The sequence below is a fragment of the Sphingobium sp. C100 genome (assembly GCF_000508185.1).
GTDB lineage: Bacteria > Pseudomonadota > Alphaproteobacteria > Sphingomonadales > Sphingomonadaceae > Sphingobium.
Genome location: NZ_AYOY01000090.1, coordinates 1 through 57,357 on the forward strand (window position 1 = coordinate 1; position 57,357 = coordinate 57,357).

Here is a 57,357-nt window from a genome sequence, read left to right on the forward strand (position 1 = left end):
AGCGCGAATGACAGGCGGACGATCCAGCACGATCGGCGCTGGCGTCGTCGTCGTCCCAGCCAGCGCGAAGAGCCGCTCGCGGGCAGCCTCGCCAAGCTGCTTGTCATGATAGGCAGCCGCCAGCCGGCGCATCGGCAGGTAGAATTCGGGGGCCAGCGCCAGCGCGAACAGGGCTTCGCTCAGGGTGAGGCGTTCGGGAACGGGAAAGGGCAACAGGCCGAGCAGATGGAAGCCGCAATAGACAGCGACCAGTGCCACAGACAAGGCGGCAAAGAATTCGAGTACGGCACCCGACAGAAAGGCGACCCGCAACACGGACAGGGTGCGTTCGGCGACGTCCCGCGTCGCCTGTTCGAGCTGGCGCGCCACCCGGTCCTGCGCGCCGAACGCGCGGATCATCGGAAGATTGCGCAGCCTGTCCGCGAACAGGCCGGATTGCCGGCCCAGCGCCGCCATCTGCCGCTGCGCCGCCTTGCCGCCCATGCTTCCGGCGAGCGCCATCCCGGCCGCGAACGGCACCAGCGTTGCCAGGAGGATCGCCGCGCTTACCGGGCTGGCCAGGCCAACCGCCGCGGCAATCGCCAGGGGCGCCAGAACGGATGCCACGCGCAGCGGCTGAAAGCGGGCATGGTAGCCGTCGAGATCCTCGATGCGATCGGTCGCGTCAGCCACTTCCTCGCCCAGCATGCGCGGCGCGCTCCCACCACGCCGCAGTAGCGCTGGCAGCACGCGCCCGCGCCACCGCGCTTTTTCATCAGCCGCGGCCCAGGATCCGAAGGTCTGCGCTATGCAGATTGCGATCGCGCGAAGTACGGCGCCGGCGATGAGCATGGCTGCGGCGGGGGCGAGTGCGGGCAGCGGCCGGACGCCTTCGACAGACAGAGCTGTGACGCTGTGCGCGAGACCCGCAGCCACAAAAATCGCACCAGCGCAATCGAACAGCCAGGCGATGGGCGCCATCCTCTTTGCACTGCCCCGCCGCTTCATCGATCACCTGTTTGGCCTTGAACAGATACACAGTTACACGTAATGAATAATAATATCGAGGACAGAGTCGGCGGGGCAGTTCGCACACCTGCCGCAGGAGCGCGCACATGATCGATATGGCCGTGGTGGAATTGTCGCGCCTCCAGTTCGCGCTGACCGCGCTCTATCATTTCCTGTTCGTGCCCCTGACCCTGGGACTGTCGTTCCTGCTCGTCATCATGGAGAGCATCTATGTGATGACCGGTCGCCCGATCTGGCGCACGATCACGCGGTTCTGGGGCAAGATTTTCGGCATCAACTTCGTCCTGGGGGTCGCAACCGGCATCACCATGGAGTTCCAGTTCGGTACGAACTGGTCTTATTACTCGCACTACGTCGGCGACGTTTTCGGCGCGCCGCTGGCGATCGAGGGCCTGATGGCCTTCTTCCTCGAAGCCACTTTTGTCGGCCTGATGTTCTTCGGCTGGGACAAGCTCAGCAAGCCTGCGCATCTCTTCACTACCTTCATGGTCGCGCTCGGCTCCAACCTCTCTGCACTGTGGATCCTGATTGCCAACGGCTGGATGCAGCACCCCACCGGTGCCCGCTTCAATCCCGAAACGATGCGCATGGAAGTCCACGATTTCATGGCCGTCCTGTTCAATCCCGTTGCACAGGCCAAGTTCGTACATACCGTCAGCGCCGGCTATGTCTGCGCCTCGGTCTTCGTCCTCGGCATTTCGGCATGGTATCTTCTCAAGGGCAAGTGGACCGCTCTCGCCCGGCGCTCCTTCACCGTCGCGGCGGCTTTCGGCCTTGCCTCCTCGCTCTCGGTTGTCGTGCTCGGCGACGAGAGCGGCTATGCACTTACCGACAACCAGAAGATGAAACTCGCCGCGCTCGAGGCGATGTGGCACACTGAACCCGCGCCCGCCGGGATCGCCGTGTTCGGCATTCCAAGCCTCGAAGGCCGCGAGACCCGTTACGAGGTCAAGATTCCTTATCTCCTGGGCCTCATCTCGACTCGCAGTTTCACTGGCGAAGTATCGGGCATCTTCGAACTCGTCGCGAAAGCCGAGGATCGCATCGAGAACGGCGTCCATGCCTACGACGCCGTCGAACGGCTGAAGACGGATCGCCATGATCTAGCGGCACGTGAGCAGTTCGAGCGGCACAAGCTCGATCTTGGTTACGCCATGCTGCTCAAGCGCTTCGTCGCGGATCCCCGTCAGGCTACGCCCGACCAGATCAGGCAGGCGGCATGGACGACGGTGCCCAATGTCCCGGTCATGTTTTGGGTCTTCCGCGTAATGGCCGGGCTCGGCTTCTTCTTCATCCTGTTCTTCGCATGCGCCTTCTACTTCTCGACCATCCGCCGCTTCGATGCGCGTTGGTTCCTGCGCACCGCAGTCTGGATCATCCCGCTGCCCTGGGTCGCCATCGAGTTCGGCTGGATCCTCGCGGAGATCGGTCGCCAGCCCTGGGCGGTCGAGGGTGTGCTGCCGACATTTCTTGCCGCATCGAGCCTGACGGTCGCGCAACTCTGGACAACAATCGTCGGCTTCACCCTGCTTTACGGGGCGCTAGCGGTGATCGAGGTCAGGCTGATGCTGGCGACAATCCGCCACGGTCCCGTCGAGCCACCGCCGCCTGAGCCGGACGTGTCGTCAAGCACCGGCGGCTACACACCCTTGCCCGCAGAGTAGGAGCACACGACCATGGCCCCTCTCCTCGACTATGAAACCCTGCGGCTGATCTGGTGGGCGCTGATGGGCGTGCTGCTGATCGGCTTCGCGCTCACCGATGGTTTCGACCTCGGCACCACCACCCTGCTGCCGTTCGTTGCCCGAACCGACCAGGAACGCCGAATGGTGATCAATTCCATCGGCGCGACCTGGGAAGGCAACCAGGTCTGGTTCATTCTCGGCGGCGGCGCGATCTTCGCGGCCTGGCCGTTCGTCTATGCGGTCAGCTTTTCCGGGTTCTACCTGGCGATGTTCGTCGTGCTCTCGGCGTTGATCCTGCGACCGGTGGGCTTCAAATATCGCTCCAAGCGCAGCGACCTCGCCTGGCGAACCCGCTGGGATTGGGCGCTGTTCGTCGGCGGCTTCGTCCCCGCGCTGGTGTTCGGCGTTGCGGTCGGCAACGTCCTTGCAGGTATCCCCTTCCGGCTCGACAGCGATCTGCGCGCTTTCTACGAGGGTGGACTTCTCGGGCTGTTCCATCCGTTCTCGCTGGTCGCCGGACTGCTCTCGGTCGCGATGCTGGTGCTGCACGGCGCGGCCTGGCTCGCGATCAAGATCGAGCGCGGTGTAGTGCATGATCGCGCGAGCCGCTTCGGCCAGATGGCGGCTATCCTGTCCATCGTCCTGTTCGCGCTCGGCGGCGTAATGACCGCAACGATGGATATGGGTTTTCGGGTCGCCGATACTGTCGATCCCGCCGGACCGTCCAATCCCTTGCTCGCCGGGGCAGTGGCGGCGCCCGGTGCCTGGCTCGACAACTATGCGCGCTATCCTTGGATGCTTGTCTCACCGGCCCTCGGATTCGTGGGGCCGCTCCTCGCGCTGTTCGGCATCCGCTCGGGCAGGGAGGCGCTGGCCTTCAGTGGCTCCTCGCTGGGCGCGCTCGGGATCATCTCGACCGTGGGCCTGTCGATGTTTCCGTTCATCCTGCCGAGTTCGATCGATCCCGCATCGAGTCTGACCGTGTGGAACGCGTCGTCGAGCCATCTGACCTTGTTCATCATGCTGGTCGTGACGATTTTCTTCCTGCCGATCGTCCTCCTTTACACGGCATGGGTCTACAAGATCCTGTTCGGCCGCGTCACGCTGCGCGATGTCGATACCAATCCCGACTTCTACTGAGAGGCGAGACGCCATGTGGTACTTTAGCTGGATCCTCGGCCTCGGCCTCGCCGTCGCCTTCGGCATCCTTAACGGCATGTGGCATGAATTCCGATCGGAGGATGGTGACGAACTGTAGGCCTGCCCGCGGCAAAATGAAAAGGGAGAAGGTTCGGCCGCTTGCCGTCAAATCGACAGTTCCAATCTGACCGCTGTTGGCCGAACCGAGTCCGGTTGTGCCACGATGAGCCATCGACAGACTTGTAAAAATTTGAGGGTTTTTCGACGCAGGCTGACGCATGACGCTACCCTCAGACAGACCTGCACCGTTTTCAGGAGTTCTTGGGGCCAGCGGCGTTATCCTAGCAAGGATAGCGTACGTGCGTCCCGCTCGCCACTGAACCACCGGTCGAGCGCGGCAGCGAACAGAGAGTGCGGATCGGCCATCTCAAACAACGTCAGCGAGGCCTTGAGCCGCGACGCATCTGCCTTGCCGAAAACGCCGACAGCGTCGCGCGTGGACAGGTCCTGGAGTGCGGTAACGCACTCGCGGTAGCGGGTGCCGAGTACGGGGTGCGCCAGGAAGGCACGGGCTTCATCGATCGAACGGATCGCAAAATGCCGTGCCGTCGTGCTGCGCTCAAGTCCGGCCAATTGCGGAAAGATGTACCACATCCAAGGTGAATGCTTGCTGCCACGACGGATTTCCGCGAGCGCGCGCGTGTAGGCCAAGGTCTGGGCCTCAACGAAGCGATCGAGCGAGTCTTCGTCAGGCATCACCCATGCCTCGGGCGTTGCGTCACGCGAACCGCATCGCCGGTTCGGGCCCGCGCGCTCATTCGCGTTGGTGTGCGATCATAGTGCATCAGGGGATAATGAGTAGCGTGGTCAGCGGGGCTGCCAGGATATGCCATCCGCAGTCCTTTCAATCTATGCGGTGAAGGGTAGCCGGCCCTATTGGATCGGCGGCCGATATCCTGGATCGCGCAGCGTGAGCATGTAGGCAGAGAGGTCTTCGATATGCTCCGGCGCGATCTCGAAATTCATCATCTCTGGAAAATTGTGGGAGTTGCCGAGCCATGCACGCAAGGTTTCCGCAGTGAGCCCTGGCGTGTTGACGATCGTTTCGAACGTGGGAGCATTCTTGTCAGGCGACATCGCACCGTTGACGGCATGGCAGGCGGCGCAACGGGTTGTGGCAAGGGCCAGTCCACGCTGTTCGGCTGTCGTTGAAGCGCGGACAGAGGGGTTCTCCCGGGGGGCGCCAATTCCGTCCGTCGCATTGCAGCCCGCAGCCACCATACCAAGAAGAATGAGCATCGCTCTTTGCGTGATCGTCGTACTCGCAACCATTCCAGCACCTGATTATAAACGAATCGACCCGTCCTTAGCGCATTTGGAGAATAAAATGTATGATTGTAAAATGACGTTCTAAACATCATTTATGATGCTTCAGATCCCAGGCGTCTTGAATGAGCACGTCTTCCCTGCCACTTGTATCGAGCCACAACCTTTCCGCAGGCAGAGTGAACAATTATGGAAGCCGCAGCAGGCATATACACGCGGATTATCTTTCCCGATGCCCTTGCCCAAAGCGAGCCTCAGTTGTCCGACATGCAGAAGGCGATGCTTGATGCGACCCCGGACTGTATCAAGGTTATCTCGTTCGACGGGCGGTTGCTCACGATGAACAGGGCGGGCTGCCTGGCGCTCGGCGTTCCCGAAGATTCCACGTTCGGCATGCTCTGGCTTCCTCTGCTTTCCGAGGATGTTCGTTCGGCCGGTGAGGAAGCTTTGCGCCGGGCTGCGGCTGGAACCAATGCTCGCTTCACCGGCACGAGCTCTTCGAGCGATGGCGTTCGTTACTGGGATAACCTGCTCACACCCGTAGCCGGTCCGGCGGGTGACGTGCTGTGTGTCCTATGCGTATCGCGCGATGTCACCGAGAAGACCCGACTCGAACAACAGTTCGAAAGCGCTGTGTCCCGCGAGCATCTGCTCTTTCGGGAAATGCAGCACAGAGTGAAGAACCTGTTCTCGGTGGTTGGCGGGCTGATCGCCCTCGCCGAGCGCGAGGCGGCTGCCGAAGGCGCGACAGGAGAGGCGATGGCCATCCTTCGCGAGAAGGTACAGGCGTTGTCCCGAGCTTCGGACGCGGCGTTTCCGTCCGCGGGCCGCGAGGCGGACGATTGCACGCCCCTCAAAGACCTCGTCGAGTCCGTGCTGCAACCCTACGGTACCCATTGCCGGATCAACGGAATGACTGTCGAAATCGGTCAGGACGCGGTTACCAATCTCGCGCTGCTGCTCCACGAACTGGCGACCAACTCAGTGAAATATGGTGCCTTGAGTATCGAGGGTGGATCCGTCGCGATCGATTGGACCGCCTCAGACAATATGCTGAAGCTCCTTTGGGTGGAAGAGGGCGGTCCGGACGTGTCCGCGCCGCAGCAGCAGGGCTTCGGCACGGAGATGGTGGATCGTATCGTTCGTTCGGTGCGCGGAAGCATCCACCGGGAATGGCGGCCCTCCGGGCTTTCAGTAACTCTCGAACTGCCTGTCTGATGCATCGAGGCTGCAACGCCGGGCCACGATCGATTTGCGCCGACGTGGCGCTCCATGCGTCCCCACGCCTGTGATCGGTATCGTGCGAGGATTAAATCGGGCGAGGATGAGATGGCCAGAACGTAAGGCGTCGGCATCACAAGCTAGCCCACGCTTTCTATGACAAGAGCGATACCCTGGCCGCCGCCGATGCACATCGTGATCAGGCCGTACTTGCCGCCGATCCGCTTGAGTTCATAAATCGCTTTCACAGTCAGGATCACTCCGGTGGCCCCCACCGGATGGCCGAGGCTCACGCCCGAGCCGTTCGGATTGACCTTCTCGGGATCGAAGCCGAGCACTTTGGCGACGGCCGCCGCTTGTGCGGCGAAGGCCTCGTTGCTCTCGATCACGTCGATCTCGTCGAGCGTCAGGCCGGCGCGCTCGAGCGCGATCGGCACCGCCCGGATTGGACCCTCGCCCATATATTCCGGCTCGACACCGGCATGACCCCAAGCGACGATCTTCGCCAGCGGCTCGAGCCCCTTGACCTCTACCGCGCTGCCCGTGGCGAGCACGACCGCCGCAGCGCCGTCGTTGATGCCGCTGGCGTTGCCCGCCGTGACCGACCCGTCCTTCTTGAATGCCGGCTTGATCGCGGCCAACGTATCCAGGTCGGTATCGCGCTTCACGTGCTCGTCGGTGTCGAACATGACGATACCCTTGCGGGTCTTCACCTCGATCGGGAGGATTTGCTCCTCGAAGCGACCTTCGGCCTGGGCGCGAGCGGCACGCTGGTGGCTGGTGACGGCGAGTGCGTCCATGTCCTCGCGGCGGATAGCATGACGTGTAGCCACGTTCTCGGCGGTGATACCCATGTGATAGTCGCCGATCGGGTCCGACAGGCCGACGGTCAGCGCGTCTTCGAGCACGACATTACCCATCTTCTGTCCGAAGCGAGTGCAGTGGTCGTGGAAAGGGGTGTTGGACATCGACTCCGCGCCGCCGGCGATCGTGATCGCGGCCTCGCCGAGCTTCATCATCTGCGCGGCCGAGACGATCGCCTGGACGCCCGATCCACACAGGCGGTTGAGCGTGAAGGCAGGGGTTTCGTTGGGCACACCAGCATTGAGCGCAATCACTCGGGCGAGGAAGGCGTCGCGCGCGCTGGTGTTGCCAACCTGGCCGAACACGACGTGCTCTACATCGCCGGGAACCACTCCGGCGCGTCTCAGCGCTTCGGCAGCTACCTTGGCGCCGAGTTCCGAAGGCTTGAAGTCCTTCAGCGAACCACCAAAGTCGCCGATCGCTGTGCGAACGGCGCCGACGATGTAGACTTCTTCCATAAATAGTCTTCCGATTGAGAGTACGATGGCGGCCGACCTGTCTGAGGCAAAGTCAGGCCCACGGGGGAGCATCGCGCAGGTCGGCAGGAGCACGCCGCTTCCGCACGAAGCCGTGCATGTCAAACCACCATTGGATGGTGATGATCGCTCCCTTGGCCGGCTGCAGCAGGGCGATCATCATCACGATCGCAAGCGGCACGATAATGGCGACCAGCGCGCCGACCGATAGTCCCGCGTCCTTCACGAGCGCGATGATCAGCGGTGCGAGCATATGACCGGTCAGAAAAATCGAGACGTAAGCTGGAAAATCATCGGCCTGTTGGGGCCGCCAGTCCTCATCGCACGCAGGGCATTGGAAAACCGGTTTGAGGAAACGACGAAACAGCTTCGCCTCGCCGCAGGCCGGACATCGACCCAACGCGCCGCGGCCGACGGCTTCCCAGAACGATCGGGGAAGCCGGCTCTGCGCAGGCTCGCCATGCACCCCCGCAAGCTCCTCACCCTCCGATAGCCCTTTCTGACAAGGGACCGAGGCCCCTGATTCAGGCATCGATCTGCGCCATGGGCGCCGCCTTGCGGACGCCTTCGTCGACGTGGGCTTCGAACTCGGCGAAGTTGTCGATGAACTTGCGGACCAGATCTTGCGCGGTCTTGTCGTAGTCGACCGGATCGGCCCAGGCGCCGCGCGGGTCGAGCAGCTTGGTATCAACGCCGGGAACGGCCACGGGAACCTCGAAGCCGAAGTTCGGGTCCTCGCGGAACTCGGCCTCGTTCAGGCTGCCGTCGAGCGCGGCGTTGAGCAGAGCGCGCGTGGCCTTGATCGGCATGCGCTTGATGCCCGGCATCGTCGCCTTGCCGCCCGACCAGCCGGTGTTGACCAGCCAGCACTTCACGCCGCCCTTGGCGATCCGCTCCTTGAGCAGGTTGCCGTAGATCGACGGGTGGCGCGGCATGAACGGCGCGCCGAAACAGGTGGAGAAGGTCGCCTCGGGCTCGGTCACGCCGATCTCGGTGCCGGCGACGCGGGCGGTATAGCCCGAGAGGAAGTGGTACATCGCCTGATCGGGCGTCAGCCGCGCAATCGGCGGGAGGACGCCGTAAGCATCGGCGGTCAGGAAGATGATGTTCTGCGGCACCGGGCCGAGGTTCTGCTCCGACGTGTTCGGGATGAAGTCGATCGGGTAGGACCCGCGGCTGTTCTCGGCCAGCGCATCGTCGTCGAGGTCGATCTCGCGCGTGATTGGATCAATCACCACGTTCTCCAGCACCGTGCCGAAGCGCTTGGTGGTGGCGAAGATTTCGGGCTCCGCCTCTTGCGACAGACGGATCATTTTGGCGTAGCAGCCGCCTTCGAAGTTGAACACGGCGGTGTCCGACCAGCCGTGTTCGTCGTCGCCGATCAGCGTGCGGCTGGCGTCGGCCGAGAGCGTGGTCTTGCCGGTGCCCGACAACCCGAAAAAAACCGCCGTCTTACTGTCGGGGCCGATGTTGGCCGAGCAGTGCATCGGCATAACGCCCTTAGCCGGCAGCAGGTAGTTGAGGATGCCGAAGACCGACTTCTTCATCTCGCCGGCGTAGGAGGTGCCGCCGATCAGGATCAGCTTCTCGGAGAAGTTGACCGCGATCACCGTCTCGGTGCGCGAGCCATGACGCGCGGGATCGGCGCGGAAGCTGGGCAGATCTCGGAGAAGTTGACCGCGATCACCGTCTCGGTGCGCGAGCCATGACGCGCGGGATCGGCGCGGAAGCTGGGCAGATCGATGATCGTGTATTCGGGGGCGAAGCCGACCAGCTCTTCGGCGCTCGGACGCACCAGCAGCGTGCGAGCAAAGAGGCTGTGCCAGGCGAGCTCCGTGATCACCCGAACCTTGATACGATGCTCAGTCTGCGAGCCGCCGAACAGGTCGGCAACGTAGAGCCGTTCCCGTGCTTCGAGCGCCTTGATAAAATCGACCCGCAGGTTGGCGAAGTGCTCGGGCGTCATCGGGACGTTGGTCTTGCCCCACCATACGGTGTTTTCCGTCTCGGCATCCTTGACGATGAACTTGTCCTTGGCGGAGCGGCCGGTGTGCTTGCCTGTCTGGACGACGAATGCGCCGTCCTTCGACAGCAGTCCCTCGCCGGCCCGTACAGCTTCCTCGATCAGTTCGGCCGTGCCGAGGTTGCGCAGCGTCCGAGAATCTTCGTTCACGCCGGCCAGCAGCGTGCGAGCAAAGAGGTTGGGCATCCGGACATCTCCTGTAGCGTTATCATCATCGCGTGATGGAAAGACAGTGACATCCAGTTAGCATATGGCATACATGAATTGTAAGATTGCAATTTGATGTCTGACACATCATGGAGTCACGATGATCACGTCGCAGCAAATGCGTGCCGCACGGGCGCTTCTCGGTATCGACCAGCGCCAGCTCGCCGCGCTGTCGGGCGTGTCGCTTCCGACCATCCAGCGGATGGAGGCATCGGACGGGCAAGTCCGCAGCGTCGTCGATACGCTGGTCAAGGTGATTGGCGCGCTCGAGGCTGCGGGGATCGAAATCATCGGCGAGAACGCGCCGAGCAACGGCGCCGGACGCGGCGTACGACTCAAGGAAACCGTCACCGGCAAGGGGTCTCGGCGTGTCCTTTCGGTCTTGTTCGATCAGGCCGAAGAGCCCGCGGACCACGGCCGTGGCCTATGATGCGCGGCTGACGGCTTTCACACCCAAACTGTTTACGGTGCTGGGCGAAGGTTACGGACCCGAGCGGCTGCGTCGTGACGCTCTCGCCGGCCTCACTGTCGCCATTGTCGCGCTTCCCCTGGCCATGGCGCTGGCGATCGCCAGCGGTGCTTCCCCCGACAAGGGGCTCATCACCGCCGTGGTGGCAGGCTTCCTGATCTCGGCGCTCGGCGGATCGCGGGTTCAGGTCGGCGGCCCCACCGGCGCTTTCGTCGTCGTCGTGTTCAACGTCATTGCCCAGCATGGCTATGACGGGCTGCTGCTCGCCACGCTGATGGCCGGGCTGATGCTGATCGCGGCGGGCTACGCGCGGCTCGGCAGCCTGGTGCGGTTCATCCCGCAACCCGTGGTGACCGGCTTTACCGCCGGCATCGCGGTCATCATCGCCTCCAGCCAGGTCAAGGATTTCTTCGGCCTGTCGATCGAGCAGGTGCCTGCTGATTTCCTCGCCAAGTGGCAGGCCTATTTTGCGGCGCTGGGCACGGCGCAGTGGGCGGCGCTGGTGATCGGTGCCGGCGCGCTTGGCTTGATTCTAGTGCTGCGCCGCTGGGCGCCCCGCCTACCGGGCTTTCTGATCGCCATCGTCGTCGCATCGCTGGTTGCCGCGTTCCTCCATCTGCCGGTGGAGACGATCGGCTCGCGCTTCCCCGATCTCCCTTCCGGCCTGCCCGTGCCCGCGATGCCGGACATCTCGGTGGCCAAGATCCAGGCGGTGATGCCGAGCGCCTTCACCATCGCCTTCCTGGCGGGCATCGAAGCACTGCTGTCGGCAGTCGTCGCCGACGGCATGATCGGATCACGCCATCGCTCGAACCAGGAGCTGGTCGGACAGGGGATCGCGAACATGGCGTCCGCGCTGTTCGGCGGACTGCCGGCGACGGGGGCGATCGCGCGCACGGCTACCAATATCAAGGCGGGAGCGACGACGCCTGTCGCCGGCATGCTGCACGCGGCCTTCGTGCTTCTGTTCATCCTCTTCGCTTCGGACCTGATGGCCTACGTGCCGCTGGCGGCGCTGGCGGCGATTCTGTTCGTGGTGGCTTGGGGGATGAGCGAGCACGACCGGTTCCTGCGCTTGTTGCGCATGCCGGGCGGCGATAGGGGCTTGCTGCTGCTGACCTTCGCGCTGACCGTGCTGGTCGATCTGACCGTCGCGATCGGCGTCGGCGTGACCCTGGCGTCGCTCCTGTTCATGACACGGATGAGCCGGACGGTGGCGATCGCCGCCGGCATCGACGAGACCGGCAAACCGGAAGAAGACGGCGAGGAACTGACGCAGCGCCAGGATCTGCCCGAAAGCGTGGAGGTGTTCCGCATCGAGGGCCCGATCTTCTTCGGCGTCGCCGACGAACTGCTCGACACGCTACGGCGGATCGGTCCCGCGCCCCGCGCAATCATCCTGCGTATGCGCCGCGTGCCGTTGCTCGATGCGAGCGGAGCGACCAGCCTCGAGCGGATCATCTCGCAGGCCGAGGCTGCCGGTACGCAGGTCATCTTCTCCGGCGTGAAGGGCCAACCCTTGGGGATGCTCGACCGCCTCGGCCTGGGGCAAGCGAGCACCCGTGTCCGTCACAGTCCCGATTTTGCCTCCGCACTGCGCGAAGTCTCGGCACTGTCTGCACCAACCCATATCGATACATCAGAAGGACAGAAGGCATGACCGAGACCGGTAGCGATGACTATGTGTACGACGAAGCGTCGGGCGAATGGCTGCCGGCTGCCGAAGCGGCGGCGAAGGCGGCGCAGAAAAGCACAGTCGAGGTGCGGGATTCCGTCGGCAATCTGCTGGCCGACGGAGACAGCGTGATTACCATCAAGGACCTCAAGGTGAAAGGCGCCGGCCAGACCTTGCGCAAAGGCACCATCATCAAGTCCATCCGGCTCACAGGCGATGCGCAGGAGATCGACTGCCGGCATGATGGCATCAAGGGCTTGGTCCTGCGCGCGGAGTTCGTGCGCAAGCACTGATCGTTCTCTCAATTTTCAAGCCAGGGAAGCGCTTTTGGAAACCATCACAATCGTCCTGCTTCTGCTGCTGGCGGTTATCGTCAGCGGGATCGTCTCGCGGGCGGTGCCCCTGCCTTTGCCGCGCCCCCTGTTCCAGATCGCGCTGGGCGCGGCGATCGGCCTCGTCGCCGACTGGCGCGTGACGCTCGATCCCGAAATATTCTTCCTGCTGTTCCTGCCGCCGCTGCTGTTCCTCGATGGCTGGCGAATACCACGCGAGGAACTGTTCAAGGACGGCAAGACCGTCATCGAACTCGCGCTTGGTCTCGTCGTCTTCACTGTTGTCGGCATGGGATTTTTCATCCACTGGATGATCCCGTCGATGCCGCTCGCGGTGGCTTTCGCCCTGGCCGCTGTCGTCTCGCCGACCGATCCTATCGCCGTCTCCGCCATCGCGCAGCGTGTGCCGATCCCCAAGCGGATGATGCACATCCTCGAAGGCGAGTCGCTATTGAACGACGCGTCGGGTCTCGTCTGCCTGCGCTTCGCCATCGCCGCCGCGCTGACCGGCGCTTTCTCGATCCAAAACGCGGCGCTCAACTTTCTCTGGGTGGCCTTCGGCGGGATCGCGGTCGGCGTCGGTCTCACCTGGGGGGTGTCGCGCGCGAAGACCTGGGTCACGCGCCGCTACGGCGAAGAGGGCGGCGCACAAATCCTGATCAGCCTGCTGATCCCGTTCGGCTCCTATCTGCTGGCCGAGCACCTGCACTGTTCGGGCATCCTCGCTGCCGTCGCCGCAGGTCTCACCATGGGCTTCGTCGAGACCACTGGCGAGGTCGCGGCCACCACCCGCATCCGCCGCAACACCGTATGGGACACGATCCAGTTCACCGCCAACGGCATCATTTTCGTGCTGCTCGGCGAACAGCTTCCCGGCATTCTGGCGGGCGCTGCCGACACCGTCCAGCTGACGGGGCATTACGAGCCCTGGTGGCTCGCGGTTTATGTGATCGCGATCAATCTGGGCCTTGCGGGGTTGCGCTTCCTTTGGGTCTGGCTGTCGTTTCGTCTGACCCTGTTCCGGTCGGGCGAATGGAAGACCACACCCAACTGGCGCATCGTCGCCGCCATGTCTTTTGCCGGCGTGCGCGGCGCGATCACGCTGGCCGGCGTGCTCACGCTACCGCTCGCACTGACGGACGGCACCGCGTTTCCGGCGCGTGACCTCGCGATCTTCCTCGCCATGGGCGTGATCATTGTCTCGCTGGTCGTTGCAAGCATCGCGCTGCCGTTGGTCCTACGCAACCTTGAGATGCCGGCTGAATCGTCACATGCGGCCGAGGAGGATGCGGCGCGAATAGCCGCGGGGGAAGCGGCCATCACTGCGGTAGAACGCGCTCAGCACGAGATGGCGGAAGGGCGTAGTAATGCTGACCTCTATGTTGCGGTCGCTGCCAGGATCATGGATATCTATCGCGAACGGATCGAAAGCCGCCAAGCGCGTCCAAGCGAAACGCTTTCCATGCAGGTGGCCGAACTGGTTGAGCGTGATCTGCGGATCGCGGCGCTCAAGGCCGAGCGCTCGGAGATATTCCCGAGGGTCCGCCGCCGGGAACTGGGTAGCGAAGCTGCCCGCAAGATCGTGCGCGAACTGGATCTGCTCGAAGCGCGCTATTCAGCGTGAAGCAAGCAAATTGTCTAGTTGAGACTGACAGACGCTCTGCTCTCGGGCAATATCACTTAGCAATTACGAGGGCGGGTACCATTTCAGATATGATGAGATGAATGACAGAATACATCTGGCGCAAACCATCGTTCAGCCAGGCGAAAGGCCATAAGACGGAGCTGCACGAGCCGCGCCGAATTATGGAGACGCGCTCGCGCGAACTCGTTGAAGGCTCCTTGGACGGTCGAACAATGTTGTTTGCCGGCCTCGCGGCCGGGTTGCACCATCCCCTATTCAGGCTCGCGCGCGATCTGATCGAGGGATTCGCCCGGCATCAGCAGAAAGCGCCAGATGCCAGCGCCAATCGCCGCGCCCACGAGCGGCGCGACCCAGAAGAGCCAGAGCTGCCTCACCGCAGCGGCTTCCGCAAAAAGAGCGACACCCGTAGAACGCGCGGGGTTGACCGAAGTGTTGGTCACCGGGATCGAAATCAGGTGGATCAGCGTCAAAGCGAAGCCGATCGCAAGCGGAGCGAACCCTGTCGGCGCGGCGCGCGACGTCGATCCCAGAATCACGACCAGGAAGCCTGCGGTCAGGATGATCTCGGTCAGAAGTGCCGCCTGGAGCGAATAGCCGCCGGGCGAAAGCGTGCCGAAACCGTTCGAGGCGAACCCGCCGGCGGCGAAGCCGGCCTTGCCTGATGCTATGGCGTACAGCGCCGCGCCGGCAACGATCGCACCGATTACCTGGACGATCCAATAGGGTACCAATTCCTTCCAGCTGAAGCGGTTGGCCAAGGCCAGGCCGAACGAGACCGCCGGATTGAAGTGACCGCCGGAAATCCCGCCGACGGCGTAGGCCATGGTGAGGACAGTCAGACCGAAGGCCAGCGCGACGCCGGCAAAGCCAATCCCCAGTTCGGGAAAGGCGGCGGCAAGGACCGCCGATCCACACCCGCCGAACACGAGCCAGAACGTACCGAAACACTCTGCTGCAAGCTTTCTCGTCATGATCCCCTCCGTCCCACTTCGAAAGGGCAGCATAGCTCGCAATTGCAATTAGGCCATAGCGCAAGCCCGGTTTATGCATCGAACCTTGATATGACCCAACAAACAATTGCGTTCTCTTGCGACTACGCGGGAAGAGCAAATTTGAACCAGTATCTGATGGTGGCAAGATGGACCATGCCGAGGAATCTGTTGGTCAATAAGTCGTAGCGGATGGCGAGGTTGATCTTGAAATGGCCCAACATGCGCTCGATGCCATTGCGCTGCGTGTAGAGCGTCCGATCCTACGCGATCCTCACCCGTCGGTTCGACCCACCGGGCATGCCAGCCCCTATCTTCCATCCGGCAAGGTCGGCTCGGATCGCGGCGACATCTCTTCGTTTGGCAATCACGTCGGCAAGCGTTTAGCGGTCAAGCACGGCCATAAATGCGCCAAGCGCATCCTTCAGCACGCCCGTCAGGCTGCAGGCCGGGGCGCCGCAATCGACGAGATCGAAGCCGTCCGCGGTGTGACCGCTCCGTTCCGGCGCTGGGCACCGATCAACCACGCGTCGCTCTGCGATGCCCTTCCGGCCTTCGTGCCGACCGCTCGCTCATGGCGCGGGCCGAAGTGCAAAGCGCTTCGTCCCCTCAGAAATTGCAAGATAGGCGGCGACCAATAGAGCGATCGCACCCAACACCATGCCGCTCGGCGGCGCGAAGTCTAAAAACGACGCCAACGGAAGGAATGGCAGAGTGAGCGCGGTCAGAAGTCCGCCCAGCGCGGTTACGACCAGGACAATATGCGCGCGGCTTGTCCAGGCCGGCCGGGCGGTGCGGATGATGAAGACCACCAGGATCTGGGTCGCCATCGACTCGATGAACCAGGCGGACCGGAAGGTCGCAACATCGACGTGAAAGACCTCGAGCAGGAGAACGAAGGTCGCAATGTCGAACAGCGACGATAGCGGTCCCATGATCGCCGTGAAGCGCACGAGGCCCGGCATGTCCCAGCCACGCGGCCCGGCAAGATCACTCGCATCCGCGCTGTCGAACGGAATGCCGATCTGGGAGAGATCGTAGATCAGGTTGTTGAGCAGGACCTGCACCGCGGTCAGCGGCAGGAAGGGCAGCACCAGCGAGGCGAGCGCCATGGTCAGCATGTTGCCGAAATTGGAGCTTGTCCCCATCCGGATATATTTCATGATGTTGGCATAGGTTCGGCGACCCTCGGCGACTCCGTCGGCCAGAACGCCGAGATCGGGCGCGAGCAAGATCATATCAGCCGCCTCCCGCGCGACATCGGTTGCGCCGTCCACCGAGAGGCCGACATCGGCTGCGTGGATGGCAGGAGCGTCGTTGATCCCGTCGCCCATGAAACCCACCGTATGGCCCCGCGCGCGAAGCGCCCGCACGACCCGCACTTTCTGGTCGGGCGTCACCCGCACGAACAGATCGACGGTGTCGACCCGCGCGGCGAGCGCCGCATCGTTCAGCTTGCCGATCTCCTCTCCCGTGAGCAGGCCCTCGACGGGAAGCGCCAGGCTCGCAACGAGGTGCTCGACGACGGCTCCGGCGTCCCCCGATATGACCTTGATACGGATACCGGCGGTCTCGAGCCTGGCGACCGCCTCAGCCGCGCTTGCCTTGGGCGGATCGATGAACACGCAATAGCCGGCGAAGACTAGCCCATCCTCGTCAGCATCGCCGATGCGTTCCTGGTCCGGTGCCGGCTTCCAGGCTATGCCGAGCAGGCGCAACCCCTGCGCGGCGCGTTCGTCGTGGAGTTGGATGAGGCGCGCGCGCAACCCTTCATCGATCGCGACCAGATCGCCGGATCGATCCCGCGCGTGCCGACAGAGCGCCAGCATCGTCTCCGGGGCGCCTTTGACGATCTCGATCCGCTCGCCTTCGCGCTCGGCCAGCACCGAGACGCGCCGCCGCTCGAAATCGAACGGGCGCTCGTCGAGCTTCGTCCAGCCATCGAGCGATCGGCCGGTCATGTGGGTGATCAGAGCCTCGTCGAGCGGGCTCTTGAGGCCCGTTTCGAACTGGGCGTTGATGGCCGCCAGTTCGGCGACGCGATCATCGTCGTCGCCATCGATGCCCGGATGTCCGACCAGCGTGATCCGCGCTTCAGTGAGCGTGCCCGTCTTGTCGGTGCACAGCACGTCCATCTCGCCCAGATCGTGGATCGCCGAAAGACGCTTCACCACGACCTTCGCGCTCGCCATGCGCCGCGCGCCGCGCGCCAGCGACACGGTCATGATCATCGGCAGCAGTTCGGGCGTCAGCCCGACCGCCAGCGCCATCGAGAACAGGAAGGATTGGAGGGGTGGCCGGCCAAGCGCCAGATGCGCCAGCAGCACGAACAGCACGAGGAAGATCGTGAGCCGCGCGATCAGCATGCCGAGCTTGTGAATGCCGCGCTCGAACGCCGTGGGGGTAGGCGCGGCCGCCAGGGATTGCGCGATCGCGCCGAACCGGGTCCGCGCACCTGTCTCCACGACCAGCATCGTCGCCGTGCCCGCGATCACCGACGTTCCATGGAACAGCGCGCCGCTGGCCTCCGCGGGAGTCGAGGCTTCCGGATCGGGTCCGACGCGCTTCTCGACCGGATAGGGTTCGCCGGTCAGCAGTGCTTCGTTGACCTGCGCGCCGTTGGAGGCGAGCACGATCCCGTCGGCGGGCACGAGATCGCCCGCACAGAGCTGCAGCACATCGCCCGCCACGATGGCGCTGACCGGGAGTTCGATCGGCTTGCTGTCGCGCAGCACGGTCGCATGGAGCGCGATCGAGCGCTTGAGCGCAGCGGCCGTGGCTTGCGCCCGATGTTCCTGCACCATGTCGAGCAGCGTCGAGAGGATCACCACGGCCAGAATGATGAGGAAGCTCGCAAGATCGCCGGTGATACCGGCGATGGCGGCGGCGACCAGCAGGATCGCGACCAGCGGATTAGTGAGGCGGTGGAGCAAGTCGACGAAGATCTGCAGCCGGGCGGTTTCCCCGATCTCGTTGGGGCCGTCACGGGCCAGCCGCGCGTCCGCCTCCTCCTGCGCCAGCCCTTCGCGCTTGGACGCGAGACGCGTCAGCAGCGCGTCCGGGACATATTGCCAGAACGCGCCGCCGATGTCCGCGGACGGGGACGATGCGGCCAGGGCCCGCGACAAGTCAGTGACCGAGAATCAGCGGAAACTTGCTATGGGCGAGCATACGCTTGGTCACACCGCCAAAGGTCTCCATCAGCCGCCCACGTCCGTAGGCGCCCATCATGATATAGTCTGCGTGCCAGTTCGCGGCTTCGTCGGCGATGAGCTGATCGGCAGCTGTCAAGCCATCGTCGACGATGCGGATTGAGGTATGGATATTGTGCCGCGACAGATATTGCGCGGCTTCTGTCGGCTCGGTCTGCTCGGCGCCATCTCGCGCCATGAAGATCTGCACCTCTTCGGCGAGCGCCAGGAGCGGGACGCACGCCTGCATGGTCGCCGCGGCCGACCCCTGTCCGTCCCAGGCGATGAGCGCGCGGCCCAGTTTAAAGCCCCTCCTATCGTCCGGCACGGCGACAACGGGCTTGCGCGCCTTCACGACGATGCGGCTCGCCAGCTCCCGCATGTCCGGATAGGGGAACTGATCGAGCTTGCGGTTGAGGACGATGAGATCGGCAAGCGCCGCCGCCTCGATAACGGCCTCAGCGGCGAAACCCGTCACATCGCTCCAGCTCCACACGACATCTTCGGACGCCAGGCGGGCTTCCAGGGTGGTCTTGTTCCCGGCTTCGCGGTCGCGTTCGTCAGCCAGCAGCATGGCCGATCCGGTGCCGTCATAGTCGCCCGCGATATTGGGAACCATCGTCACATCGATGCAGGACAGGTGGCCGTCCAGTGCCCGTGTCAGGTCCAGAGCCGCCTGCAGCCGGGCTTCCTGACCTTCATCAGCATGTACCAGTAACAGGATATTTTTCATCGTCGCCTCCGTCTCGTTTGGAGGAGGCTATGGCGCGATCGCGCCAGTCTATATGCGGGATATTACGGAGGCCGGTCAGACAGCCCAGGCTGTAGTTTATCTTTAATAACCAGATTGTTGGGTCATTTTTTGGGCCGAGGGTGTTCAACCGTATGATCGTCTTCGAGCCTTCACGCGCGGCGATTGTGAGCAGGAGTTCTGCGGGTTCGCCTTCCTCGACCAGGCTGCCGTTCGTGTCGGCGATTTTGCCGAGAGCGCGGCTGGGGCGCCATTTCCTCCAGTCGTTGGGTTTGCGAACCGCCGCCAGGACGCCGGCGGTCGAAGCGGAACTGGCGTGTCTCCGCAGGATCGATGACATAGGCGATCAGTTCGGCCTCCTACTGCCCCAGTTGTACGGCCCGGTCGAGCGCGCGATCGCAGCGGCAACTCATATCCGTGGCGAGGAGGGTTTTCCGCTGACGGATTGGAGTGGTCATACAGCGGGCTTTCCAGATGGGGACCTGACAGTCAGCTTAGTTCCTCGAACCAACCGAGGCGGCGCATCAGCAGCTTTTCGCCTTCGAGACAGAAGAACAGCCCGATGCCCAGAACGATGATAAGTGCGCCGTCGCCGAGGGTGAGCGCGCGGCTTTCGAAGGCCGCCTGCATGAGAGGGGCATAGGTGTAGAGAAGCTGCACCAGCACCACGATGGCGATAGCACCGAGAACGGCAGGCGTTCCGATCATGCCGCGCCAGGTCAGCGAGCGCATATGCAAATAGCGCACGTTGAAGAGGTAGAAGATCTCCGCGACCACCAGCATGTTGACGACCATCGTGCGCGCTGTCTCGATATCGCGACCTTGTCCCAGCGTGTGAAAGAAGACGCCCAGCGCCAGCGCCGCGAGCAAAACCGAGACAAGCAGGACACGCCAAAGCAGGAAGGGCGAAAGCAGCGGCGCGCTCGCTGCCCGCGGTCGCCGCGCCATCGTCCCCGGCTCGCTCGGCTCGAACGCCAGCACCAGGCCAAGCGTCACCGCCAGTATCAGGTTGATCCAGAGGATTTGGGTGGCCGTCATCGGCAGGGTGAAACCAAAGAGAATTGCGAGCACGACCGCGATGGTCTCGCCGCCGCTGGTCGGGAGCGTCCATGCGATGACCTTGCGGATATTGTCGTAAACTGTGCGGCCTTCGCGAACCGCAGCAACGATCGAGGAAAAATTATCGTCGAGCAGCACCATCTCGGCCGCTTCCTTGGCAGCTTCGGTGCCCTTGTGTCCCATGGCGGTGCCGACATCAGCCTGTTTCAGCGATGGCGCATCGTTGACCCCGTCGCCGGTCATGGCGACGATCAGGCCGTGCGACTGCAGCGCGCGGACGATCCGCAGCTTATGCTCTGGGCTGGTGCGGGCGAAAACATCGATCTCGAGGACGCACGCGGCCAACGCGTCATCGGGCAGTACCTCAAGATCCTTGCCGGTGAGACCGCGCGGCTCGTTGCTGATCTGGAGTTGGCGCGCAATTGCGAGCGCCGTGGCGAGATGATCGCCGGTGATCATCTTGACCGCGATACCGGCCGACCGGCATTCGGCGACCGCTGCCCTGGCTTTCTCGCGCGGCGGGTCGATGAAGCCCATCAAGCCGAGAAAGTCCACGCCGTCTCCCAGGTCGTCAAAGGCGATGCGCGTCTTGCGCGTGTGCAGCCGCTTTATCGCGAAGCCGAGCAGGCGCTCGCCATGTTCCGCTGCCTGCGCGATCCGCTGCTCCCAATGACTGGGATCGACACCGGCGATCGCCATCACTGCTTCCGGCGCGCCCTTGATGAAGATGACCGACTCCCCGGCCGGTCCAGCATGAAGCGTGGCCATGAAGCGATAGACGGCGTCGAACGGGATTTCGTCCAATCGCTTCCATTCGGCGCGGAGGTGATCGGGATTGATACCCGCCTTCATCGCAAGGGCAACGAGCGCGCCCTCCATGGGGTCGCCATCGACTTTCCACTGGTCGGCATCGCGTCTCAGCGCCGCGTCGTTGCACAGCAGCCCACAGCGAACGATCCCGCTTGCCGCCGCGATCGCATCGGCATCGTCCTCAGAACCTTCGCTGGTGAGGCCGCCCTCCGGGGCATTGCCGGACCCGCCAACGAGGATGGTGTCGCGCTCGATGAGCAAGCGCCGCACCATCATCTCGTTGCGCGTGAGCGTGCCGGTTTTGTCCGAACAGATCACCGAAATGGCGCCCAATGTTTCGACGGCAGGCAGACGGCGGATGACCGCATTGCGCGCGGCCATCCGCTGCACGCCGATCGCCAGCGTGATGGTGATGACGGCGGGCAGCCCCTCGGGGATGATGCCGACCGCAAGCGCCACGACCGCGATGAGGGCGTCGATCCAATGGAATCCCCGTGCGAGTACCGCAAAGGTGAACAGGACTATCGATCCGCCCATGACCAGCCAGGTGAAGCGGGTCGCGAAGCGGTTGATTTGCCGAAGTAGTGGCGTCGTCACCGTCTCGACAGCCTGGATCAGACTGCTAATGCGACCGATCTGGGTTTGCATGCCGGTTGCGGCGACCACGCCGCTTGCCTGGCCCGAGGCGACCAGCGTGCCGGAAAAGGCCATGCTGCGCTGGTCGGCGATGCCGGCGGCGTCATCGACGGGCTCTTCCTGTTTTTCGACCGGCACGGATTCGCCGGTGAGAGGCGCTTCGTCGATCAGCAGGCCTCGCGCCCGAAGCAGCCGCAGATCCGCCGGAACCCGGTCTCCAGCTTCCAGGATGACGATGTCCCCGGGCACGAGATCCCTGACTGAGATTGTCTGTCGCGCGCCGTCGCGCAGGACGATCGCGTGGGGGGCGATCATGTCGCGGATCGCGCCAAGTGCGCGCTCGGCCTTCCCTTCTTGAGCGAAGCCGACGGCCGCATTGACGAGGACGACAACCGCGATGACGAGGGCATCAACGAGGTGACCGAGCAGAGCGGCCGCAAAGGCCGCAGCCAGCAGGAAATAGATGAGTGCGCTGTTGAACTGGGACAGGAAGCGAAGGGCCGGATGCGTGGTCGCCGTGCTGGGGAGCGCATTCGGCCCATGTCGAGCCAACCTCTCCTCGGCTTCCTCTTGGCTGAGGCCGGCGATGTCAGTGCCCAGCCGGTCGAGCACCGAGTCGGCCGCCAAGGCGTGCCAGGCTGCGATCTTCTCCGGCTTCACCCCTGCTAACTCCGCTGGTTCGTTGAACTTCAGCGAAGATCAGGATTGCGGCTGTTAGGGAATATACGGGATCATACGAGGGGGACGCCGCTTACGGGAATTTGCGTAATGCCGGTAAGGCGACAGTGCCGCAAGCTTGGCGAGGAAAGGCGAGACCCGTGTCGAGCAATGATCATCACTTTTATCTGAAGCGCGTCCTGTTTCATCGCCGCCAGCTTGCACTGGCCAACTGCCAGGAAGCGCGTTTTTGCCACGCGCAGTTGGTGAAAGCCTATCAACGCCGTCTCGCAGAGGTTCGCAGCCGGCGACCAGCGAGCCTTGAGCAAGCACCTATGGCGCCTCCGAACGGTGACATAATCGCTCTTCCGCTGTGATGGCGCGAAGAATCTGCTCGACGAAACCAGCTGAGAAAGATCGATGCGTACAGCACTTGTAACAGGCGGCACCACGGGAATCGGCGCGGCGATCTGCGCCGCGCTTCAGGCGGCCGATATGCGCGTCGCCGCTACCTATAGCGGCCACGAAACCCGCGCGGCCAGCTTCACGGAGGCAACCGGCATTCCCACCTTCCGCTGGGATGTGAGCGATCATGCGGCTTGCGCAGCGGGCGTCGCGCAAGTGGAAACGGCACTTGGTCCCATCGATATCCTGGTCAACAATGCTGGCATTACACGCGATTCCAGCCTGCTCAAGATGAGCGAGGAGGCGTGGAAGCGGGTGCTTGGCGTCGATCTCGACAGCTGTTTCAACATGGCGCAGACGGTGGTCGGCGGCATGAAGGCGCGGCGATGGGGGCGCATCGTCAGCATCGCGTCGATCAATGGCCAGATCGGGCAGTTCGGACAGACCAACTATGCCGCCGCGAAGGCCGGCATGCTCGGCTTCACCAAGGCGCTGGCGCTCGAGGTGGCGCGTGACGGCGTGACGGTCAATGCCGTCGCACCAGGCTATACCGACACCGATATGGTTGCGGCCGTGGCGCCCGAAATCATGAAGACCATTGTGGCACGAATCCCGGTCGGACGTCTTGCCCGGCCAGAGGAAATCGCCCGCAGCGTTGCGTTTCTCGTTGCCGACGAAGCAGGGTTCATCACCGGATCGACGCTTTCGGTCAATGGCGGCCAGGCCATGATCTGATGGTCAGTCGTCGTGGCTGCCTGGCTCCAGGCCAAGCAGCGCGCGCGCCTTTCTGCAGAGGTCAGCCAGCAAACCCTCACTGATCAAGATTTCCCAAGTGGCGGGTTTGCCGGTTAATTTCTGCGACTGCGCGCGCACGATCTCGGCGTTGGCATCCGATGCGTCGGATATCCGGCGATCCACGCGCGCTATGCGCTGATCTTCGGACAGTTCGAGCCAAAGGCCGGTGAATTCGCACTCTGTGCGTCCCGCAACCTCCGCTATCGCCTCGCGCTCATCCGGAGTGCCGAACACCGCATCAGCGATAACGGCGTGACCCGCGGCCAGATCGTGCTGGGCAAGGCCGCCAAGGGTATCATAAACGGCAGCGCTGGCCTCGGCGCTATAAGACGAAGGGGGTAACGGCGTTTCCGAGGGAACACCCGCGAGGCGCTTGCGCAGGATGTCGCTGCGAAGGATGCGCGCGCCAGGCGGCCTGCCGACATACGCTCCAAGCGTTCGCGCCAGCGTCGACTTGCCCGTGCCCGACAACCCGCCGATCGCGATCATCCTCGGCTTTTCCTCGCCGATCAGCCTTTCCGCAAGCTCAAGATAATGCACGGCCTCTTTTCCGGCACGACCGGCCTCGCCGCCGCGCTTGGCACGCACGGCCGCCACATGGGCGCGGATGGATGCCCGCACGCTCATGAACAGCGGCATCAGGCCGATTGCGTTCTCGTCCTCGGGCGATTGATCGAGATAGCGATTGAAAACCATATTGGCCTGAACGCGCAGGCCCCGTTGCCAGAGATCCATCAGCAGGAAGGCAAGATCGTAAAGAACGTCCGTCGTCGCGAGCTCGGCATCGAATTCGAGGCAATCGAACGGCGTCGGCACGCCATCGATCGTCGCGATGTTGGCTAGGTGCAGGTCGCCATGGACATGGCGGATGCGGCCGGCCTTTCCGCGCGCATCGAGCAGTCCACTGTTGTGATCCACAAGGGCGTTGAGCCGCTCCGTCAGTCCGGCGGCAGCGTTAGGGTCCAGGATGTCGGAAGAGGCGCCCATCGCTTCGGCATTGCCGGCGATGATCTGGCGAATACGGGCGGCGCCGTCGCCGGGCCAGGCGATCTGCGCTCTGGAATGGAAGCCGACGAGGGAATCGGCCAGCTGCCGCAGCGCTGCTTCATCGAGCGCGCCCCGCTCAGCCAGTTCGCTCCAGAGCGCACCATCCGGAAATCGCCGCATCTCCAGGATCCAGTCGATCGCTTCGCCGCCGCCGTCGATGGCAAGCAGACCGGCTTTGTCCCGCGTGATCGGATGCACGGCTTTGTAGAGGCTCGGCGCGGTTCGGCGATTGAGCGCAAGCTCGGCTTCCAAAGCCGTCCGGCGCTTGTCGGGTGTGGAGAAGTCGAGATAGCCCAGATCCACCGGACGCTTGATCTTCCACGCCGTCTCGCCGCTCAGGAAGATGCTCGCCGCGTGGGTGTCGATCCGCCGGACAAGCCCTAAGTTTCCGAAGGCGTTGCTGGAGGCAAGCCATTCAGCCATGTCGGGCGCGTCCTTTGGCGTTGGATCAGCCATGATAACCGGTCGCCGTCTCCGCGCGCGGAGGGATGAGAACCGCGGCGCCGGTGAGCGCCCCCGTTCGCAAGCGATCGAGCGCGATATTCGCTTGTTCCAGCGGGAAAGTCTCGGTGACCGTGCGTAGGCCCGACTGGGCAGCCACCTCGAAGAAGGATGTGCCGTCCTCGCGCGTCAAATTGGCGACGGAGAGAATCTGGCGCTCTGCCCACAGGTCCGCATAAGCAAAGGCCGGGATATCGCTCATGTGGATGCCCGCACACACAACACGGCCACCCTTGCGCACCAGCTTCAGCGCGGCGGGGACGAGCGCACCCACGGGCGCGAAGATGATAACCGCATCGAGGTCTTGCCGAGGCCGCTCGCTTGAGGGTCCCGCCCAGCAGCAGCCCAGCGATCGCGCGAACGCCTGGGCTTGCGTGTCGCCCTCGCGCGTGAACGCATAGACCTCGCGTCCCTGCCAAATGCCGACCTGGGCAATGATATGGGCGGCCGCGCCGAAGCCGACGAGGCCGATGCGCCGGCCGTCGCCGGCGAGCCGCAGCGCCCGCCAACCGATGAGGCCGGCGCACAGCAATGGCGCCGCCGCGACATCGGAGAAACTGTCGGGAAGCGCGAAGCAGAAATGCGCGTCGGCGACGACATGGGTCGCGTAGCCGCCATCGCGTGTCGCGCCGGTGAATTCGGGCGCATCGCAGAGATTTTCCCGGCCGGAAAGGCAGTATCCGCAATGGCCGCATGTCCGCCCGAGCCAAGGCACGCCTACACGCTGGCCGATCTGGAAGCCTTCGACCTCCCTGCCGATTTCGAGCACATGGCCGACGATTTCATGGCCCGGAACGATCGGATAGTTGGCGGGAACCTCGCCGTCGGCAATGTGAAGATCCGTGCGGCACACGCCGCAGGCAGTCACGGCGATGAGCAGCTGATCCGCGCGCGGACGAGGTATGGGGCGCTCGACGCGCCGCAACACCGCATGAGGTGCGTCGATCTGCATGGTGATCATCACCGCCACGGGTTCACCAACCTGGCCAGGGGGCCTATCTTTCGCTGATGGCGCATGCGCTTATGCCCCGGGGGCCGTGTCTCCAACAAGGTCGGCTTCCAAGAGGATGAGGGTGGGATCGCCGGCATAGGCTCGCGCGGTGAAGCCCAGATCGCGCTCGACCTCGATCGCGGCGTGATTGTCTCGGCTCTCGATCGACTGCAGGCGCAAGATGCCCCTGGCGCGCGCGCGCTGCGCCACGTGCCGCAGCAGGCTCCAGCCAATGCCTTGGGCCTTCCAGTCGCGGTGGACGGAGACGGCGACTTCGGCGGTCTCGCTTTGCGCATCGGCGGCAAGCATTGCAACGCCGACAAGCGCTCCACCCTCCTCGTAAGCGAGGAGCGTCACCGTCCGTTCCCGATCGGTCCGCAGCATCGCGGTGATCTGGTCGTGGCCAACATGCTGGACCGCCGAAAGGAAGCGGAAGCGCAAATCCTCGAGCGTCACATTCTCGAAGAAGGTTTCGAGCTCGGTTTCGTCGGCGGCATTAGCCGGGCGAACGTGCAGGCGCAGTCCGATGCCGGTCGTGATTTCTGCTTGCGGGCTCGATGGTTCAGAAAGAGGCGGTGACATTGAGGATGCTCCGGAAATCCTGGTGCGGGATTGACTGGTGAAAGGTGATCAATGTCCTAGAAGGACGGGGACAGGCGCGCCGTCGATCAGGTCGTGGGTGACGCCGCCCAGGAAGAGTTCGCGCAGCCGCGAATGGGCAGATGCGCCGATGGCCAGCAGATCCGCGCGGTGCTGCCGCGCAAAATCGACCAGAACCGCCGACTGGTTCTCGCCTTCCGAGAACAGGGCGTGAACCGTCACGTCGAACCCATGGCGGCTGAGATTGCGGGCGATATCGGCGCCCGGCTGGGATCCATGCCCCTTGGTACTGGACTTGGCATCGACAACGAGAATGTCGATCTTTGCCCCTGGCTGCGCGAGCTTCAGCGCATCGCCAAGCGCACGGGTCGCCTCGCGCGTCGCATTCCACCCGATCGCAAGGTGAGCGAAAGGACGGGGCTTCCATTTCGCGGGCAGGACGATCACCGGCCGCCCGGACGAAAGGGCAATGTTCTCGAAGAGCCGCCGCCGCAGATGCTTGTTGGCATAGGCATCCACCGGTCCGAAAACGACCAGGTCGGCGTAGCGAGCCTGCACGGGGGCTTTGTCGAGCAGGGCGCCGGGCTCGTCGCTCAGGATGCGGACCTCGAAGCCGTCACGCTCGCCGATCCTGGCGACCTTTGCCTGCTTTTCCTCGGCCGCTTCGACATAGTCCGAAAGCAGAAAATAGGGCTGCGTGTAGGCCAGGGCATAATCCGGCGTCGGGACCGCCGACAGGATTGCCACGCTCAAATGCGCCTCATGAAAGCGCGCGAAGTCTCGCACGTCTTTCAAGAACTGCTCGTCATCATCGCCTGTGTCGACGATCGCCAATATGTCTTTCACCGTCATGTCGCCCTCGCGCATAGAAGCTGCCGAGAAGGTCGATCATCTCACGGAGAAACGCATTCGTGGAATCTACTTAGATCGGGTAGGGCTCAGGCCGTAGAACGGCGACCGGATTGCTGGTTCCGGGCGTTCGCCAGTTTCCCGATCGATTAACGGTTCTTTGGCCAGAAGGCCGCGGCCAGTAATCTGGAAGGACCGTAGGGTTCGACCGATCGGCACCTTTGCTATCATGATCCGCGCCGACCGGACGGCGCAAGAAAATGCGGCCACCATGATCTCGTTGCTTTGCGTTGCGTCATGATAATCATGCGAGCCGTCCATCACCCTGATCATCGGTGCGATGTATGGATTGGGATGCGGGCTAAGCCCGACCCGTCGCGCGGTCGACGCATGCGCACAGGCGACGGTCAAGCAGGGGCTTTTCCAGTATCTCATCGAACAGTGCGCCCACGCTTTGGTCGATATAGTCGCTGCGGTGGGCGGTGATCAGGATGGCGGGACGTCGCCATCCCACGGCGCGAAGGCCGCGCAGCAGATCCAAGCCGCTCATCCCCGCCATGCGATAGTCGGTGACCAGGCAGGCAGCCTCGACCGCGGACGGATCGGCAAGCGCCTGGACGCCATTGGAAAAGGCGCGCACGTCATAACCGCGGGCCTGAAGGATCAGTTGGATCGACCGGCGAACCGCGCTGTCATCCTCCACAAGGAGGACACGCGGTCGTTCCGGTTCGGTCGAAGGAGCGAGGTGGGGCATCGTGCATCCCTCCCGGCAAAATGCGGTTCTGTTGCCACTATGTGTCGCGGCCCAGACCCTCGTCCCTACGTAAACATCCCAATCTGGGAGCGCGGCGCTCGCCATCCTCGCGTTGCATCACAAGGACACAGCCTTGCCAGCGTCAGGTCAAGCGGTTGCCCGGGCCTTCCCATCGGTCCCAGCTGTCATGCAGGAGATGACGATCCCTGTTCGCGGTCGGTGCCCAATCCTGCCGCGAAAGCGATCCGCAGGGCATCGGGGAACGAGTGAACCCCGAGCTTCGTCATCAGATTGGCGCGGTGAACCTCGACCGTTCGGGCCGAGATGTCGAGATCAAAGGCAATCGTCTTGTTGGGCAGACCTCGGGCGAGGCCTTCGAGCACATCGCGCTCGCGTGGGGTGAGGCTGGCTATCACAAGCGCTGCTTCCTGTGCGGAGGCCGCGTAACGCTCCTGATCGTCCAGACGTGCGAAGGCCCTCTCGATAGCACCGAGAAGGACCGCAATGTCGAAAGGCTTCTCCACGAAATCTACCGCGCCAGTCTTCATCGCGCGCACCGCGATGCCGACATCGGCATGCCCTGTGAGCAGCACGATCGGCATTGTCACGCCTTGATCGACGAGTGCTTGCTGGACTTCCAGGCCGTCGATGACCGGCATGCGGACGTCGAGGAGAATGCAGCCGTCGGTCGCGTGACGAACCCCCTTGAGAAAATCGACGCCAGAGGCCCAGGCTTCCACCCGGTATCCCGACTTCTTGAGAAGGAAGCCCGCCGAACGGCGGATCGCGGCCTCGTCATCGACAATATGCACGGTACGCCTATCCGACATCGCGGTCCTCCGGAACGATATGCATCAACGTGAAATGAAAGCGCGTTCCGCCTTCGGCGGGGGTCTCCACCCAGATCTTACCACCATGCGCTTCAACGATCGTCCGGCAGATCGACAGCCCAAGACCCATCCCCTCGGCCTTGGTGCTGAGGAATGCCTGGAACAACTGGGCGGCGACTTCCGCGTCAAGGCCGGGCCCGGTGTCGGCGATGGTTACGCGCACCATGGCCGGCCCTTCCAGCCCGGTCGCGATCGTCAATTCGCGCGTGGGGCTTTCCGCCATCGCTTCGGCTGCGTTGCGGATGAGATTGACGAGGACCTGCTCGATCTGGACACGGTCGGCCAGCACCGGCGTCGCATCCGAATCGAGCTGAAGCCGGGTCTCGATGCCATGTTCGCTGAGCCCCACCAGACCAAGCGAACAGGCTTCCTCGATAAGCTTCGGCAAATCCTCGACCTGCTTCTGCACCTCGCCCCGCGCCACGAAATCGCGCAACCGGCGAACGATCTGGCCAGCGCGCAGGGCTTCCGATGCGGCATCCGCTAGTGCTTCGCGAATCTCTGCAACCGTCTCCGGATCAGGATCTTCCAGAAGCACATGAGCGATTTGTACATAGTTGACGACCGCCGTGATCGGCTGGTTGAGTTCATGGGCGAGCGTCGATGCCATGGCGCCCATCGCGCTCACGCGCGAGACGTGTATCAATTCGGCCTGCAGATCCTTGAGACGCGCCGCCGTCGCCTCCTGGTCGGTCAGATCGCGCATGAAGCCGGTGAAAACCCTTTCCCCGCCGCCGGTCGCTTCGCCGATCGCCAGTTCGTGCGGGACGAGCGTCCCGTCCTTCCGGCAGCCCATCACCCGCCGTGTGCTGCCGATGATGTGCGCCACGCCGGTCTCAAGATATCGAGCGATATAGAAGTCATGCACCTCGCGGTCGGGAGATGGCATGAGCATAGAGACGTTCTTGCCCAGCACCTCGGCCTCCTCATAACCGAACATCCGCTGCGCCGCATGGCTGAACGAGAGCATTATGCCCTCGGCATCGATGACCACCATGGCGTCGGGAACGCTGGCCAGGATCGAGTTTAGTTGCGCCTCCCGTTTCTCGATCGCGCGTTCGGCCGCTTTCTCGTCTGTGATGTCGCGAACGACCTTTCCGAACCCGCGCAGGCGACCGTCTTCGTCATACAGTGGGGTGATGGTCACATCGGCGAGGAATTCCGACCCATCCTTGCGCAGGCGCCAGCTTGCCTCCTGAAATCGGCCCTCCGCGCGTGCGCGATCAAGATCGGCCTGGGGTTTGCCACGCGTGACATCGTCTTGAGGATAGAACACCGCCGCGCTACGTCCCAGGATGTCCTCCTCCTTCCAGCCCTTGATCCGCTCGGCGCCCTTGTTCCAGATGGTAACCCGGCCTCTTTCATCGAGCATGTAGATGGCGAGGCTCGTCGCGCCGTCGATCAGAAGCGCCAGTTCTTCCGCGGTTTCGTGTGCCTTGCGCGAGTTCTCACCGGCGTCGATTTCGTGAACATGCGCGGCCTTCCGCCAGTGCGAGAGACGGCTCGTGAGCAGAATGAGCCCGAGCGAAATGATCGCGAAGCCCGATGCGTGAACCAGATGATCCATGTCGCGGAACGGCGTATCGATCAGGAGAAAGCCGATAACAGCCGACGCCGCCGTCGCAAAACCTGCCGTCATCACGCCGCTTGTCCATGCCGATGCGAGAACCGCCACTGTCAGCAGGAGCCAGATCGGGCGATCGGCGAGCAACGGTTCGAGTGCAAGCGCGGCCACCGTGGCGATCGCGACGAAGACGATCGCCATCAGGAGTGATGCTATCGGACCCGCACGCGGTGTCAGGGTTGAATGACTCTTTGCCATCGATTTCGATCCGCGGGCTATGATGCAGCATGCCTCAGACTGCACTCACAGCAGCTTACTGCAACTCCTGCCCGGCATCGATGCGATTATTGGAGCGCGATGTGACCGTTCCGCGACGAAGTTAGGCTAAGTACATTCCACAATGGCTGCGAACAGCTGCCTCGACGAGGCTGCAATCGTTCCGTCTGAAAGGACGCGCCAGATCAGGAGAAAACCATGGCACAGCCTCTCGAAAATGTCGTCGCTCTCGCTCAGGCGAATATCCGGTTGGGTCTGAAGGTCGCTGAAACCTGGCGCGAAAGCGGCCAGAAGCTGATCGAGCTCGGCATGAAGGGTGCATCCGAGATCGGAGAGGAAGCCCGCCTCGCCCTCGCGAACGGCCTGGCGAGCGAGAAGAGCGTTTCGGTGAACAGCGTCAACGGGCACTGGCAGGACATGCTCGCCGAAATCGAGGCTGTCCGCACGGCGACCGCGCAGGAGATGGAAACCGCCGTCAGTGACTGGCGCAAGAGCTGGACCGATGCGTTGACTGTTGCGCCCGCGCTGCCCGTCGAGACGCTTTTCAAACCCTGGCTCGCCTTGGTGGCATCGGCCGCACCAACGCCGGGTCGAGAGAAGGACACGCCGGCCAAGAAGTCCTGAGTAACGTTTGCCCGCGCGGCGGCCTCACGCAAGCAGATGCTGGCCGCTGTCCACCGGGATGATGGTTCCCGTGATGCGACGGGCCGCGTCGCTGACGAGGAAGGCCGCCAGGGCGCCGACATCGGCAATGTCGACCAATTGCCTTGACGGGGCCGCGGCGGCTGCGCGCTCCAGAAGCTCATCGAACCGCTCGATGCCACTTGCAGCCCGCGTTGCGATCGGACCGGGCGAGATCGCGTGGGCGCGGATTCCCTTGGAACCGAGTTCGGCCGCGACGTAGCGCGTCGCGCTCTCGAGCGCGGCCTTGACCGGTCCCATGAGGTTGTAATTCTCGACCACGCGCTCGGACCCGTAAAAGGTAACGCAAAGGAGGCAACCGCCATCCGCCATCAGCGGCTCGGCCAGTTTCGCCATGCGCAGGAAGCTGTGGCACGAGACGTCCATCGCCAGCGCAAAGCCCTCTGCCGAGGAGTCGACGACCCGCCCGTGCAGATCGTCGCGCGGCGCGAAGGCGATCGAGTGCAGGACGAAATCAAGGCCGCCCCATTCGGTTCGGACACGTTCAAAAAGAGCTTCGAGTTCACCCGGTTGCCGGACATCGCAAGGGGCGATCCATTCAATGCCGAGCGCCTTTGCGACCGGTTCGACATAGGTCTTCGACTTGTCGTTCAAATAGGTGGCAGCCAACTGTGCGCCACAGCGCGAAAAAGCCTCGGCGCAACCGGCCGCGATACTGCTGTCATTGGCGATTCCGACGACCAGCCCGCGCTTTCCTGAAAGATCCACCAGCGGTTTCATTGAAAGTTGCTCCCTGTCGGCCTGATGAGTTGGACAACGTGATGGGCGATCACGGCTTCTTCATCGGTCGGAATGACGCGGACGAGAATCCTGCTTTGCTTTGCGCTAATGACGTTGGCGTTGCGCTGATTTGCTTCCGTGTCGAGGGAGAGACCCGTCCAGGATAGGCTCTCGCAAATGCGCGCGCGGATAACCGGATCATTCTCGCCAATTCCCGCCGTGAACACGAGGCCGTCAAGTCCGCCGAGCGCGGGGATCAGCGCCGCCGTCTGACGCGCGGCCTGCCGCACGAACAGATCGATCGCTTCGGCAGCCTCGGGCGCGTCGCTGGCGTGGAGCGTGCGCATATCGCTCGACAAGCCTGACACGCCGAGCAGTCCTGATTTCTTGTAGAGCAGCGTTTCCACCTCCTGCGCCGCCAAGCCCAATTGCATCTGCAAATGAAGGACGACGCCGGGATCCAGCGCGCCCGACCGCGTGCCCATCATCAGGCCATCGAGCGCTGTGAAGCCCATGGTCGTGTCGATGTTCCGGCCTTCGCGCATCGCGCACAGGCTGGCGCCGTTACCGAGATGCGCGGCGATCACCCGTCCGCCCAAACGTTCCGGATCGGCTGCCCGCAGTTGGCCAGCGATATGCTCGTAGGATAGCCCATGGAAACCATAGCGGCGCACGCCCTTGTCATGGAACGCGCGCGGAAGAGGGAGGCGGGTGGCGAGAGCGGAAAGCTCGTGGTGGAAGGCGGTGTCGAAGCAGGCGATCTGCGGAAGGTGCGGCGCGAGCGCACGCAGCGCGCGCACTGCGGCCAAATTGTGGGGCTGGTGAAGCGGCGCCAGCGGGATCAGAGCTTCCAGAACTTCGAGCAGGGCATCGTCTATCCGTCGTGGCGCGGCGAACTCGGCCCCGCCATGGACAACGCGGTGACCGATCGCGATAATCTCGCGGTCTCCGAGTTGCGTGGCGGCCCAAGCGAACAGGTCTTCGAGCAGATGCTCATGCGAAATCGCATTCCCTTGCGGCCAGTTCCGCTGAAGGATGACGTCGCCTTGGGCGTTGCGAGCGCGCAGGCGGGGTGCCGTGCCGATCTCCTCGATCTTGCCGCCCGCATCGAAGCGGAGACCATCTGCCGAAAGCTCGTACAGCGCAAACTTGATGCTGGAAGACCCGGCGTTGAGGGTGACGATTGCCTTCACGAGTTGCGCACCAGAGGACCCGGCGCCGCTTTCGGTGCGGCGCGCGCGAGAAGCACAGCGACCGCGCAGGACGCGAGGCTCGTACGCAGCGAGTCCGCCCGGCTGGCCAGGATGATGGGCACGCGCGCGCCGAGCACTACGCCGGCCGCATCTGCGCCGCCCAGGAAGGTGAGCTGCTTGGCGAGCATATTGCCGGCCTCGAGATTGGGAACGACGAGGATTTCAGCACGACCGGCGACGGGGGAGACGATGCCCTTTTCCCTGGCGGCCTTCTCGCTGATCGCATTGTCGAAGGCGAGCGGGCCATCGAGAATGCCGCCGCTGATCTGGCCGCGATCGGCCATCTTGCAGAGCGCGGCGGCCTCGAGGGTCGAACGGATTGCCGGATTGACTGTCTCGACCGCCGACAGGATTGCGACCTTCGGCTCTTCGATGCCGATCACATGTGCCAGATCGATCGCATTGCGGATGATGTCGGCCTTGTCTTCCAGGCTCGGCTCGATGTTGATCGCAGCATCAGTGATGATGAGCGGTGTGGGATGGCCTGGCACGTCCATCACATAGGCGTGGCTGATCCGGCGCTCCGTTCGAAGGCCGGTGGCCGAGGGGACGATCGCGCCCATCAACTCGTCGGTATGAAGCGAGCCCTTCATGAGGAGCCGTGCCTCGCCCGATCGGACAAGCTCCACGGCGCGGGCAGCCGCTGCATGGCTGTGCGGCGTGTCGATGACCTGGAAGCCGGAGATATCCTTGCCCGCTTCCTCTGCTGCCTTGCGGATACGCGCTTGCGGGCCGACCAGCACGGGCAGGATAAGACCAGCCTCAGCCGCGTCAACTGCTGCTACGATTGCCGATGAACTACATGGATGAACGATGACGGTCGGCACCGGCTCACCTCCGGCGGTCCGCTTGATGAGCCTGTGGTAGCCATCATGATCAGAAACCTGCACGTCGGGCAGCGCAATGCGCGGGCGCCGCACCTTCTCAGGCGGCGCACGAACCTCGGCCTCGCCGGTGATGACATCCTCGCCCTTCTGGTTGACGCAGCAGCAGTCGAACAGGATGACCTGATGCTCGGCACGCTTCTCCTTCACCGTTACCGATGCGGTGATGGTGTCGCCCAGACCGACCGGCCGGCGGAACCGCAGGCTCTGGCTGAGATAGATCGTTCCCGGACCAGGTAGCTCGGTGCCGAGCACCGCCGAGATCAGGCCACCGCCCCACAGGCCATGCGCGATCACCCGGCCGAACAGGTCGCTCGCGGCGAATTCCGCGTCGAGATGCGCCGGATTGACGTCCCCGGAGACCAACGCGAAGAGCTGGATGTCCCGCTCGCCAAGCACACGGGTGACCTTTGCGCTGTCGCCAACCGCGATCTCGCCATAGGTGCGGTTCTCGATCATCTCCGGGCTGCTCATCTCAGCGCTCCATCACATAATGACCGGGGGCATCGCAGAGCGGTCGATAGGCGCCCTCCGCTTGTCCCATAGCCGGCGGTGGGACGCGCTGGCTCGAATGCTCGCCGAGCCAGCGGCCCCATTCGATCCACCAGGAGCCGTCCCGGGCTTCCGCCTGTTCGAGCCAATCGTCCGGATCGAGTGCGGGGTCATCGAGCGGCCGGGTTGAGACCTGAAAATGGCGATGCGCATGGCCGGGCTCAGACACTATCCCGGCATTGTGACCGCCGCTGGTCAGGACGAAGCGGATTTCCGCGCTGGTCAGCCAATGGATCTTGTGGACCGAGCGCCAGGGCGCGACATGGTCACGCTCGGTCCCCACCACGAACAAAGGCTGGCGTAGGGCCGACAGGGTGATCGTGCGGCTGCCGACTTTGAAATGGCCCTCGGCGAGATCATCGTCGAGGAAGAGCTGGCGCAGATACTGGCTGTGCATGGCGAAAGGCATGCGGGTCCCGTCGGCGTTCCAGGCCATGAGATCCGACATAGGCTCGCGTTCGCCCATGAGGTAAGTGCTAAGAATCCGCGACCAGATGAGATCGTTGGATCGCAGGATCTGGAACGCGCCGCCCATCTGTCCGCTGTCGAGATAGCCCCGGCTCCACATCATGTTCTCAAGGAGGTTGAGTTGGGCCTCGTCGATGAAGAGGCCGAGTTCGCCCGGCTCGCTGAACTCGGTCTGCGCGGCCAGCAGGGTGAGTGTGGCCAGGCGGTCGTCCTCGTCGCGCGCCATCGCCGCTGCCGTGATAGCGAGCAGGGTGCCGCCCAGGCAGTAGCCCAGACCATGAACCTTGTCCGATCCGGTGATCGCCTGGACAGCGTCGAGTGCGGCCACAGGCCCCAGGCGGCGATAATCGTCCATGTCGAGATCGCGATCCTCGCTGCCAGGATTGTGCCAGGAGATCATGAACACCGTATGGCCCTGGCCCACGAGCCAGCGGACCAGCGAGTTCTCGGGCGAAAGGTCGAGGATGTAAAATTTCATGATCCAAGCCGGCACGATCAGGATCGGCTCGGGATGGACAGTATCCGTGGTCGGCGCGTACTGGATCAGTTCGATCAATTCATTGCGATAGACCACCTTGCCTGGTGTTACGGCTACCGTTTCGCCTACAGCGAATTGTTCGGAACCGAGAGGTGGTTCGCCCCGGGTCAGGCGCTGGGCATCCTCCCACCAATGACTTGCTCCATCGAGGAGGCATTGCCCGCCTGTCTCGACGATCCTGCGCTGGAGCACGGGATTGGTTACGAGGAAATTGGTGGGGGCAAAGACGTCAAGGAGCTGGCGCGCGGTAAAATTGACCATGTCCTCATGATGCCGCGAGACGCCGCCGATCCCGGTGGTTGCGGCATGCCACCATTGCTGGTTGAGCAGGAAGGCTTGCGAGATCAGGTCAAACGGCTGCTTGGTCCAGGCAGGATCGGCGAAGCGCCGATCCTGCGGCAACGGCGTGATCGCAGGTGCTGCCTCATCGTCTCCAGCCTTGCGGTTCACATAGTCGGCGATTCGTCCGACCTTGCGACCCGCCTTGAGCGCGAGTTGCAATTGCTTGCCCGGCGAGATCGCAAGATGCGCGCTCCAGTCCAGGAATGCCTGGGTCATCGTGACGGGCGAAAGCCCGGATGTCGCCTGCGCCATTAGGGCTGCGGCCGCGCGATCGAGCATCTGGGCGATCCCGTCCATCGGGTCCGGATCGACATGGGATAGGCTAGAGGTCATCATATCTGCTCCGTTGGCTTGGCATGGGCAATGCCTTCCGGGATCGAGCCTCGCACTACGTAATGTCCGTTGGATCGTGACCACGAGGATTTCCAGAACGCCCCCTACCGATCGGGCAGCATCGAACCCGTCTCGATGAAGCGCTGGTGCCACGACAAAGCCTCGCCCGGCAGGGACGGGGATTGCTGGCCGTAGGAGCGTTGGCGCGCGCGGCGATAATAGTCGGTGAGCGCGGGCCGATAATCGGGATGCGCGCAATTCTCGATGATGACCGCCGCGCGCTGCTTGGGGCTGAGGCCACGCAAGTCGGCAAGCCCCTGCTCGGTAACCAGCACCTGCACGTCCTGGCTGATATGATCGACATGGCTCGCCTGCGGCACGATCGCAGAAATCTTGCCGCCCTTTGCCGTGGAAGGCGTCACGAAGATCGAGACATAGGCGTTGCGCGCGAAATCACCGGAGCCACCGATGCCGTTCTGGATGCGCGATCCCATGACGTGGGTCGAGTTTACGTTGCCATAGATGTCCGCCTCGATCAGCCCGTTCATGGCGAGGCAGCCAAGCCGACGGATCAGTTCGGGATGATTGCTGATTTCCTGCGGCCGCAGGATCATCTTGTCGCGATACCGCCCCATGTCCGCGTTCAGGCGTGCCGCCGCCTCCGGGCTCAGCGAAAAGGCCGTTGCCGAGGCCATGCGCAGTTTTCCGGAATCCAGCAGGTCGAGCATCCCGTCCTGAATGACCTCGGTGTAAGATGTCATATTCTCGAAGGGGCCGGTAACCAGACCGGAGAGCACGGCATTGGCGATATTGCCCACGCCCGATTGCAGCGGCAGCAGCGAGGCGGGCAGCCGGCCCCTGTCGACCTCATGCCGGAAGAACTCGATCAAATGACCGGCGATGGCGCGCGCGGACGCATCGGGTGCCGCAAAGGGAAGATTGCGGTCGGGCGCGTCGGTCTCGACGATTGCGATGATCTTGTCCGGGTCGCACCGGAAATGAGGCTCGCCGATACGGTGGTCGGGACGCACCAGCGGTATGGGCACGCGATGCGGCGGCAGGGCCGTACCGTAATAGATGTCGTGCATTCCCTCCAGCGCCGAATTCTGCCAGCGATTGACTTCCAGGATCACGCCATGGGCGCGGTCAAGCCAGGTCTTGTTGTTGCCGACCGAGGAGGATGGGATCAGCGATCCATCGGCGCGGATGCCGGCCACTTCGATCACCGCCACGTCGAGCGGCCCGAGAAAACCCTGCCACGCCATCGGCGCGACCTGGCTCAGATGCATGTCAAAATATTCCATCTCGCCGCGATTGATCTTCTCGCGCGCGATCGGGTCGGAATTATAGGGCAGGCGGAATTCGATGCCATCGGCCTTGGCCAGCGCACCGTCCAGTTCGGGGCCGGTAGATGCGCCTGTCCAGACGCGGCAACGGAAACGCTCCCCGGCTGCATGCGCCGCCTCGACCCGCTTGGCGAGCGCCACCGGTACCGCCTTGGGATAGCCCGAACCGGTGAAGCCGCTCATGCCGATCGTCATGCCGTCGCTGATCAGGGCCGCGGCCGCATCCGCGTCCATGATTCTGCTTTCTAGACCGACATTGGCGATGCGATATCCAGGCACGTTAACTCTCCCCTTGGTGGACACCTTAGATTTCGGTGTCCATGGTTTCTGGACGTTTTGCGTTTCAGCCTTCCGGCTGGTCGATATCGGACGGATCGCCCATCCTGATCTCGAGAATGTGGAAAATGCGCAGGGCTGCCGCGATGTCTTCGTTGGAGACGCCTGCCAGCAACCTTCGGCGCAGCCGGGTGAACTGAGCTTCGACAATCGATGCGACCCGCCGTCCCTCGATGGTTAGATGAAGTTTTTTGGCGCGGCGGTCTACGGCGTCCTCCACCCTTTCCACCAGGCCCAGCGCACAGAGCCGGTCCAGTTGCCGGACGAGAGCCGGACCTTCCACGCCCAGAGCACGTGCCAGATCTCCCTGCCGAGTCCCGTCCTCCATGCGGCCCAGCATCGCCAGCGGGAAGGCGCTCGCACCCGACAGACCAAATTCCTCGACGACCGTGTCGAATTGCCTGGGATAGTGCCGGCCCAGCAATATCACTCCGGTCGTCAACTGCTGCTCGGCCAAGGTGCGCTCGTCGGTCATATTAAATTGATAACGCGTTAATAATTAAACAGCAATCTAATGTGTCTGAAATGATCGTCGTCAAGCCGTTTTCCGCGGGCCAACGCTCGCTGAAGCGCTGCCTTCGCCCCGTCATGAGGCGGAATAGGATCTGGAGCGCGTGACAGTGTCGGCCAGAGCCGACGCGGCGCGTGATGGTACGCCGAAGTTGGTTGAGGTGGTCTTGTTCCGGGTTTTTGTACGGACCCGGCCGGTCGCGGGGCCGTGTCTTTGTATCGACATCGGCGAGACTTTTTCCGGGACGGTCAGCATGATCGACGCGAACCAAATCGAGGGCAAGGGATGCCCCCTCGGCCGCGTGGGAGGCCGCTCGCAGATATGGTCCCGGATCAGCGATTGAGCGTGGTGATCCGAGGCATAGACCAGGTGGTCGGGATTGGCTTGCCAGAAGATTCTGAACTTCAGGATCGACCGGGTTTCCAACTGGCATCCCGAAATGAAATTGCTGCCGAGCGAGAATGGGCTGTCGCGCAGTACGTCGGTCTCGCACTTGTTCGGCGATACGCGAACGCCGGCGGTGATCTTGAACCGGTCGAACAGTTCGTAGTCGGCCTAGACTACGCCGGCGAACTGCTCATCGACCCAGCTGAGTTGCGTATAGAAGAACCGGTCGGCTGGCAGGGCATTGTGTGTCCGCCTCCCTTTCGACGAGGTGGCGTTCCGAACTGAGGCAATGGCCAACGAAGAACAGTTTCTCCCATCCAATTCTGTCGGTCGGGTCCGCTGCCGGCCAATCGCGCCGATCACTCATCCGCCTCGCTGTCGATAACGACCAGCTTTTGCCCGGATGAAGCACTGACGAGGCTTTGCGGGGTTACGATTGCAGTCGCCCCCGGTTGCAGGATCGTGCGCAATGCGTCCTGAAAGGCCGAGGGTATCTGGAGGCGCCCGCGCTCGTCGGCGGTGACTGCGTGCCCGGCCACACCAACCTGTCCCGGCAATTCAAGCTGCAGCCAATGAAACCCTTCGGTATCGACGCGCGAAAGCGTGAACACGCCCATATCGGTGAGATCGCCAACGATCCGGACCGGGGCCGTCCCGATCCGGACTCCATCGCGCAGGACGACAATGCGCGCATCCGCGCCGCTGACGACGATCGACACCGGTCCCGATGGCGCGGCGTCGGGATTCCACGTTGTGGCGTCCAGCGCTTCGGCGTCACCATCTGGACCGCTATCGAGGAACTTCGGGCTCGGCGCGATACGCGGGACGCTCTGGTCTCCCGCGATAACGACCGTCATGCCGAGACTGGTCACACCATAGAGCGCGCGAGCGAACTCCATCGGCAGGCGGATGCAGCCATGCGAAGCCGGGTAGCCAGGCAGGTTACCGGCATGCAGCGCGATGCCGTCCCAGGTCAGCCGCTGCATGAAGGGCATGGGCGCATCATTATAGAGGCTCGACTTGTGATCGACCTTCTTCTGAAGAATGGTGAACACGCCGGTCGGCGTTTCATGACCTTCCTTGCCGGTGGAAACGGTGGATATACCGATGGGTACGCCGTTGCGGTAGACGATTGCGCGCTGGGCGCGAATGCTGACCACCAGCAGGATCGGGCCTTCGGGCGACAGTTCCGGCAGCCAGAGGAATTCCCCGGCCCGCAGTGCGCGCCGTCCAGCAGGCCCGGGTGGCGCCGGAGTCTCGGGCTGCGCCGCACGCGCGCGGCCGATAAAGGGCAGCAGACCGGCCATCACCAGTCCTCCCGCCAGCCATTCGCGCCTTGTTGTCGTCATCTCGTTTGCTCTCTGTCTCTGCCGGCGCTGTCTCACGCCATCGACGCTAACGTTTTCCTGAACCGGCCAAGCGCGATCGCGAAGAACACCGCCCCGATCACGAGGATCGCCAGGAACCGCGGCCAGACCACATCGAGGCCGGCCCCCCGGAACAGGATCGCCTGCCCCAGTTCGATAAAATGAGTTGTCGGAGCGGCCAGCATGATGTTCTGGACCAGTTCGGGCATACTCTCGCGCGGAGTATTCCCCCCCGAGAGCATTTGAAGCGGCAGCAGGATCAGCACTGTCAACATGCCGAACTGCGGCATGTTGCGGGCCATGGTCGCCATGAAAATCCCCATCGATGTCGTCGCGAACAGCACCAGCGCCGCGCCGGTGAAGAACAGTATCAGCGAACCGGCAATGGGCACACCCAGCACCGCGCGCACGACGAGCGCCATCGACAGCGCGGAGGCCAGCAGCACGACCAGACCCATCGACCAGACCTTCGACAGCATGATCTCGGCCGGCGTGACCGGCATGACCAGCAGATGCTCGATCGTCCCGTGCTCGCGCTCGCGGATCAGGGCGGCGCCGGTCAGGATGATGGACAGCATCGCGATCATGTTGATGATCTGCGACAGGCTGCCGAACCAGCTCTTGTCCAGCGTCGGATTGAACCGCGCGCGCATCTCTAGGGCGACGGGCAGGTCCGCCCGTCCGCGATTGCGGTTCACGAACGCGCTCACCTCGCCGATCACGATCTGCTGAACATAGCCGCTGCCTGTGAAGGCCTGGGTCATCCGCGTCGCGTCGGTGTTGAGCTGGATCTGGGCCGGACGACCGGCCAGCACGTCGCGCTGGAAACCGGATGGGATGTGGAGGACGAACGTATAGGTGCCCGCGTCCATGCCGGGATCGATCTCATGGCGCTGGATCATCGCGGGACGAGCGAACTGCGGCGGATAGAAAGCCGAGACGATCCGCTGCGACAGGGGAGACTGGTCTTCGTCCACGATCGCGATCGGCGCATTGTTGAGCGTATCGGGCATCGAGGTCGCAGAACTGTAGACCGCGAAGGTGAAGACGAAGAGAATCAACAGCAGCATCACCGGATCGCGCCACAGACTCCACAGTTCCTTGACGCCGAGGCGATAGATGTTCGAGAGCGACTGACGCATGTCAGCGCTCCTGCTTCTTGAGGAGCAGGATGGCCGCGCCGAGGATCACCGGCACCGCCGCCAACAGGGGCCAGAACGATCCCGCAAGGTCGCCGAAGCCCAGTGCCTTGTTGAACACGCCGCGGCTGATGGTGAACATATGGCTCGCGGGGTAGGTCTCGCCGATCAGGCGCGCAGCGCCTTCGAGTGAGGAAACAGGATCGGTCATACCACCAAAGGTCACCGCCGGAATCAGGGTGCCGACCATCGCGAGGAACAGGGCGGCGATCTGGCTCTTCGTCAGCGCGGAGGCGAGCAGCCCCATGCCGGTGGCGATGAAGCAGAACAATAGCGACGCCAGGGTCAGGGCAAGGATGCTTCCCGTGAGCGGGACATCGAACAGGAACACGGCCATCAGCACCATGATGACGAAGTTCAGCATCGCGAGGGCGACATAGGGCAGTTGCTTGCCGATCATGAATTCCGCGCGCGTGACCGGCGTGACATAGAGGTTGATGATCGACCCCATCTCCTTTTCGCGCACGACGGAAAGCGCCGTCAACATGGCGGGCAGCATCAGCAGCAGCAGCGGGATGACGCTCGGCACCATCGAGGGCAGGCTCGTCACGTCGGGATTGTAGCGGAAGCGGTTCTCGACCGAGACTGCGCTTGTCGCCGCAGCGCCGAGCCGCCTGCGCATTTGTTCGGTCAGCCAGTGCTGGTGCAGGCCCTGGATATAGCCCTGCACCGTCTCGGCCCGCTGCGGCATCGCGCCATCGAACCAGGCGGCGATCGCCACGCCTTCGCCGCGTGACAGGTCGCGCGCGAAGCCCGGCGGTATTTCGATCGCCAGCGCGAGTTCGCCGCTGCGCATGCGGCGATCGAGGTCGTCATAGTCGGTGATCGGCGGCTGCTCGGCGAAATACCGGGAACCGGCGATGCCCAGTTGATAATTCTGGCTGATGGTCGTCTGGTCGCGATCGAGCACGGCATAGCGCAGGTTATCGACGTCCATGCTGATGCCGAAGCCCATCACCAGCAGCAGGATGACCGAGCCGAGAATGGCCAGGGTCGCCCGCACGGGATCACGCTGCAGTTCCAGCGCCTCGCGCCACATGTAGCTGATCATGCGCTGGATGCTGAACAGGCGACGACCCTGTGGGCCATGCACGTGGGAATCGACCGCTGCGGTCGCGGATGGGACGATGTCGTCCTCGACCTCGGCGCCATCGTCCGCGGCCTCGATCAGATAGCCAATGAACGCCTCTTCCAACGTCGCCGCGCCGCGCTTCTCCACCAGCCTTGCCGGGGCATCGCTGTCGAGCACCTTACCGGCGTGCATCATCGACATGCGGTCGCAACGCTCGGCCTCGTTCATGAAATGGGTGGAAATGAAGATCGTCACATGATCGCGCCGTGCCAGTTCGATCAGCAGCCGCCAGAAGGCGTCGCGCGCGACCGGATCGACGCCGGAGGTCGGTTCGTCGAGGATCAGCAGGTCGGGCTTGTGAACCATGGCGACGGCCAGCGACAGGCGCTGACGAATGCCGAGCGGCAGACTGTCGGGCAGGGCATCGAGAGCGCGGTCGAGACCGAAGCGCTCGACCATTTCCGCGACCCGTTCCGGTATCCGATCCGCTGGTACATCGAAAAGCCGGGCATGAAGCTCCAGGTTCTGGCGCACCGTCAGCTCGTTGTAGAGCGAGAAGGCTTGGCTCATATAGCCCACACGGCGGCGCGTCGCGATGTCGCGCGGGTTCACCTCGCGTCCAAACAGCCACGCCTGCCCCTCGCTAGCCGGCAGCAGACCGGTCAGCATCTTCATCGTCGTGGACTTGCCGCAGCCGTTGGAGCCGAGGAAGCCGAAGATCTCCCCGCGCCGGATGCGGAAGCTCACCCCGTCGACCGCGACGAAATCGTCGAACCGCATGGTCAGGCCCCGTGCCTCAATGGCGATGTCGCTATCATCCGTCTCCAGCGGCGGGATGATTACGGGTTCATGCCCGCGCTTTCGCTCCTCGGGGAGCAACGCGACGAATGCCTCCTCCAGCGAGGCGCTGCCGGTCCGCTCCAGCAGTGCGGCGGGCGATCCGGTCGCCAGCACCGCGCCGTCATCCATCGCGACCAGCCAGTCGAAGCGCTCCGCCTCGTCCATGTAGGCGGTGGCGACGATCACGCTCATGCCAGGCCGTTGCTCGCGGATGCGCGCGATCAGATCCCAGAACTGCGCGCGCGCCAGCGGATCGACGCCGGTGGTCGGCTCATCGAGGATCAGCAGGTCGGGGTCGTGAATGAGCGCGCAGCAAAGACCCAGCTTCTGCTTCATGCCACCCGACAGCTTACCCGCTGGCCGCGCAAGAAAGGGATGAAGCCCCGTGCTGCGCGTCAGGTCGTCGATGCGGCGGCGGCGCTCGGCCGCATCATGGCCGAAGAGGCGCGCGAAGAACTGCAGATTCTCCTCGACCGACAGCGTGGCATAGAGGTTCTTGCCGAGCCCTTGGGGCATATAGGCGATCCTCGGGCACACCGCCTCGCGGTGGCGCTTCGACGCCATGTCGCCGCCCAGCACTTCGATGCGCCCATCCTGTAAGGCGCGTGCGCCCGACAGGAGCGAGAGCAGGCTCGACTTGCCGACGCCGTCGGGGCCGATCAGTCCGACCATGCGGCCAGACGGCAGATCGAGGTCGAGGCCCTGCAGGGCTTGCGTCCTGCCATAGTGCAGCCGCACTCCGGCAAGACGGACGACCGGCCCGCTGGCGGCAACGGGCTGTGCCGGGCGCACCGGTCTATTCCTTCACGGCGTCGCGAAGGCTGCTCGGCCAAGGCGCTCCGGGATCGATTTTCACATAGGCCACGCCCGGCAGGCCGGTCTTGACGCGGGCGATGTGCTTGCGCAGCAGCGCCGGATCGATCCGGGCGCGCACGCGGAACATCAGCTTCTCGCGTTCGCTCTGCGTCTCGACCGTCTTGGGCGTGAACTGGGCGACATCGGCGACGAAGCTGATCTTCGCCGGGATCGCCGCATCGGGCATGGCATCGAGAACGATGCGCACCTCGCTGCCGAGCGCAACCTGCCCGGCCACTGTCTCGGGCAGGAAGAAAGTCATGTAGACGTCGGTCAGATCGACGAGGTTCAGCACGCGCCCGCCGCCCGCCACCACTTCTCCGGGTTGGGCGACGCGATATTGCACACGGCCGCCGCGCGGCGCCCGCAGGTCGCTGTCTGCGATATCGGCCTCGATCCGCTGGATCGTCGCGCGCGCGGCATCGACGTTGGACCTCGCGCCGATCACCTGGCTGCGCGCGGTGGTGATCGCGGCATCGACCGAGGCGAGTTGGGCGCGCGCGGCTTCCACGCCCGCGCTGGCACCTTCCACCTGCGCCCGGTCGTCGTCGCGCTCCTGCACCGCCGTCGCTCCTTCGCGCGACAGCGTCTCGGAGCGGCTGAGGCGCCGCCGCGCCGCATTCAGTTCCGCTTCGCGCTGGCGCACGACGGCGAAGGCCGAGGCGCGCTCGCTCTGGCGCTGTACGACCTGGCTTTGCGCGACCTGCACGGAATTGAGTGCCTGGGCGAGCTGCGCTTCGGCTTCGGAATGTTGGGCGCGGAGCACATCGACATCCATATGCGCGACGACCTGCCCGGCCTCGACCATCTCGCCTTCATCGGCGACGATATCGCGGATACGCCCCGGGGCCTTGGCCGATACATCGATCTCGACCGCCTCGATCCGTCCGTTACCGCTGACGATGCCCTCGGGAAGGGCTGCGGGTTTGAGGAGTGTCCAGGCGATCAGCACGGCAGCAAGCGCCGCCGTGGCGATGCCGCCCCGGATAAGCCAGGTCCTGCCTGTGGTGTTCGTCATGGTCTGGGGCTCCCGGCGCCATTCTGCGATGTATCGGTGTCGAAGGCCTGATCGGCGGGGAACCCGCCGCCCAGAGCCGCATAAAGCGCGACGAGGCTGGCCAGTTCGGCGCGGCGGAGCTGGACCAGCGCCTGCTCCGCGTCGAACAGGTCGCGCTGGGCGTCGAGCACTTCGAGGTAGGCGGATCGTCCGTTGTCGAAGCGAAGCTGCGCAAGGCGTGCCCGCTCGCGCTGCGCTTCCAGAAGGCCGCGCGTTGTCGCGATCTGAAGCTGCAATTGCTGCCGCCGGACCAGCGCGTCGGCCACATCGCGGAAGGCAGACTGGATCGTCCGCTCATATTCGGCGACCGCACGATCCCGTCGGGCCTTCGCCACGTCGAGATTGCCCTTCAAGCGTCCGGCGTTGAACAGCGGCAGGGTGATGGTCGGTGAAAAGCTCCAGGCCTTGCTGCCGCCGGAGAACAGGCCGCCCATCTCGTCGCTCATCGTGCCATAGGCGCCTGTCAGGGTGATATTGGGAAGGAACGCCGCTCGCGCCGCGCCGATATTGGCATCGGCGGCGCGAAGCTGATGTTCAGCGCCGACGATATCGGGCCGGTTCACCAGCAGTTGGGATGGGAGGCCGGCGGGCGGCGCCAGATTATCCGGCACATCGGAGAACGACAGGGACCCGGGGCCGATCTCCACCGGCCGACCGACCAGTAGCGCCAACGCGTTGCGGTTGACGGCACGATCCTGGTCGAGACTTTGCAGCGTCATCTTTGCCTGGGCCAACAGCGTCTGCGCCTGCGTCATGTCGAGCTTCGACCCCGAACCCACTTCATAGCGCCGCCGCATGATTCGCAGCGCCTCCTCGCGGGTCTCGATCGAGGACCGGGCAAGCGCCACGCGCTCTTCATATTCCCGTTCGAGCAGATAGCCGCCCGCCACCTGTGCCACGAGATCGGTGGCGACCGCGCGGCGGGCTTCCTCGCTTGCCAGATATTGCCAGCGTGCCGCATCGCGCAGATTGCGCAGCCGCCCCCAGAAGTCGAGTTCCCAACTCGCGCTCAGTTGCGCGCTGACCTGCTGCACATCCACCGGCGCCGCGCCCGTACCAGGCAGGTTGAACAGAGAACGTCCGCGCGACCCTGTGCCGACCGCGTCGAATTGCGGGTAAAGCGAGGCGCCTTCGATCCGCCAGGCGCCGCGCGCTTCGGCGAGACGCGCGGCGGCAATGCGAATGCCTCTATTGTTCGCCAGCGCCTCGTCAATCAGGCGCTGCAATTCCGGATCGGGAAAGAAATCGCGCCACCCGATCCGGGCAATCGTGTCCTGCGATGTGTCCGCCACCGGAAAACGCTCGGGAACCGGCAAAGGTGGCCGCACATGCCCAGGCGCAAAGGAGCAGGCCGAGACGCTCAGCAGGACCAGCCCGGCGCACGAACCTCGCCATGCCCACCGAACATGACTACGAGCGAGTGCGCGCCACCCATGGTTCGTGATCCAATCAGCGATCGACACAGTGCCCTCTATTTAACAACGTACGGAACTGCCGCGCCGGCAACGCGGCGATGGGATGCTCTCCTTCAGGTCGTCGAGCGCGTTGGCGAATTCGAGTGCTTCAGGAATGGCTGTCCTGGGAAACCAAAATAGTGGGGGGCTGTCCGCTTCAGTCAGCAGGGAGTCTGTGCCGCCGGTGACCGCAAGAATGTTGGTGCGTACCACGATGCGGTTATCCTTATCTGCGCGGACGTGTGGAAAAGGGTGCTGATCGGTAACGGTGGGCAGGCGTATAGCGCTTGAGTAGGGGCCCCGGAGTTGGGTTGATGGTTATGTTATCATGGCCATTTTTATTTGCAGCTTGTGGGAGATCCGTATGGACGCCAGCAGGCAAGGCGGCCTGGGCAGATAGAATTCGCCTTAGCGGTGTGATCAGCCCACACCGAGTGGTCCGCATGGATTATTGGTGCATTTGCTCCCGACCAGCGCCAGAAACTAGCCAGCTCTCTCGGGAAAACCGAGGTGCAGCCGGGAGCAGCGTCGTGGATCTAAAGCACTGATTTTGGAACGGCGGCCGTTTCTGGACCGGGCCTCCTGCCGGGCATAAATGCCTGGAGCATGAACCATGCGAACGCAAAGACGCCGACGGCGAAGACGATGTCGCCGGGCACCCTTGCCCAGACCAGCGCTTGCATGATCGGGCTATGGATAAACTCGGCCGAGCGGGCATAGGCATAGCCATGTTCGATGCTGGCATAGGTTTGCAGGATGCCCTGCGGGAGCAGCGACAGGAAGGTCATCATGCCAAGGCCGATGTTGAGCGACCAGAAGGAAACCCGGATCCATTTCTGGTTCCACCGCGTGACGTCGGTCAATCCGCGCATGCAATAGAGCGTCAGCCCCAGGCCAAGCATGCCATAGACGCCGAACAAAGCGGCGTGGCCGTGGTTCGCCGTCGTGTTCAGCCCCTGCATGTAATAGAGCGCGATCGGCGGATTGATGAGGAAGCCGAACAGGCCGGCGCCGACCAGATTCCAGAACAGGACGGCGGCGAAGAACATGAACGGCCAGTGATAGATCCGTTCCCATTCGGCCTCATGCTCGACCTTGTGCCGCGTATAGGCCTCGAAGCCGACCACCAGCAGCGGCACCACTTCCAGCGCCGAGATCATCGCCCCGACCGCGATCACCGAGGTCGGCGTCCCGCTGAAATAGAGATGATGGAAGGTCCCGAGCACCCCGCCGAACAGGAAGATGATCGTCGCGAACAATACCATCACGGTGGCGGTGGCGGTCCGCAGGATGCCCATCTGCACGAACAGCAGCGAGATGATGGCCGTGGCGAAGACCTCGAAGATGCCCTCCACCCACAGATGCACGACCCACCAGCGCCAATATTCCATGATGGCGATGTTCGTGTGCTGGCCCCACATCAGTCCGGCGCCATAGAGCAGCCCGATGGCGAGCGCCGACACCAGGACGAGATAGATGAGCGACTTGCCGCCTTCGCGCCGCAGGACGGGCCAGAGCGCGCGCACGACCAGCGCCACCCACAGGAACAGGCCGATCAGGAGGTAGATCTGCCAGAAGCGGCCGAGATCGACATATTCATAGCCCTGATGGCCGAACCAGAAATTCGCCGTCAGGTCGGTGAAGAAGCGGTGGACGGCCGCCCATTGCCCGGCGAACGAGCCGACGACGATGACCAGCAGACTGACGAACAGGAAATTGACGCCGAGCCGCTGGAATTTCGGGTCGCGACCCGCCAGCATCGGCGCGACGTAGAGCCCGGTCGCGAGCCATGCCGTGGCGATCCACAGCACCGCGAGCTGCGTGTGCCAGGTGCGGGTGATGGTGTAGGGGAGATACTCGGCAAAGGGCAGGCCGTAGAGCCCTTGCCCCTCCACCGCATAATGGGCGGTGACGATGCCGAGCAGCACTTGGCCCACGAACAGCGCGCAGACGACCCAGAAATATTTTGCCGTGGCCCGCATCGACGGCGTGATGACGGACTGCCCCAGCAGGTCCGATTGCGCCATGCCATTTTCGGGCAATATGTCGGCGCGCCAGACGTCGAACTGCTTCACATAATAGGCGATCAGCGCTCCGGCGGCGGCGAGCAGCAGGATGACCGACGCCAGGCTCCACAACAATGTGCCGGTGGTCGGGGTGTTGCCCACCAGGGGCTCGTGCGGCCAGTTGCTGGTATAGGTAATGGTCTGCCCCGGACGGTTCGTGGTCGCGCCCCAGGCCGTCCAGAAATAGAAAGCGGTAAGCTGCCGGGCTTCCGCGGCCGACAATTCGCCATAGACCGGGAAGGCATAGTCGCGGCGCAGCTTGAGCGAAGCCGGGTCGCTGCCCACATACAGGCTGACGAAGTGCTGCTGTACCTGACTGATCGCCCGGGCGCGGGTGTCGCTGACCGTGATGACGCCGGATGCAGGGTCGTAGCTGTTCCTGCGCATTTCCTCCTGCAGCGCAGCCTTTCGTACGACATCGGCCTGCGCCGCGGATAGGCCTGCTGGCAGCGGCGCGGTGGACAGGGCGAGCAAGGCCTCCGCCTCCCGGTGCAGCCAGTCGGCGCTCCAGTCGGGCGCCAGATAGCTGCCATGACCCCAGATCGAGCCCTGTTGCATGCCACCGATCGACTGCCAGATATTCTGGCCGGCCTCGATATCGGCGCGCGTGAACAGTGTCTCGCCGCTTTGGGTTTTCACCGCTTCGGGAATGGGCGGAGCCTGCTGGTAGATCTGCTGACCGAGCAGCAGCAGGATGCCGAACATGACCACCATGCCGACCGACAGGATGATCCACAGCCTTTTTATGCTGAATGTCGTCTGATAGCTCTTCATGCCCCAACCCCTCTTCGCTCAGAACAGTCCATGGCTGCCGCCTACAGCGGCGAAAATTGTTATTGTGCTGACAGCAAGTAATAGCTGACGCAGCCGTATCGTTCGGACGTCATCCGATGCTCGCGTCGGCAGATGGAAAAAGGATCGTCAGCAGCAGTACGGAATCTTCAAGGCCCTTGACCGAATGGGGCGCGCCGCCTTCGAGAAAGACCCATTGATGCGCGCCTAGCTCTGTTACCGTTTCGCCCAGCCCCAATTGCACGCGCCCTTCCAGGCAATGCAGCGTTATGCTGCCGTGAACCCGATGCCGCGGCATATCCGTGCCGCGCGGGATCACGAGACGAATGGCTTCGAACTGATCGGTCTTGACGATCGCGGTCGAGTGTTCGGTTTCGGCGGAGAGCGGCCGCAAGGAAAGATCGATCACCTCACCAGGTGTCGCGTGATGCAGCGCCATTATTCGCATTCCTGCGTTGCGGAGCGATGACCGCAATGTCTGCGTGGATCGCTGCCGATGATCCGGCGAAACAATGCCGCGATCGTTGCAAACAGGCCCGTCGATTGGCGGCAAGGATCGAACGGTGTGGGATCAACCGGTTGACCGCATTCGGGGCAGAACATGGCTCAGGCCTCCTTTTGCAACGCCAACTCCTGGCGACGTTTTCGGATCGGGGCTGCGTCAAGCGCTCCAACCCCCTGGGCAGCGAAGATCGCAGCGATATCGCCGCGTTTGGCGAGCAGGTCGGCAAGTGTGTAGCGGTCAAGCACCGCCATGAATGCGCCGAGCGCCTCTTTCAGCACGCCCGTCAGGCCACAGGCCGGAGCGACGACGCAGCTTCCGCAATCGACCAGATCGAAGCCATCTTCGGTGTGCCGCACCACCGCGCCGACATTGATCTCCTCGGGCGGCATGCCCAGGCGAATGCCGCCCGAGCGCCCCCGCACACTCTCAACATGGCCGCTTCGCACCAGTTCGACGACCACTTTCATCAGGTGGTTCTGCGAGATACGATAAGCCTGCGCCACCTCACCGATCGAGCAGAGCCGCTCCGGACGCGCGCCCAGATAGAGCAGCGTCCGCATCGCATAATCGGTGAACAGGGTCAGTTTCATGGCAACTCCGGTGCGAGCCGTCGGCTCGTCGAATAATCATGTATTCTTGTTGCATGTTTTTAGCGCCCCGTATAGGTGCATTCGTGAAGCATGATTTGGAGTCGGGGCAATGGCCGCGCTGGAAATGGACGATGAGGGGCTGAAAGCACTGGTCGATGCCTTCTATGCGCGCGTCCGTGCCGACGCCGCCCTCGGTCCGATTTTCAACAATGCGATCGCCGACTGGCCCGAGCATCTGGATAAGCTCGCGGCCTTTTGGTCGTCGGTCATACTCACCAGCGGCCGCTACAAGGGGCAGCCGGTGCCGGCGCATATGAAGCACAAAGATCGCATCACGCCGGCGCTGTTCGACCGCTGGCTGGCGCTCTGGGCGCAGACCACCGACGAACTAATGACGCCGCCAGCGGCCGCTGCCTTGCAGGACCGCGCCGCGCGCATCGCGCAGAGCCTGCAACTCGCCATGTTTTTCCGGCTGGATCGCCAGCCGATCCCCGGACCCGCCCGCCGCACCGCCGACGCGACGGACCTTCCTCAACGGAGTGTGCTGCCATGACCGATATTCCTCTGGTGGACCTCAGCGTCCATCACCAGCCCCGCGACCTGCGCGACCGCATCGCGCTCGGGTTCACGAAGGTCCTGCGCTGGAGCGCCGACACCTTCTTTGCCAAGCGCTATGGCCACCGCGCCATTGTGCTCGAGACGGTCGCGGCGGTGCCGGGCATGGTCGGCGCGACGATCAACCATCTCAAATGTCTGCGCCGGATGTGCGACGACAAGGGCTGGATCCGCACCCTCATGGAGGAAGCGGAGAATGAGCGCATGCACCTCATGACCTTCATCGAGGTCGCCAAGCCGAACCTGTTCGAACGGATGGTCATCCTGGGGGTCCAGTGGGTGTTCTATCTCGCCTTCTTCGCGCTTTACCTGGTCAGCGCCAGGACCGCGCACCGCATCGTCGGCTATTTCGAGGAGGAAGCGGTGATCAGCTACACCCTTTATCTGAAAGAGATCGACGAGGGACGCAGCCCGAACCTGCCGGCGCCGGCCATCGCGCGGCATTATTGGAAGCTCGCCAATGACGCGACCCTACGGGACGTGGTGCTGGTGGTTCGCGCCGACGAGGCACATCACCGCGACGTCAATCATGGTTTCGCGAGCGAGCTTGCCGGCTTGGCGCCGACGGGCAAGGCGGCGCCTTATCCGGCCCATGCCGACGATATTCGGCAGGCCGCCTGAGATGGCGGCCGCTCCCGCTCCCTACCGCTCGACGCCGGTGTTCGATCGGGACACGTTGCCCGCAGCCCTTCGCGCCCGTCACGATACAAAGGCAGGCGTTTGGGGGGTGATCCGGGTGATCGAGGGCGAACTTATGCTTTCCTATCTCGATCCTCCCTCTGAGGTCGTACTGACGCCGGACAATCCCGGCCTCATCCAGCCCCAGCAGCCGCATTTCGTGACGCCGATCGGCAACATGAGAATGCAGGTCGATTTCTACGATCAACCGCCATCGGGCGTCTGAACCAGCACCACCCATTAGCCAGCCAGGAGATTTTCATGTCGCAGCCCTTGAGCGAGCAGACCATCGCGCTCGTCAAAGCCACCGTTCCCGCGCTCGAAGCGCACGGCCTCGACATCGTGCGGGAAATGTATTCGCGCATGTTTCAGAACCCGGAGATCCGCGACCTGTTCAATCAGTCCCATCATGGCGACGCCGGTTCCCAGCCGCGCGCGCTGACTGGCGCGATCCTGGCTTATGCCAATAACATCGACAATCTCGGCGCGCTCGCGCCCGCAGTCGAGCGGATCGCGCAGAAGCATGTCGGCCTCCAGATCCTGCCCGAACATTATCCCTATGTCGCCGAAGCGCTGCTCGGCGCGATCAAAGCTGTGCTGGGCAATGCTGCGACCGACGAAATCCTGGCGGCGTGGGGTGAGGCATACTGGTTCCTCGCCAATATCCTGATTGCGCGGGAACACCGTATCTATGACGATCAGAAGGAGACGGTCGGTGGCTGGAACGGCTGGCGCGATTTCCGGGTCGACGAAGTCGTGACCGAAAGCAGCGTCATCAAGTCTTTCATCCTGCGGCCCGTCGATGGCGCTCCGGTCATGGCCCACAAGCCGGGTCAGTATCTGACCTTCTGGATCGAGATCCCTGGCCACGCGCCGATCAAGCGCAACTATTCGATCTCATCGGCGCCGAATGGCGAGACCTATCGTATCTCTGTGAAGCGCGAGCCGCATGGGCTGGTTTCTGGATGGCTGCATGAGCATGCGACGGCCGACACGGTGCTCAAGGTGGCGGCCCCGGCCGGTGAGTTTTTCCTGGATGGCAAACCCGAACGTCCTGTGGTTCTGCTCTCCGGCGGCGTCGGTTTGACACCGATGGTGGCGATGCTCGAAGCATTGGTGGCGCAAGACTGTGAAGCGCCCGTCCATTATATCCACGGCACTCTTGACCGCGACACCCATGCAATGCGCAATCACGTCCGTGAGCAGGCGGCCAAAGGGCAGGCGGTTTCGGTTACCGATTTTCACCAAACTCCGCTCAGCGGCGAGGCCCAGGGCCGTGATTACGACGTTGCCGGGATCATCACCGACGAATGGCTCGTCGCCAACACCCCGGTCGCACAAGCGGAATATTTCATCTGCGGTCCGCGCCCGTTCCTGCGGCATGCGGTCTCCGCGCTTTCGCTCGCAGGTGTGCCCGCGAGCCGCATCCACTACGAGTTCTTCGGCCCTGCCGACGAGCTGCTTGCGGCCTGAGGCTTGCCATGGACGGCTTCATCATCGCGCGCGTGATCCACGTCGTGTCGGTTCTGTTCTGGATCGGCGGCGTCGCCTTTGTCACGCTCGTGGTGATGCCGTCGGTGCGAACCGGCCATCCGCCGGAGGAGAGGCTTGCGGCCTTTCACCGCATCGAAGGTCGCTTTGCCCCGCAGGCGCGCATCTGGGTGCTGCTGGCGGGTGCCAGCGGGTTCTGGATGACGTGGCGCGGCCAGATGTGGGACCGCTTCCTCGATCCCTCCTTCTGGTGGATGCATGCGATGGTCGCCGTCTGGCTCGTCTTCGCGGCCATGCTGTTCCTCATCGAACCCTTGTTCCTGCACCGGCATATGGAGAGGACGGCCCGGCCGGCTCGGGATTTCGCGCGCATGGAGCAGATGCACCGCGTCTTGCTGGCAGCCTCCGTCATCGCGCTGGCGGGTGCCGTGGGCGGCATTCATGGCCTGTTCTGACTGACTGCTCCTTTGAGGGATCATTTATTGAACGCGATACCCGATGCACGCTCGGAAAGTCTACGAACGAGCTATAGCTGCGAAGCACCCGGTGGGATAATGAACGTGGCGCACGCTCAGGTGCCGCCACCGTCCGCGGCAGGCAGGCAGGCGCGTTATTGAGGAGCCGCCATGAAATATGAAGGCCTGCTTCAGTTATGTGCTGAAGGTAACATCGCGTGACTAGGCCACTATGATTATCGACCGGGCCGCCCCAGCATAGGATCGGGCTGGGTGACCTTGACGATCGTCAGCCGGCGCTCGCGCCCTTCGCGGTCGGGCCAGAGGATCGAGCCGCCCTCGCGCAGGCCGATCAGGCCCGCGCCGGTCGGGGTCAGAACTGAGAGGCGTCCCGCCGCGAAGTCGGCCTCGCCGGGCCAGACAAGCTCGACGATATGCGGCATCCCGCGCGATTCATCGACGAACTCCACGCGCGCATGCATGGTAACGACGTCGCCGGGGATCTTCTCCACGACGTGGATCTTCGCGCGGGTAATCTCCTCGAGCAGCAGGGCGCTTACCTCGGGATTGCGATCCTCGGTCCGCAGGGCGAGGTCCGAGAGAGCATCGGCTTGCGTATCGATCATATGAACGGGCGGGCGAGCCACGTGCTTCGGGCTGGTCATGACAAAGGCTTTCTGCGGAAAGGCACGCCGATCGGCAACGGGGCGACGGCAGATAAGGCGATGGAGTCTGTGCCCCGAGTTCGGGCACGAAGCGCCGGAACCCGGGGCTAGATGCCCGTTACGAGTTGGCCCGCGTGATGACGGTTCCGGACAAGAAGACTGCGCATTTGCATGATCGGCAAAGCATGTCGTGCCAGAGGCCTGGCGTCAACGTCGACGTGATAGCGACCGCAAATAGCTCCGCACGATGAGCGCTTTCGAGATGTCGCGCGAGACAAATGCCACGCCGCTTGCTACCGGCTCAGAGTGGCTTCGCACTTTTCCTGGAAGCGGCCCGAACTCGCGATTGATTTCGGGACCGCCAATCTGCGCGTGATCGGCCGCGATGAGGGTATCATCCTCGATGAGCCGTCGATTTGCTGCTTTGCGGATATCGATACGGCGCCCAGCCTCTACGCCGCTGGCATAGAGGCGCAGGCGATGGTTGATCGGACGCCCGGCAAGCTCCAGATCAGGCGGCCGCTGGGGCGCGGCGTGCTCCAGGACATCGACGCCGCGACGCATTTGCTGCGCTACGCTGTTCGCAAGGCGCGCGGCCGCAAGCATTTTCGTACACCCCATGCCATGATCGGCGTGCCCGCCGATGCGACCCAGGCGGAACGCGGAGCCCTGATGACGGCCGCGCACGATGCCGGCCTTGGCCCGGTCCGGCTTGTCGCCGAGCCTTTCGCTGCCGCGATCGGAGCCGACCTTCCGATCAGCGCCCCGAACGGAACCATGATCGTCGAGTGCGGCGCTGGCACGACGGAGGTGGCGGTGCTGTCGCTCGGCGGTATCTGCCTGACGCGCTCGGTGCGTGTCGGCGGCGCAACGCTCGACAAGGCGATCGCCGACCATCTGCATTTCAAGCACAAGTTCCTGGCCGGCGAGCTGACCTCGGAACGGATCAAGCTGGGGTATGGGGAACAACGTCGCGCTGAGGCGGTGAAGGACGAGACGATTCAGGTCAAAGGGCGCAGCCTCACGACCGGACTGCCCGCTGCCCTGGCGCTGCCGCTCACGGAACTCGACCAGGTGGCCGAGAAGCATTTCCAGCAGATCGTCGATGCGGTTCGCGAGGTGCTGAGCGACACACCCCCCGAACTCAGCCAGGATATTCACGAACGCGGTATCGTGCTCACGGGCGGAAGCGCGACAACGCCGCTGCTCAGCGCCATGATCAAAGCCGACACAGGACTTGCCGTCACGGTCGCGGACGAGCCGGCACGCTGCGTAGCGCGCGGCCTACACCGAATGCTGCTCGACTAGGCGCGCCGAAGCTACTGCCGCGGATTGATTTTAATGTCGGTTTCAGTCGCAGGGCTGCGTTCACGGGAGCCCCTTCTGCCGTTTGCCCGGTATGATCTCCTCGATGAGAAAGGTCCGCGCGATCAGACCATCTTCGCTGCGGGCACAATTTCGTCTTTCCGACCCGAAGGCGTTTTGCTTCATTATCCAGATGAGCAATTTTAATCGCATGACCATCGTTGCGGCCGCAGAAGTCGTGGCCGAGTTCAACTCCCATAGCGACATGGAGGTCCTCGAAGTCCAATGGGACATTGTCGGGCGATGCAACGGCTCCAGCAAGCCCGCACGCATCGCCAGCCTCGCCCGCATTGCGATCGACGATGGGCTCGAAGTCCTGACTGAGCACGGGCGGCTTCCCTTGAGCCGGGCGATGATCGACATCGCCATCCTGGCACCACCCAAGACGAGGGATGGAGCAAGCTGGAAGAAGCTGGTGGCAGGCTTGCGCTTTGACGGGTTCGAGCTGGTGGCAATGCAAGCGGAGAACAGTTCGCGCTTCGGGTGGGGGAACACGCGCACCGCCACCTTCGAACTGGTCCGCATGTTGCCCGAAGATGTGCCCGAGCTTGATTTCCGAGAGGCCGAGAGCGAGGTCGTGCGCCTGCTGGACCGCCATAACTTCGCCGTCTCCAAAGGGCATCTGCAACAAGCGATCGCAGCGTTCAGCCGCGGGGACTGGTCGGCCTCCAACGGCGAGCTGCGCAAGCTTTATGAGGGCTACCTCAACGAGATTGCGGAACGGCTTGGGTGTGATCGGGCGGACTCTAGCAAGGACAAGCGGGCTTATCTCGGCCAGCTCGATCCACCCTTTCTGCTGAGCGACTATAATGAATGGGACAAGAATGACAGCAAGCCGCAATATGTGCAGGGGCTGATGAACCGCTTCCATCCTCATGGCGGTCATCCGGGGCTTTCCGAAGAAGAGGATGCGATGTTTCGCCTTCAGATCAGCCTGATCACCGCGCGCCTCTTCCTTCGGCGCTTCGACCAGCGCGCAAGCATTTGATCGAGGCGGCGTGCAAATACGCCAAGGCTATGATGGAAGATTGGCCGTTCGACTGCCGGTCATCCGGTGCGGATAATGTCCGCCGAAATGATGAC

53 protein-coding genes and 1 pseudogene are annotated in these 57,357 nt (G+C 63.5%); 20 read left to right on the forward strand and 34 right to left on the reverse strand.

What is annotated here, in order from left to right:
• The coding region (locus C100_RS31580; RefSeq protein WP_024019010.1) for an ABC transporter transmembrane domain-containing protein at positions 1 to 960 on the reverse strand (960 nt) is incomplete at its 3' end.
• Positions 961 to 1,097: 137 nt separating this feature from the next.
• Here C100_RS31580 and C100_RS31585 point away from each other — a divergent pair.
• The 3 genes from C100_RS31585 to cydX are packed head-to-tail and all read left to right on the forward strand — an operon-like array spanning position 1,098 to position 3,951.
• Positions 1,098 to 2,672 (forward strand): cytochrome ubiquinol oxidase subunit I, encoded by a 1,575-nt coding sequence (locus C100_RS31585; RefSeq protein ID WP_031308934.1) that lies wholly within the window; start codon positions 1,098 to 1,100, stop codon positions 2,670 to 2,672.
• 12 nt (positions 2,673 to 2,684) lie between these two features.
• Positions 2,685 to 3,833: a cytochrome d ubiquinol oxidase subunit II gene (gene cydB / locus C100_RS31590; protein WP_024019012.1), complete on the forward strand. Its 1,149-nt coding sequence runs from the start codon at positions 2,685 to 2,687 to the stop codon at positions 3,831 to 3,833.
• Positions 3,834 to 3,846: 13 nt separating this feature from the next.
• Positions 3,847 to 3,951: a cytochrome bd-I oxidase subunit CydX gene (gene cydX / locus C100_RS47820; protein ID WP_024019013.1), complete on the forward strand. Its 105-nt coding sequence runs from the start codon at positions 3,847 to 3,849 to the stop codon at positions 3,949 to 3,951.
• Positions 3,952 to 4,169: 218 nt separating this feature from the next.
• Here the strand turns inward: cydX and C100_RS31595 are convergent, their stop codons facing one another.
• Positions 4,170 to 4,589: a DUF1810 domain-containing protein gene (locus C100_RS31595; RefSeq protein WP_024019014.1), complete on the reverse strand. Its 420-nt coding sequence runs from the start codon at positions 4,587 to 4,589 to the stop codon at positions 4,170 to 4,172.
• Positions 4,590 to 4,766: 177 nt separating this feature from the next.
• Positions 4,767 to 5,132 (reverse strand): c-type cytochrome, encoded by a 366-nt coding sequence (locus tag C100_RS48210; protein WP_235219032.1) that lies wholly within the window; start codon positions 5,130 to 5,132, stop codon positions 4,767 to 4,769.
• Positions 5,133 to 5,348: 216 nt separating this feature from the next.
• On the opposite strand from C100_RS48210, the gene C100_RS31605 reads away from it, so the two are divergent.
• On the forward strand, positions 5,349 to 6,377 hold the full coding sequence (locus C100_RS31605) for a PAS domain-containing protein (protein ID WP_024019016.1): 1,029 nt from the start codon (positions 5,349 to 5,351) through the stop codon (positions 6,375 to 6,377).
• Between the two features lie 143 nt (positions 6,378 to 6,520).
• Here the strand turns inward: C100_RS31605 and bktB are convergent, their stop codons facing one another.
• From bktB to C100_RS31620, 3 genes and pseudogenes are all read right to left on the reverse strand, one after another.
• The gene (gene bktB / locus C100_RS31610) at positions 6,521 to 7,702 is read right to left on the reverse strand and encodes a beta-ketothiolase BktB (RefSeq protein ID WP_024019017.1); all 1,182 of its coding nucleotides are present in this window, start codon (positions 7,700 to 7,702) and stop codon (positions 6,521 to 6,523) included.
• Between the two features lie 52 nt (positions 7,703 to 7,754).
• Entirely contained in the window at positions 7,755 to 8,186 is a 432-nt protein-coding gene (locus C100_RS31615) for a DUF983 domain-containing protein (protein ID WP_024019018.1), read from the reverse strand.
• A 58-nt stretch (positions 8,187 to 8,244) separates the two neighbouring features.
• A pseudogene (locus C100_RS31620) lies at positions 8,245 to 9,929 on the reverse strand (phosphoenolpyruvate carboxykinase (ATP)).
• 121 nt (positions 9,930 to 10,050) lie between these two features.
• On the opposite strand from C100_RS31620, the gene C100_RS31625 reads away from it, so the two are divergent.
• Genes C100_RS31625 through C100_RS31640 form a run of 4 tightly spaced genes read left to right on the forward strand, consistent with a single transcriptional unit; the run spans position 10,051 to position 14,050 of the window.
• Entirely contained in the window at positions 10,051 to 10,380 is a 330-nt protein-coding gene (locus tag C100_RS31625) for a helix-turn-helix domain-containing protein (protein WP_024019019.1), read from the forward strand.
• A 37-nt stretch (positions 10,381 to 10,417) separates the two neighbouring features.
• A complete protein-coding gene (locus C100_RS31630) occupies positions 10,418 to 12,079 on the forward strand; it encodes a SulP family inorganic anion transporter (protein WP_268746842.1) in 1,662 nt (553 codons plus the stop codon).
• Positions 12,076 to 12,387, forward strand: coding sequence for an alkylphosphonate utilization protein (locus C100_RS31635; protein WP_024019021.1), 312 nt, complete (start codon positions 12,076 to 12,078; stop codon positions 12,385 to 12,387). The genes C100_RS31630 and C100_RS31635 overlap by 4 nt, the downstream gene beginning before the upstream one ends.
• Before the next feature lie 34 nt (positions 12,388 to 12,421).
• Positions 12,422 to 14,050, forward strand: coding sequence for a Na+/H+ antiporter (locus tag C100_RS31640; protein ID WP_024019022.1), 1,629 nt, complete (start codon positions 12,422 to 12,424; stop codon positions 14,048 to 14,050).
• A gap of 272 nt (positions 14,051 to 14,322) precedes the next feature.
• Here C100_RS31640 and aqpZ read toward each other — a convergent pair whose 3' ends face one another.
• Positions 14,323 to 15,042, reverse strand: a complete 720-nt coding sequence (gene aqpZ / locus C100_RS31645; RefSeq protein WP_024019023.1) for an aquaporin Z — start codon at positions 15,040 to 15,042, stop codon at positions 14,323 to 14,325.
• Between the two features lie 230 nt (positions 15,043 to 15,272).
• On the opposite strand from aqpZ, the gene C100_RS48965 reads away from it, so the two are divergent.
• Entirely contained in the window at positions 15,273 to 15,701 is a 429-nt protein-coding gene (locus C100_RS48965) for a hypothetical protein (protein WP_161633902.1), read from the forward strand.
• Here the strand turns inward: C100_RS48965 and mgtA are convergent.
• The 4 genes from mgtA to C100_RS31670 all read right to left on the reverse strand — a co-directional run bounded on the left by mgtA (position 15,633) and on the right by C100_RS31670 (position 22,167).
• Complete coding sequence (mgtA, locus tag C100_RS31660; RefSeq protein WP_024019025.1) at positions 15,633 to 18,188, reverse strand: magnesium-translocating P-type ATPase; 2,556 nt, start codon at positions 18,186 to 18,188, stop codon at positions 15,633 to 15,635. The two genes, C100_RS48965 and mgtA, sit on opposite strands and share 69 nt — an antisense overlap.
• Before the next feature lies 1 nt (position 18,189).
• Positions 18,190 to 18,984, reverse strand: coding sequence for a universal stress protein (locus C100_RS31665; protein ID WP_024019026.1), 795 nt, complete (start codon positions 18,982 to 18,984; stop codon positions 18,190 to 18,192).
• Entirely contained in the window at positions 18,953 to 19,342 is a 390-nt protein-coding gene (locus C100_RS48215; protein ID WP_152536421.1) for a hypothetical protein, read from the reverse strand. Before C100_RS48215 ends, C100_RS31665 begins: the two co-directional genes overlap by 32 nt.
• A gap of 149 nt (positions 19,343 to 19,491) precedes the next feature.
• Entirely contained in the window at positions 19,492 to 22,167 is a 2,676-nt protein-coding gene (locus C100_RS31670; RefSeq protein ID WP_024019027.1) for an HAD-IC family P-type ATPase, read from the reverse strand.
• Between the two features lie 158 nt (positions 22,168 to 22,325).
• On the opposite strand from C100_RS31670, the gene C100_RS48220 reads away from it, so the two are divergent.
• Positions 22,326 to 22,541, forward strand: a complete 216-nt coding sequence (locus C100_RS48220; RefSeq protein ID WP_152536422.1) for a hypothetical protein — start codon at positions 22,326 to 22,328, stop codon at positions 22,539 to 22,541.
• A 43-nt stretch (positions 22,542 to 22,584) separates the two neighbouring features.
• Positions 22,585 to 23,304: an acetoacetyl-CoA reductase gene (gene phbB / locus C100_RS31675; protein WP_024019028.1), complete on the forward strand. Its 720-nt coding sequence runs from the start codon at positions 22,585 to 22,587 to the stop codon at positions 23,302 to 23,304.
• A 3-nt stretch (positions 23,305 to 23,307) separates the two neighbouring features.
• Here the strand turns inward: phbB and C100_RS31680 are convergent, their stop codons facing one another.
• From C100_RS31680 to C100_RS31710, 7 genes are all read right to left on the reverse strand, one after another.
• Entirely contained in the window at positions 23,308 to 24,834 is a 1,527-nt protein-coding gene (locus tag C100_RS31680) for a bifunctional aminoglycoside phosphotransferase/ATP-binding protein (RefSeq protein ID WP_235219034.1), read from the reverse strand.
• Between the two features lie 25 nt (positions 24,835 to 24,859).
• A complete protein-coding gene (locus C100_RS31685) occupies positions 24,860 to 25,873 on the reverse strand; it encodes a zinc-dependent alcohol dehydrogenase family protein (RefSeq protein ID WP_024019030.1) in 1,014 nt (337 codons plus the stop codon).
• A 60-nt stretch (positions 25,874 to 25,933) separates the two neighbouring features.
• Positions 25,934 to 26,485, reverse strand: coding sequence for a GNAT family N-acetyltransferase (locus C100_RS31690; RefSeq protein WP_024019031.1), 552 nt, complete (start codon positions 26,483 to 26,485; stop codon positions 25,934 to 25,936).
• A 48-nt stretch (positions 26,486 to 26,533) separates the two neighbouring features.
• Positions 26,534 to 27,370, reverse strand: a complete 837-nt coding sequence (locus C100_RS31695; protein WP_024019032.1) for a universal stress protein — start codon at positions 27,368 to 27,370, stop codon at positions 26,534 to 26,536.
• A 343-nt stretch (positions 27,371 to 27,713) separates the two neighbouring features.
• Positions 27,714 to 28,106: a response regulator transcription factor gene (locus tag C100_RS31700; RefSeq protein WP_024019034.1), complete on the reverse strand. Its 393-nt coding sequence runs from the start codon at positions 28,104 to 28,106 to the stop codon at positions 27,714 to 27,716.
• 185 nt (positions 28,107 to 28,291) lie between these two features.
• Complete coding sequence (locus C100_RS31705) at positions 28,292 to 28,936, reverse strand: response regulator transcription factor (RefSeq protein WP_024019035.1); 645 nt, start codon at positions 28,934 to 28,936, stop codon at positions 28,292 to 28,294.
• Positions 28,926 to 30,761: a PAS domain S-box protein gene (locus C100_RS31710; RefSeq protein ID WP_024019036.1), complete on the reverse strand. Its 1,836-nt coding sequence runs from the start codon at positions 30,759 to 30,761 to the stop codon at positions 28,926 to 28,928. The genes C100_RS31705 and C100_RS31710 overlap by 11 nt, the downstream gene beginning before the upstream one ends.
• 273 nt (positions 30,762 to 31,034) lie before the next feature.
• Here C100_RS31710 and C100_RS31715 point away from each other — a divergent pair, with 273 nt between their 5' ends.
• Positions 31,035 to 31,460: a hypothetical protein gene (locus C100_RS31715; RefSeq protein WP_024019037.1), complete on the forward strand. Its 426-nt coding sequence runs from the start codon at positions 31,035 to 31,037 to the stop codon at positions 31,458 to 31,460.
• 24 nt (positions 31,461 to 31,484) lie between these two features.
• Here the strand turns inward: C100_RS31715 and fabI are convergent, their stop codons facing one another.
• The 6 genes from fabI to C100_RS31745 form a co-directional block, all read right to left on the reverse strand.
• The gene (gene fabI / locus C100_RS31720; RefSeq protein ID WP_024019038.1) at positions 31,485 to 32,258 is read right to left on the reverse strand and encodes an enoyl-ACP reductase FabI; all 774 of its coding nucleotides are present in this window, start codon (positions 32,256 to 32,258) and stop codon (positions 31,485 to 31,487) included.
• Entirely contained in the window at positions 32,255 to 33,451 is a 1,197-nt protein-coding gene (locus tag C100_RS31725; RefSeq protein WP_024019039.1) for an acetate/propionate family kinase, read from the reverse strand. Before C100_RS31725 ends, fabI begins: the two co-directional genes overlap by 4 nt.
• Entirely contained in the window at positions 33,448 to 34,869 is a 1,422-nt protein-coding gene (locus C100_RS31730) for a bifunctional enoyl-CoA hydratase/phosphate acetyltransferase (RefSeq protein WP_024019040.1), read from the reverse strand. Before C100_RS31730 ends, C100_RS31725 begins: the two co-directional genes overlap by 4 nt.
• 1 nt (position 34,870) lies before the next feature.
• Positions 34,871 to 36,628 (reverse strand): PHA/PHB synthase family protein, encoded by a 1,758-nt coding sequence (locus C100_RS31735; RefSeq protein WP_031308948.1) that lies wholly within the window; start codon positions 36,626 to 36,628, stop codon positions 34,871 to 34,873.
• A gap of 104 nt (positions 36,629 to 36,732) precedes the next feature.
• Positions 36,733 to 38,208: an acetyl-CoA hydrolase/transferase family protein gene (locus C100_RS31740; RefSeq protein ID WP_052028244.1), complete on the reverse strand. Its 1,476-nt coding sequence runs from the start codon at positions 38,206 to 38,208 to the stop codon at positions 36,733 to 36,735.
• A gap of 109 nt (positions 38,209 to 38,317) precedes the next feature.
• On the reverse strand, positions 38,318 to 38,785 hold the full coding sequence (locus C100_RS31745) for a MarR family winged helix-turn-helix transcriptional regulator (protein WP_024019043.1): 468 nt from the start codon (positions 38,783 to 38,785) through the stop codon (positions 38,318 to 38,320).
• A 375-nt stretch (positions 38,786 to 39,160) separates the two neighbouring features.
• Between C100_RS31745 and C100_RS48225 the strand changes: the two genes are divergently transcribed.
• Positions 39,161 to 39,493, forward strand: coding sequence for a hypothetical protein (locus C100_RS48225; RefSeq protein WP_152536423.1), 333 nt, complete (start codon positions 39,161 to 39,163; stop codon positions 39,491 to 39,493).
• Between the two features lie 74 nt (positions 39,494 to 39,567).
• Here the strand turns inward: C100_RS48225 and C100_RS31755 are convergent, their stop codons facing one another.
• The 9 genes from C100_RS31755 to C100_RS31790 all read right to left on the reverse strand — a co-directional run bounded on the left by C100_RS31755 (position 39,568) and on the right by C100_RS31790 (position 51,005).
• The gene (locus C100_RS31755) at positions 39,568 to 40,557 is read right to left on the reverse strand and encodes a L,D-transpeptidase (protein WP_235219035.1); all 990 of its coding nucleotides are present in this window, start codon (positions 40,555 to 40,557) and stop codon (positions 39,568 to 39,570) included.
• 32 nt (positions 40,558 to 40,589) lie between these two features.
• Positions 40,590 to 41,717 (reverse strand): ABC transporter permease, encoded by a 1,128-nt coding sequence (locus C100_RS31760; protein ID WP_024019047.1) that lies wholly within the window; start codon positions 41,715 to 41,717, stop codon positions 40,590 to 40,592.
• 1 nt (position 41,718) lies between these two features.
• Positions 41,719 to 44,478, reverse strand: coding sequence for a ribosome-associated ATPase/putative transporter RbbA (rbbA, locus tag C100_RS31765; RefSeq protein WP_024019048.1), 2,760 nt, complete (start codon positions 44,476 to 44,478; stop codon positions 41,719 to 41,721).
• Between the two features lie 4 nt (positions 44,479 to 44,482).
• On the reverse strand, positions 44,483 to 45,559 hold the full coding sequence (locus C100_RS31770; protein WP_024019049.1) for an HlyD family secretion protein: 1,077 nt from the start codon (positions 45,557 to 45,559) through the stop codon (positions 44,483 to 44,485).
• Complete coding sequence (locus tag C100_RS31775) at positions 45,556 to 47,043, reverse strand: efflux transporter outer membrane subunit (RefSeq protein ID WP_152536426.1); 1,488 nt, start codon at positions 47,041 to 47,043, stop codon at positions 45,556 to 45,558. Before C100_RS31775 ends, C100_RS31770 begins: the two co-directional genes overlap by 4 nt.
• 30 nt (positions 47,044 to 47,073) lie before the next feature.
• Complete coding sequence (locus C100_RS48230; RefSeq protein ID WP_152536424.1) at positions 47,074 to 47,265, reverse strand: hypothetical protein; 192 nt, start codon at positions 47,263 to 47,265, stop codon at positions 47,074 to 47,076.
• A gap of 323 nt (positions 47,266 to 47,588) precedes the next feature.
• The gene (locus tag C100_RS31780) at positions 47,589 to 49,892 is read right to left on the reverse strand and encodes a nitric-oxide reductase large subunit (RefSeq protein ID WP_024019051.1); all 2,304 of its coding nucleotides are present in this window, start codon (positions 49,890 to 49,892) and stop codon (positions 47,589 to 47,591) included.
• 109 nt (positions 49,893 to 50,001) lie between these two features.
• The gene (locus C100_RS31785; RefSeq protein WP_024019052.1) at positions 50,002 to 50,349 is read right to left on the reverse strand and encodes a cupin; all 348 of its coding nucleotides are present in this window, start codon (positions 50,347 to 50,349) and stop codon (positions 50,002 to 50,004) included.
• A gap of 167 nt (positions 50,350 to 50,516) precedes the next feature.
• Positions 50,517 to 51,005 (reverse strand): Rrf2 family transcriptional regulator, encoded by a 489-nt coding sequence (locus C100_RS31790; RefSeq protein ID WP_024019053.1) that lies wholly within the window; start codon positions 51,003 to 51,005, stop codon positions 50,517 to 50,519.
• Between the two features lie 109 nt (positions 51,006 to 51,114).
• Between C100_RS31790 and C100_RS31795 the strand changes: the two genes are divergently transcribed.
• From C100_RS31795 to C100_RS31815, 5 genes are read left to right on the forward strand one after another with little or no spacing between them, the layout of a single operon-like run.
• On the forward strand, positions 51,115 to 51,558 hold the full coding sequence (locus tag C100_RS31795; RefSeq protein ID WP_024019054.1) for a group III truncated hemoglobin: 444 nt from the start codon (positions 51,115 to 51,117) through the stop codon (positions 51,556 to 51,558).
• Positions 51,555 to 52,241 (forward strand): alternative oxidase, encoded by a 687-nt coding sequence (locus C100_RS31800; protein WP_024019055.1) that lies wholly within the window; start codon positions 51,555 to 51,557, stop codon positions 52,239 to 52,241. Before C100_RS31795 ends, C100_RS31800 begins: the two co-directional genes overlap by 4 nt.
• 1 nt (position 52,242) lies before the next feature.
• Positions 52,243 to 52,524, forward strand: coding sequence for a DUF1971 domain-containing protein (locus tag C100_RS31805; protein ID WP_024019056.1), 282 nt, complete (start codon positions 52,243 to 52,245; stop codon positions 52,522 to 52,524).
• A gap of 35 nt (positions 52,525 to 52,559) precedes the next feature.
• Complete coding sequence (gene hmpA / locus C100_RS31810) at positions 52,560 to 53,771, forward strand: NO-inducible flavohemoprotein (RefSeq protein ID WP_024019057.1); 1,212 nt, start codon at positions 52,560 to 52,562, stop codon at positions 53,769 to 53,771.
• 8 nt (positions 53,772 to 53,779) lie between these two features.
• Positions 53,780 to 54,244: a hypothetical protein gene (locus C100_RS31815; RefSeq protein ID WP_024019058.1), complete on the forward strand. Its 465-nt coding sequence runs from the start codon at positions 53,780 to 53,782 to the stop codon at positions 54,242 to 54,244.
• Between the two features lie 236 nt (positions 54,245 to 54,480).
• On the opposite strand, the gene rnk is transcribed toward C100_RS31815, so the two are convergent.
• On the reverse strand, positions 54,481 to 54,909 hold the full coding sequence (rnk, locus tag C100_RS31820; RefSeq protein ID WP_024019059.1) for a nucleoside diphosphate kinase regulator: 429 nt from the start codon (positions 54,907 to 54,909) through the stop codon (positions 54,481 to 54,483).
• A gap of 306 nt (positions 54,910 to 55,215) precedes the next feature.
• Between rnk and C100_RS31825 the strand changes: the two genes are divergently transcribed.
• Together C100_RS31825 and C100_RS31830 are read left to right on the forward strand one after the other, a co-directional pair.
• Complete coding sequence (locus C100_RS31825) at positions 55,216 to 56,217, forward strand: rod shape-determining protein (RefSeq protein ID WP_024019060.1); 1,002 nt, start codon at positions 55,216 to 55,218, stop codon at positions 56,215 to 56,217.
• A gap of 208 nt (positions 56,218 to 56,425) precedes the next feature.
• Positions 56,426 to 57,262, forward strand: a complete 837-nt coding sequence (locus tag C100_RS31830) for a hypothetical protein (protein ID WP_200866553.1) — start codon at positions 56,426 to 56,428, stop codon at positions 57,260 to 57,262.
• The last annotated feature ends 95 nt before the right edge of the window (positions 57,263 to 57,357 follow it).

What these genes read in the sequence shown, in the direction of transcription:
- cydB (WP_024019012.1), top strand. Translation starts at nt 2,685, where the DNA reads ATGGCCCCTCTCCTCGACTATGAAACCCTGCGGCTGATCTGGTGGGCG.
- cydX (WP_024019013.1), top strand. Translation starts at nt 3,847, where the DNA reads ATGTGGTACTTTAGCTGGATCCTCGGCCTCGGCCTCGCCGTCGCCTTC.
- C100_RS31595 (WP_024019014.1), bottom strand. Translation starts at nt 4,589, where the DNA reads ATGCCTGACGAAGACTCGCTCGATCGCTTCGTTGAGGCCCAGACCTTG.
- C100_RS48210 (WP_235219032.1), bottom strand. Translation starts at nt 5,132, where the DNA reads ATGCTCATTCTTCTTGGTATGGTGGCTGCGGGCTGCAATGCGACGGAC.
- C100_RS31605 (WP_024019016.1), top strand. Translation starts at nt 5,349, where the DNA reads ATGGAAGCCGCAGCAGGCATATACACGCGGATTATCTTTCCCGATGCC.
- bktB (WP_024019017.1), bottom strand. Translation starts at nt 7,702, where the DNA reads ATGGAAGAAGTCTACATCGTCGGCGCCGTTCGCACAGCGATCGGCGAC.
- C100_RS31625 (WP_024019019.1), top strand. Translation starts at nt 10,051, where the DNA reads ATGATCACGTCGCAGCAAATGCGTGCCGCACGGGCGCTTCTCGGTATC.
- C100_RS31635 (WP_024019021.1), top strand. Translation starts at nt 12,076, where the DNA reads ATGACCGAGACCGGTAGCGATGACTATGTGTACGACGAAGCGTCGGGC.
- aqpZ (WP_024019023.1), bottom strand. Translation starts at nt 15,042, where the DNA reads ATGACGAGAAAGCTTGCAGCAGAGTGTTTCGGTACGTTCTGGCTCGTG.
- C100_RS48965 (WP_161633902.1), top strand. Translation starts at nt 15,273, where the DNA reads ATGGCCCAACATGCGCTCGATGCCATTGCGCTGCGTGTAGAGCGTCCG.
- C100_RS31665 (WP_024019026.1), bottom strand. Translation starts at nt 18,984, where the DNA reads ATGAAAAATATCCTGTTACTGGTACATGCTGATGAAGGTCAGGAAGCC.
- C100_RS48215 (WP_152536421.1), bottom strand. Translation starts at nt 19,342, where the DNA reads ATGTCATCGATCCTGCGGAGACACGCCAGTTCCGCTTCGACCGCCGGC.
- phbB (WP_024019028.1), top strand. Translation starts at nt 22,585, where the DNA reads ATGCGTACAGCACTTGTAACAGGCGGCACCACGGGAATCGGCGCGGCG.
- C100_RS31680 (WP_235219034.1), bottom strand. Translation starts at nt 24,834, where the DNA reads ATGGCTGAATGGCTTGCCTCCAGCAACGCCTTCGGAAACTTAGGGCTT.
- C100_RS31685 (WP_024019030.1), bottom strand. Translation starts at nt 25,873, where the DNA reads ATGATCACCATGCAGATCGACGCACCTCATGCGGTGTTGCGGCGCGTC.
- C100_RS31690 (WP_024019031.1), bottom strand. Translation starts at nt 26,485, where the DNA reads ATGTCACCGCCTCTTTCTGAACCATCGAGCCCGCAAGCAGAAATCACG.
- C100_RS31695 (WP_024019032.1), bottom strand. Translation starts at nt 27,370, where the DNA reads ATGCGCGAGGGCGACATGACGGTGAAAGACATATTGGCGATCGTCGAC.
- C100_RS31700 (WP_024019034.1), bottom strand. Translation starts at nt 28,106, where the DNA reads ATGCCCCACCTCGCTCCTTCGACCGAACCGGAACGACCGCGTGTCCTC.
- C100_RS31705 (WP_024019035.1), bottom strand. Translation starts at nt 28,936, where the DNA reads ATGTCGGATAGGCGTACCGTGCATATTGTCGATGACGAGGCCGCGATC.
- C100_RS31710 (WP_024019036.1), bottom strand. Translation starts at nt 30,761, where the DNA reads ATGGCGATCGTCTTCGTCGCGATCGCCACGGTGGCCGCGCTTGCACTC.
- C100_RS31715 (WP_024019037.1), top strand. Translation starts at nt 31,035, where the DNA reads ATGGCACAGCCTCTCGAAAATGTCGTCGCTCTCGCTCAGGCGAATATC.
- fabI (WP_024019038.1), bottom strand. Translation starts at nt 32,258, where the DNA reads ATGAAACCGCTGGTGGATCTTTCAGGAAAGCGCGGGCTGGTCGTCGGA.
- C100_RS31730 (WP_024019040.1), bottom strand. Translation starts at nt 34,869, where the DNA reads ATGAGCAGCCCGGAGATGATCGAGAACCGCACCTATGGCGAGATCGCG.
- C100_RS31735 (WP_031308948.1), bottom strand. Translation starts at nt 36,628, where the DNA reads ATGACCTCTAGCCTATCCCATGTCGATCCGGACCCGATGGACGGGATC.
- C100_RS31740 (WP_052028244.1), bottom strand. Translation starts at nt 38,208, where the DNA reads ATGGACGCGGATGCGGCCGCGGCCCTGATCAGCGACGGCATGACGATC.
- C100_RS31745 (WP_024019043.1), bottom strand. Translation starts at nt 38,785, where the DNA reads ATGACCGACGAGCGCACCTTGGCCGAGCAGCAGTTGACGACCGGAGTG.
- C100_RS31755 (WP_235219035.1), bottom strand. Translation starts at nt 40,557, where the DNA reads ATGACGACAACAAGGCGCGAATGGCTGGCGGGAGGACTGGTGATGGCC.
- C100_RS31760 (WP_024019047.1), bottom strand. Translation starts at nt 41,717, where the DNA reads ATGCGTCAGTCGCTCTCGAACATCTATCGCCTCGGCGTCAAGGAACTG.
- C100_RS31770 (WP_024019049.1), bottom strand. Translation starts at nt 45,559, where the DNA reads ATGACGAACACCACAGGCAGGACCTGGCTTATCCGGGGCGGCATCGCC.
- C100_RS31780 (WP_024019051.1), bottom strand. Translation starts at nt 49,892, where the DNA reads ATGAAGAGCTATCAGACGACATTCAGCATAAAAAGGCTGTGGATCATC.
- C100_RS31785 (WP_024019052.1), bottom strand. Translation starts at nt 50,349, where the DNA reads ATGGCGCTGCATCACGCGACACCTGGTGAGGTGATCGATCTTTCCTTG.
- C100_RS31790 (WP_024019053.1), bottom strand. Translation starts at nt 51,005, where the DNA reads ATGAAACTGACCCTGTTCACCGATTATGCGATGCGGACGCTGCTCTAT.
- C100_RS31795 (WP_024019054.1), top strand. Translation starts at nt 51,115, where the DNA reads ATGGCCGCGCTGGAAATGGACGATGAGGGGCTGAAAGCACTGGTCGAT.
- C100_RS31800 (WP_024019055.1), top strand. Translation starts at nt 51,555, where the DNA reads ATGACCGATATTCCTCTGGTGGACCTCAGCGTCCATCACCAGCCCCGC.
- C100_RS31805 (WP_024019056.1), top strand. Translation starts at nt 52,243, where the DNA reads ATGGCGGCCGCTCCCGCTCCCTACCGCTCGACGCCGGTGTTCGATCGG.
- hmpA (WP_024019057.1), top strand. Translation starts at nt 52,560, where the DNA reads ATGTCGCAGCCCTTGAGCGAGCAGACCATCGCGCTCGTCAAAGCCACC.
- C100_RS31815 (WP_024019058.1), top strand. Translation starts at nt 53,780, where the DNA reads ATGGACGGCTTCATCATCGCGCGCGTGATCCACGTCGTGTCGGTTCTG.
- rnk (WP_024019059.1), bottom strand. Translation starts at nt 54,909, where the DNA reads ATGACCAGCCCGAAGCACGTGGCTCGCCCGCCCGTTCATATGATCGAT.
- C100_RS31830 (WP_200866553.1), top strand. Translation starts at nt 56,426, where the DNA reads ATGACCATCGTTGCGGCCGCAGAAGTCGTGGCCGAGTTCAACTCCCAT.